The sequence below is a fragment of the Mesorhizobium sp. M0698 genome (assembly GCF_040320455.1).
Taxonomy (GTDB): Bacteria; Pseudomonadota; Alphaproteobacteria; order Rhizobiales; family Rhizobiaceae; genus Mesorhizobium.
The window spans coordinates 401,146-455,329 of record NZ_JAMYPQ010000004.1; the positions used below are offsets into that span (position 1 = coordinate 401,146).

Annotated in this window: 64 protein-coding genes and 1 pseudogene (2 of these 65 running past the window's edge); 32 read left to right on the forward strand and 33 right to left on the reverse strand. The window is 62.8% G+C overall.

The window, feature by feature from the left end; genetic code table 11:
• From NKI16_RS12225 to NKI16_RS12240, 4 genes are all read left to right on the forward strand, one after another.
• Positions 1-88, forward strand: partial view of an Lrp/AsnC family transcriptional regulator gene (locus NKI16_RS12225; protein WP_023676055.1) — the end only. 452 nt of this gene lie to the left of the window's left edge; 88 of the gene's 540 nt are visible here — the last part of the coding sequence; the start codon falls outside the window, past its left edge; the stop codon is at positions 86-88.
• Between the two features lie 139 nt (positions 89-227).
• A complete protein-coding gene (locus NKI16_RS12230; protein ID WP_023676056.1) occupies positions 228-767 on the forward strand; it encodes a dihydrofolate reductase family protein in 540 nt (179 codons plus the stop codon).
• 10 nt (positions 768-777) lie between these two features.
• Positions 778-1,260 carry an RNA polymerase sigma factor gene (locus tag NKI16_RS12235; protein ID WP_352782106.1) on the forward strand — a complete coding sequence of 161 codons (483 nt, stop codon included), beginning with the start codon at positions 778-780 and terminating at the stop codon, positions 1,258-1,260.
• Positions 1,261-1,286: 26 nt separating this feature from the next.
• Positions 1,287-1,694 (forward strand): hypothetical protein, encoded by a 408-nt coding sequence (locus NKI16_RS12240; RefSeq protein ID WP_352839652.1) that lies wholly within the window; start codon positions 1,287-1,289, stop codon positions 1,692-1,694.
• A gap of 75 nt (positions 1,695-1,769) precedes the next feature.
• Here the strand turns inward: NKI16_RS12240 and NKI16_RS12245 are convergent, their stop codons facing one another.
• The 6 genes from NKI16_RS12245 to NKI16_RS12270 are packed head-to-tail and all read right to left on the reverse strand — an operon-like array spanning position 1,770 to position 6,149.
• A complete protein-coding gene (locus tag NKI16_RS12245; RefSeq protein ID WP_352569314.1) occupies positions 1,770-3,029 on the reverse strand; it encodes an ABC transporter substrate-binding protein in 1,260 nt (419 codons plus the stop codon).
• Positions 3,030-3,077: 48 nt separating this feature from the next.
• Positions 3,078-3,518: a DUF4440 domain-containing protein gene (locus NKI16_RS12250; protein ID WP_352922817.1), complete on the reverse strand. Its 441-nt coding sequence runs from the start codon at positions 3,516-3,518 to the stop codon at positions 3,078-3,080.
• Positions 3,515-4,570: an aldo/keto reductase gene (locus NKI16_RS12255; RefSeq protein WP_352569312.1), complete on the reverse strand. Its 1,056-nt coding sequence runs from the start codon at positions 4,568-4,570 to the stop codon at positions 3,515-3,517. Before NKI16_RS12255 ends, NKI16_RS12250 begins: the two co-directional genes overlap by 4 nt.
• Positions 4,567-4,926 carry a TIGR04076 family protein gene (locus NKI16_RS12260; RefSeq protein WP_352569311.1) on the reverse strand — a complete coding sequence of 120 codons (360 nt, stop codon included), beginning with the start codon at positions 4,924-4,926 and terminating at the stop codon, positions 4,567-4,569. Before NKI16_RS12260 ends, NKI16_RS12255 begins: the two co-directional genes overlap by 4 nt.
• The gene (locus tag NKI16_RS12265; RefSeq protein ID WP_031211593.1) at positions 4,927-5,415 is read right to left on the reverse strand and encodes a DUF3830 family protein; all 489 of its coding nucleotides are present in this window, start codon (positions 5,413-5,415) and stop codon (positions 4,927-4,929) included.
• On the reverse strand, positions 5,412-6,149 hold the full coding sequence (locus NKI16_RS12270) for a GntR family transcriptional regulator (RefSeq protein WP_352505374.1): 738 nt from the start codon (positions 6,147-6,149) through the stop codon (positions 5,412-5,414). The genes NKI16_RS12265 and NKI16_RS12270 overlap by 4 nt, the downstream gene beginning before the upstream one ends.
• A 126-nt stretch (positions 6,150-6,275) precedes the next feature.
• Between NKI16_RS12270 and NKI16_RS12275 the strand changes: the two genes are divergently transcribed.
• The 6 genes from NKI16_RS12275 to NKI16_RS12300 all read left to right on the forward strand — a co-directional run bounded on the left by NKI16_RS12275 (position 6,276) and on the right by NKI16_RS12300 (position 11,210).
• Positions 6,276-7,073, forward strand: a complete 798-nt coding sequence (locus NKI16_RS12275; RefSeq protein ID WP_352569310.1) for an ABC transporter ATP-binding protein — start codon at positions 6,276-6,278, stop codon at positions 7,071-7,073.
• Positions 7,070-7,819, forward strand: a complete 750-nt coding sequence (locus tag NKI16_RS12280) for an ABC transporter ATP-binding protein (RefSeq protein WP_023676065.1) — start codon at positions 7,070-7,072, stop codon at positions 7,817-7,819. Before NKI16_RS12275 ends, NKI16_RS12280 begins: the two co-directional genes overlap by 4 nt.
• Positions 7,816-8,724 (forward strand): branched-chain amino acid ABC transporter permease, encoded by a 909-nt coding sequence (locus NKI16_RS12285; protein WP_352569309.1) that lies wholly within the window; start codon positions 7,816-7,818, stop codon positions 8,722-8,724. Before NKI16_RS12280 ends, NKI16_RS12285 begins: the two co-directional genes overlap by 4 nt.
• Entirely contained in the window at positions 8,721-9,698 is a 978-nt protein-coding gene (locus tag NKI16_RS12290; protein WP_352569443.1) for a branched-chain amino acid ABC transporter permease, read from the forward strand. The genes NKI16_RS12285 and NKI16_RS12290 overlap by 4 nt, the downstream gene beginning before the upstream one ends.
• Positions 9,695-10,987 carry an NAD(P)/FAD-dependent oxidoreductase gene (locus NKI16_RS12295; protein ID WP_352697938.1) on the forward strand — a complete coding sequence of 431 codons (1,293 nt, stop codon included), beginning with the start codon at positions 9,695-9,697 and terminating at the stop codon, positions 10,985-10,987. The genes NKI16_RS12290 and NKI16_RS12295 overlap by 4 nt, the downstream gene beginning before the upstream one ends.
• A gap of 76 nt (positions 10,988-11,063) precedes the next feature.
• A complete protein-coding gene (locus NKI16_RS12300) occupies positions 11,064-11,210 on the forward strand; it encodes a hypothetical protein (RefSeq protein ID WP_352452379.1) in 147 nt (48 codons plus the stop codon).
• 51 nt (positions 11,211-11,261) lie between these two features.
• Here NKI16_RS12300 and NKI16_RS12305 read toward each other — a convergent pair whose 3' ends face one another.
• The 6 genes from NKI16_RS12305 to NKI16_RS12330 all read right to left on the reverse strand — a co-directional run bounded on the left by NKI16_RS12305 (position 11,262) and on the right by NKI16_RS12330 (position 17,199).
• Positions 11,262-12,098 carry a GNAT family N-acetyltransferase gene (locus NKI16_RS12305; RefSeq protein WP_352569307.1) on the reverse strand — a complete coding sequence of 279 codons (837 nt, stop codon included), beginning with the start codon at positions 12,096-12,098 and terminating at the stop codon, positions 11,262-11,264.
• Between the two features lie 5 nt (positions 12,099-12,103).
• Positions 12,104-12,844, reverse strand: coding sequence for an aspartate/glutamate racemase family protein (locus NKI16_RS12310; RefSeq protein WP_023676071.1), 741 nt, complete (start codon positions 12,842-12,844; stop codon positions 12,104-12,106).
• Between the two features lie 2 nt (positions 12,845-12,846).
• Positions 12,847-13,665, reverse strand: coding sequence for an ABC transporter permease (locus NKI16_RS12315; protein WP_352451583.1), 819 nt, complete (start codon positions 13,663-13,665; stop codon positions 12,847-12,849).
• 4 nt (positions 13,666-13,669) lie between these two features.
• Complete coding sequence (locus tag NKI16_RS12320; protein ID WP_023676073.1) at positions 13,670-14,581, reverse strand: ABC transporter permease; 912 nt, start codon at positions 14,579-14,581, stop codon at positions 13,670-13,672.
• A 203-nt stretch (positions 14,582-14,784) separates the two neighbouring features.
• The gene (locus NKI16_RS12325) at positions 14,785-16,074 is read right to left on the reverse strand and encodes an ABC transporter substrate-binding protein (protein WP_023676074.1); all 1,290 of its coding nucleotides are present in this window, start codon (positions 16,072-16,074) and stop codon (positions 14,785-14,787) included.
• Positions 16,075-16,110: 36 nt separating this feature from the next.
• Entirely contained in the window at positions 16,111-17,199 is a 1,089-nt protein-coding gene (locus tag NKI16_RS12330) for an ABC transporter ATP-binding protein (protein WP_352569303.1), read from the reverse strand.
• A 258-nt stretch (positions 17,200-17,457) separates the two neighbouring features.
• On the opposite strand from NKI16_RS12330, the gene NKI16_RS12335 reads away from it, so the two are divergent.
• Complete coding sequence (locus NKI16_RS12335; protein ID WP_023676076.1) at positions 17,458-18,171, forward strand: GntR family transcriptional regulator; 714 nt, start codon at positions 17,458-17,460, stop codon at positions 18,169-18,171.
• 7 nt (positions 18,172-18,178) lie between these two features.
• Here the strand turns inward: NKI16_RS12335 and NKI16_RS12340 are convergent, their stop codons facing one another.
• Positions 18,179-19,276, reverse strand: coding sequence for a lactonase family protein (locus NKI16_RS12340; protein ID WP_352922819.1), 1,098 nt, complete (start codon positions 19,274-19,276; stop codon positions 18,179-18,181).
• 190 nt (positions 19,277-19,466) lie between these two features.
• Between NKI16_RS12340 and NKI16_RS12345 the strand changes: the two genes are divergently transcribed.
• From NKI16_RS12345 to NKI16_RS12380, 8 genes are read left to right on the forward strand one after another with little or no spacing between them, the layout of a single operon-like run.
• A complete protein-coding gene (locus NKI16_RS12345; protein WP_023676078.1) occupies positions 19,467-20,018 on the forward strand; it encodes a MaoC family dehydratase in 552 nt (183 codons plus the stop codon).
• 3 nt (positions 20,019-20,021) lie between these two features.
• Positions 20,022-21,182 (forward strand): CaiB/BaiF CoA transferase family protein, encoded by a 1,161-nt coding sequence (locus NKI16_RS12350; protein WP_352569300.1) that lies wholly within the window; start codon positions 20,022-20,024, stop codon positions 21,180-21,182.
• Positions 21,183-21,202: 20 nt separating this feature from the next.
• On the forward strand, positions 21,203-22,345 hold the full coding sequence (locus NKI16_RS12355; protein ID WP_352575676.1) for an extracellular solute-binding protein: 1,143 nt from the start codon (positions 21,203-21,205) through the stop codon (positions 22,343-22,345).
• Between the two features lie 20 nt (positions 22,346-22,365).
• On the forward strand, positions 22,366-23,553 hold the full coding sequence (locus tag NKI16_RS12360; protein ID WP_352922822.1) for an ABC transporter substrate-binding protein: 1,188 nt from the start codon (positions 22,366-22,368) through the stop codon (positions 23,551-23,553).
• A 57-nt stretch (positions 23,554-23,610) separates the two neighbouring features.
• Positions 23,611-24,348: an ATP-binding cassette domain-containing protein gene (locus NKI16_RS12365; RefSeq protein WP_352922825.1), complete on the forward strand. Its 738-nt coding sequence runs from the start codon at positions 23,611-23,613 to the stop codon at positions 24,346-24,348.
• Positions 24,341-25,084, forward strand: a complete 744-nt coding sequence (locus tag NKI16_RS12370) for an ATP-binding cassette domain-containing protein (protein ID WP_023676083.1) — start codon at positions 24,341-24,343, stop codon at positions 25,082-25,084. Before NKI16_RS12365 ends, NKI16_RS12370 begins: the two co-directional genes overlap by 8 nt.
• Entirely contained in the window at positions 25,081-26,031 is a 951-nt protein-coding gene (locus NKI16_RS12375; RefSeq protein ID WP_023676084.1) for an ABC transporter permease, read from the forward strand. Before NKI16_RS12370 ends, NKI16_RS12375 begins: the two co-directional genes overlap by 4 nt.
• A 5-nt stretch (positions 26,032-26,036) precedes the next feature.
• Positions 26,037-27,002 (forward strand): ABC transporter permease, encoded by a 966-nt coding sequence (locus NKI16_RS12380; protein WP_023676085.1) that lies wholly within the window; start codon positions 26,037-26,039, stop codon positions 27,000-27,002.
• Positions 27,003-27,067: 65 nt separating this feature from the next.
• Here NKI16_RS12380 and NKI16_RS12385 read toward each other — a convergent pair whose 3' ends face one another.
• Positions 27,068-27,904 (reverse strand): amidohydrolase family protein, encoded by an 837-nt coding sequence (locus NKI16_RS12385; protein WP_352922830.1) that lies wholly within the window; start codon positions 27,902-27,904, stop codon positions 27,068-27,070.
• Positions 27,905-27,969: 65 nt separating this feature from the next.
• A complete protein-coding gene (locus tag NKI16_RS12390) occupies positions 27,970-28,758 on the reverse strand; it encodes an IclR family transcriptional regulator (protein ID WP_352575508.1) in 789 nt (262 codons plus the stop codon).
• Positions 28,759-28,917: 159 nt separating this feature from the next.
• Between NKI16_RS12390 and NKI16_RS12395 the strand changes: the two genes are divergently transcribed.
• From NKI16_RS12395 to NKI16_RS12430, 8 genes are all read left to right on the forward strand, one after another.
• Positions 28,918-30,234: a type 2 periplasmic-binding domain-containing protein gene (locus NKI16_RS12395; RefSeq protein ID WP_352575506.1), complete on the forward strand. Its 1,317-nt coding sequence runs from the start codon at positions 28,918-28,920 to the stop codon at positions 30,232-30,234.
• A 142-nt stretch (positions 30,235-30,376) separates the two neighbouring features.
• Positions 30,377-31,273 carry a carbohydrate ABC transporter permease gene (locus NKI16_RS12400; RefSeq protein WP_352922834.1) on the forward strand — a complete coding sequence of 299 codons (897 nt, stop codon included), beginning with the start codon at positions 30,377-30,379 and terminating at the stop codon, positions 31,271-31,273.
• 2 nt (positions 31,274-31,275) lie between these two features.
• A complete protein-coding gene (locus NKI16_RS12405; RefSeq protein ID WP_352451567.1) occupies positions 31,276-32,142 on the forward strand; it encodes a carbohydrate ABC transporter permease in 867 nt (288 codons plus the stop codon).
• A gap of 1 nt (position 32,143) precedes the next feature.
• Positions 32,144-33,241, forward strand: coding sequence for an ABC transporter ATP-binding protein (locus NKI16_RS12410; RefSeq protein WP_352455292.1), 1,098 nt, complete (start codon positions 32,144-32,146; stop codon positions 33,239-33,241).
• Positions 33,242-33,245: 4 nt separating this feature from the next.
• A complete protein-coding gene (locus NKI16_RS12415; protein WP_352922838.1) occupies positions 33,246-34,358 on the forward strand; it encodes a mandelate racemase/muconate lactonizing enzyme family protein in 1,113 nt (370 codons plus the stop codon).
• Positions 34,359-34,367: 9 nt separating this feature from the next.
• Positions 34,368-34,697, forward strand: a complete 330-nt coding sequence (locus tag NKI16_RS12420; RefSeq protein ID WP_023676093.1) for an L-rhamnose mutarotase — start codon at positions 34,368-34,370, stop codon at positions 34,695-34,697.
• Positions 34,690-35,766 (forward strand): Gfo/Idh/MocA family protein, encoded by a 1,077-nt coding sequence (locus tag NKI16_RS12425; protein ID WP_352575498.1) that lies wholly within the window; start codon positions 34,690-34,692, stop codon positions 35,764-35,766. Before NKI16_RS12420 ends, NKI16_RS12425 begins: the two co-directional genes overlap by 8 nt.
• Before the next feature lies 1 nt (position 35,767).
• Positions 35,768-36,220 carry a MaoC/PaaZ C-terminal domain-containing protein gene (locus tag NKI16_RS12430; protein ID WP_352575496.1) on the forward strand — a complete coding sequence of 151 codons (453 nt, stop codon included), beginning with the start codon at positions 35,768-35,770 and terminating at the stop codon, positions 36,218-36,220.
• A 241-nt stretch (positions 36,221-36,461) separates the two neighbouring features.
• Here the strand turns inward: NKI16_RS12430 and NKI16_RS12435 are convergent, their stop codons facing one another.
• The 9 genes from NKI16_RS12435 to NKI16_RS12475 all read right to left on the reverse strand — a co-directional run bounded on the left by NKI16_RS12435 (position 36,462) and on the right by NKI16_RS12475 (position 44,280).
• Positions 36,462-37,418, reverse strand: a complete 957-nt coding sequence (locus NKI16_RS12435) for a C-terminal binding protein (protein WP_352575494.1) — start codon at positions 37,416-37,418, stop codon at positions 36,462-36,464.
• Between the two features lie 12 nt (positions 37,419-37,430).
• Positions 37,431-38,189, reverse strand: coding sequence for an HpcH/HpaI aldolase family protein (locus NKI16_RS12440; protein ID WP_023676097.1), 759 nt, complete (start codon positions 38,187-38,189; stop codon positions 37,431-37,433).
• 42 nt (positions 38,190-38,231) lie between these two features.
• A complete protein-coding gene (locus tag NKI16_RS12445; protein ID WP_352922842.1) occupies positions 38,232-38,945 on the reverse strand; it encodes a hypothetical protein in 714 nt (237 codons plus the stop codon).
• A gap of 26 nt (positions 38,946-38,971) precedes the next feature.
• Positions 38,972-40,282 (reverse strand): TRAP transporter large permease, encoded by a 1,311-nt coding sequence (locus NKI16_RS12450; protein WP_352575490.1) that lies wholly within the window; start codon positions 40,280-40,282, stop codon positions 38,972-38,974.
• Positions 40,283-40,285: 3 nt separating this feature from the next.
• Positions 40,286-40,798 (reverse strand): TRAP transporter small permease, encoded by a 513-nt coding sequence (locus tag NKI16_RS12455; RefSeq protein ID WP_352451558.1) that lies wholly within the window; start codon positions 40,796-40,798, stop codon positions 40,286-40,288.
• A gap of 57 nt (positions 40,799-40,855) precedes the next feature.
• Positions 40,856-41,833, reverse strand: a complete 978-nt coding sequence (gene dctP, locus NKI16_RS12460) for a TRAP transporter substrate-binding protein DctP (RefSeq protein WP_352569265.1) — start codon at positions 41,831-41,833, stop codon at positions 40,856-40,858.
• A gap of 91 nt (positions 41,834-41,924) precedes the next feature.
• Entirely contained in the window at positions 41,925-42,470 is a 546-nt protein-coding gene (locus tag NKI16_RS12465) for a flavin reductase family protein (protein ID WP_352697960.1), read from the reverse strand.
• Positions 42,470-43,564: an LLM class flavin-dependent oxidoreductase gene (locus NKI16_RS12470; protein WP_352575674.1), complete on the reverse strand. Its 1,095-nt coding sequence runs from the start codon at positions 43,562-43,564 to the stop codon at positions 42,470-42,472. The genes NKI16_RS12465 and NKI16_RS12470 overlap by 1 nt, the downstream gene beginning before the upstream one ends.
• Entirely contained in the window at positions 43,564-44,280 is a 717-nt protein-coding gene (locus tag NKI16_RS12475) for a GntR family transcriptional regulator (RefSeq protein WP_352575483.1), read from the reverse strand. The genes NKI16_RS12470 and NKI16_RS12475 overlap by 1 nt, the downstream gene beginning before the upstream one ends.
• A gap of 447 nt (positions 44,281-44,727) precedes the next feature.
• Here NKI16_RS12475 and NKI16_RS12480 point away from each other — a divergent pair, with 447 nt between their 5' ends.
• Complete coding sequence (locus NKI16_RS12480) at positions 44,728-44,994, forward strand: hypothetical protein (protein WP_352575481.1); 267 nt, start codon at positions 44,728-44,730, stop codon at positions 44,992-44,994.
• A 43-nt stretch (positions 44,995-45,037) separates the two neighbouring features.
• Here NKI16_RS12480 and NKI16_RS12485 read toward each other — a convergent pair whose 3' ends face one another.
• The 5 genes from NKI16_RS12485 to NKI16_RS12505 form a co-directional block, all read right to left on the reverse strand.
• A complete protein-coding gene (locus NKI16_RS12485) occupies positions 45,038-45,256 on the reverse strand; it encodes a hypothetical protein (RefSeq protein ID WP_352575479.1) in 219 nt (72 codons plus the stop codon).
• Between the two features lie 3 nt (positions 45,257-45,259).
• The gene (locus tag NKI16_RS12490) at positions 45,260-45,439 is read right to left on the reverse strand and encodes a hypothetical protein (protein ID WP_352575477.1); all 180 of its coding nucleotides are present in this window, start codon (positions 45,437-45,439) and stop codon (positions 45,260-45,262) included.
• Between the two features lie 127 nt (positions 45,440-45,566).
• Entirely contained in the window at positions 45,567-45,827 is a 261-nt protein-coding gene (locus tag NKI16_RS12495; protein WP_352451552.1) for a hypothetical protein, read from the reverse strand.
• A 47-nt stretch (positions 45,828-45,874) separates the two neighbouring features.
• A complete protein-coding gene (locus NKI16_RS12500; RefSeq protein ID WP_352922846.1) occupies positions 45,875-46,312 on the reverse strand; it encodes a GFA family protein in 438 nt (145 codons plus the stop codon).
• 34 nt (positions 46,313-46,346) lie between these two features.
• Entirely contained in the window at positions 46,347-46,565 is a 219-nt protein-coding gene (locus NKI16_RS12505; RefSeq protein WP_352472892.1) for a hypothetical protein, read from the reverse strand.
• A 146-nt stretch (positions 46,566-46,711) separates the two neighbouring features.
• Between NKI16_RS12505 and NKI16_RS12510 the strand changes: the two genes are divergently transcribed.
• Positions 46,712-49,012: an FdhF/YdeP family oxidoreductase gene (locus NKI16_RS12510; protein ID WP_352922849.1), complete on the forward strand. Its 2,301-nt coding sequence runs from the start codon at positions 46,712-46,714 to the stop codon at positions 49,010-49,012.
• 67 nt (positions 49,013-49,079) lie between these two features.
• Here the strand turns inward: NKI16_RS12510 and NKI16_RS12515 are convergent, their stop codons facing one another.
• Both NKI16_RS12515 and NKI16_RS12520 read right to left on the reverse strand, forming a co-directional pair.
• Entirely contained in the window at positions 49,080-49,421 is a 342-nt protein-coding gene (locus NKI16_RS12515) for a response regulator (RefSeq protein ID WP_245274673.1), read from the reverse strand.
• Positions 49,422-49,435: 14 nt separating this feature from the next.
• Positions 49,436-51,217: a chemotaxis protein CheB gene (locus NKI16_RS12520; protein WP_352922851.1), complete on the reverse strand. Its 1,782-nt coding sequence runs from the start codon at positions 51,215-51,217 to the stop codon at positions 49,436-49,438.
• 251 nt (positions 51,218-51,468) lie between these two features.
• Between NKI16_RS12520 and NKI16_RS12525 the strand changes: the two genes are divergently transcribed.
• The 3 genes and pseudogenes from NKI16_RS12525 to tnpC all read left to right on the forward strand — a co-directional run.
• Positions 51,469-51,666 (forward strand): hypothetical protein, encoded by a 198-nt coding sequence (locus NKI16_RS12525; RefSeq protein WP_352457435.1) that lies wholly within the window; start codon positions 51,469-51,471, stop codon positions 51,664-51,666.
• A 49-nt stretch (positions 51,667-51,715) separates the two neighbouring features.
• Positions 51,716-52,264: a response regulator gene (locus NKI16_RS12530; protein WP_352691156.1), complete on the forward strand. Its 549-nt coding sequence runs from the start codon at positions 51,716-51,718 to the stop codon at positions 52,262-52,264.
• A gap of 116 nt (positions 52,265-52,380) precedes the next feature.
• A pseudogene (gene tnpC / locus NKI16_RS12535) lies at positions 52,381-53,088 on the forward strand (IS66 family transposase); the annotation flags it as partial.
• 117 nt (positions 53,089-53,205) lie between these two features.
• Here the strand turns inward: tnpC and NKI16_RS12540 are convergent.
• Both NKI16_RS12540 and NKI16_RS12545 read right to left on the reverse strand, forming a co-directional pair.
• Complete coding sequence (locus tag NKI16_RS12540; protein ID WP_023676115.1) at positions 53,206-54,039, reverse strand: SDR family NAD(P)-dependent oxidoreductase; 834 nt, start codon at positions 54,037-54,039, stop codon at positions 53,206-53,208.
• A 63-nt stretch (positions 54,040-54,102) separates the two neighbouring features.
• Positions 54,103-54,184, reverse strand: partial view of an SDR family oxidoreductase gene (locus tag NKI16_RS12545; protein WP_023676116.1) — the end only. It continues 641 nt past the right edge of the window; only the last 82 of its 723 coding nucleotides appear in the window; its start codon lies beyond the right edge, outside the window — the gene reads right to left on this strand; the stop codon is at positions 54,103-54,105.

The window sequence follows — 54,184 nt, forward strand, 5'->3', positions numbered from 1 at the left end:
CCTGTCGACCTATCTCGAGCGGCCAGTGCAGCCCGGGATAACGACGGAATGGCCGACCCCCCGGCATATGGCCAAGCCGCTTTATTAGCTCAAACGATTCTCACGCGTATCCAAAGTCGAACCGGAAACGTCTTAGGCACTGCATCCTGTGGTCATCCGTCGGGCCGGTTCGTTTGCGCCGGTTCTTGGATCCGACGGGATGCCTGTTGCGCAACCGGAGACACGCGATGAGAAAATTAATCGTAGGCAGCTTCATTTCGCTGGACGGCGTCATCGAAGCACCAATGGAATGGGCGTCACCGTTCTTCGACGAAGAGATGAAGGAACACTCCTATGAAAAGGCCGGCGAGGCGGATTTTTTCCTGCTCGGCCGCGTCACCTACGAAATGTTTTCGGCGCGTTGGCCGCAGGTCAAAGGCAGCAAGTACATGGATCGCATGAACGGGCTGAAGAAGCTCGTCGCGTCGCGTAGCCTCAAGGAAGTGAGCTGGAACGCGTCGCTGATCGAAGGCGACATCGCTGCCGAAATTGCCAGGATCAAGCAGCAGGCCGGCGGCAACATTTTGAAGTACGGAGTGAGCAATCTCGACCAGACGCTGCTCGCCAACAGGCTTGTCGACGAGTATCAGCTCTCGATCGTGCCGACCCGCGTCGGCCATGGCAAACGCGCTTTCCAGGATGTCGACCCGTCCCTGGTCAGACTGGAGCTTATAGATACCCACCGTTTCAAGAACGGCGTCATTACGTTGACCTATGTCCCGCTATGATCCGTATGCCATGAAGATGCAGCCAAGACTTGACCCGACCGGGCTTTTCGACGTCCGCTACGCCGGTTTTCTGGAGACAGTCGCGCATTTGCGTGGACGGCTGCACCGCTACTGTGCACGCATGACCGGTTCAACGCTCGACGCCGAAGACGTGATGCAAGAGGCGCTGTTCGAGGCCTATCGGAATATCGTGAAGCTGGACGATGCGAGGGCTCTTCGCCCCTGGCTGTTTCGCATTGCACATAATCGCTGCATCGATTTTCTGCGAAGCCGGCAGGTGCGTCGGCATGCGGAGGCCAATTTCGTCGAAGACGAGATCTTCCTGCCGGTCGAGCCGGCGGGCCAGGGCGCGGATCGCGCCATCGAGCGGCTGGTGATCCACCTGCCGCCCAAGGAGCGCGCCTGCGTCCTGCTCAAGGACGCTTCGACTATTCGCTGGAAGAGATCGCCGACCTCGTCGGCTCGACTGTGGGCGGCGTCAAGGCTGCGTTGAGCCGTGGCCGTTCGAAATTGGCCGCCTTGTCAGGCGACCCAATCGTCCGTTCGGAGCCCCAACGCGATCCGGAACTCCTGGAATTGCTCAGCCGCTATGTCGAACTGTTCAACCGCCGCGACTGGGACGGGGTTCGGGCGTTGACCAGCGCGGACGCACAATTGCGGGTCGCGGATTGCTTCAAGGGCAGGCTGTCGGAATCACCTTACTTCGTTGAATATGAAAGAGACTCGACGACCTGGAAAATGGCGGTTGGCGAGATCGATGGCCAGACGGTGCTGCTAGTGCTCCACCGTGGCGAAAACGGTTGGAAGCCGGCCCATCCGGTTCGGATCGAAGCCGCCGGCGGGACCATAAATCGCATCGCCGATTACTATGCCTGCCCTTGGATCATGCCGGCGGCAGGTGCGGTGGTCGTTTCCAGGCCGGCCTGACCAGCAACAGGACATGCAAGTGTCCGGCATCAACCTCAATGGAATGGGATCGATGCCGGACAATACACAGGCGGCTTACTGAAGCTTCGCCTGCAGGGCGTTGACGTCATCCGTCGTCATCTCGCCGTCGGTCGTCACCTTGCCGTCGACGATCTTCCAGAGGCGGAACGGGCCGGTGATGTCGCCGTATTTGTCGAAGGCGACCGGGCCGATGACGCCTTCGTAGCGGATCGGCTTGCCATCCTTGATCAGGCCGAGCGCCTTGGCGAACTCGTCCTTGCCGGCATAGATCGGCGTGCCGGCCGGGTCGACCGCCTTGTACATCGCCTCCTTGATCTTGGCCGGATCCTCGGAGCCGGCAATGGCGATGGCCAAGCCGACGATGGCGCCGGCATCATACGACCGGTCGGCCGCCGGGTTCGACGGTTCGATGCCCGAAAATTCCTTGTAGTTCTTGGTGAAATACTCGGTCGATGCGGTCGGGCTGGTGCCGGAGGAAGTGCCGTACGCATCCTTCAGGTAATCCGCGCCAACGGATTCGATGAAGTCCGGGCTGTTCATGCCGTCATTGAGCAGGAATTTCTGGACACCGCCCTGCGAAATCCAGGTGCGGGCGATGGTTGCGCCGTCGACAGGCGTGCTGACGAGATAAAGCCCGTCGGGCTCGCCGGCCATCGCCGCCGTCACTTCCGAGGCATAGCTCGACTGCTTTTCATTGTAGGGCGTGTCGGAGACGATGGTGCCGCCGAGTGCCTTATAGGCGCGCGAAAATTCCGCCACCATGTTGACGCCGAAGTCGTTGTTGACGTGGATGACCGACAGCTTCTTGAAGCCTTTGTCGATGGCATATTTGGCGGCAGCGACGCCCTGCAGCGCATCAGATGTGATGGTGCGGAAGAAGATGCCGTTGGTCTTGCCGTCGCGCCCGAGCGCCGTCAGCGTCGGCGACGAGGAAGCAGGCGACACCTGGACTATCTTGGCCGGAGCGGTGACCGAGGTCAGGATCGGGATCGACACCGAGGAGATGATGCCGCCGATGATCACCGGCACCTTCTTGACCTGCACGAGCTGCGTCGCGGCGTCGACCGCAATGTTGCCCTGGCTCTGGCTGTCGCGCGTGTCGGTCGCGAGATCGCAGCCGCGGACGCCGCCCGCATCGTTGATGTCGCGGAAGGCCATCTCGACCGATTTGGCGCCGGCCTGGCCGTACTCGCCGGCCGGGCCTGTCAGTTCCATGACGAGGCCGACGGTGATCTTGCAATCGGCGGCTTGCGCTGCGCCGGCCGCTGTCAGCAGTGCGAGCGCGGTGGTGATCTGAAGTATGGTCTTTTTCATTGTTGTTCCCCTTTCGTTACACGACTCTCATTGATGTCTTGAGCCTGTTCAGCCTTCCGGCATCTGCAGCCAGGTTTCATGCAGATGTCGCCATTCGACGCCGTTGGGCGCCGATGAACTGGTGGTGAAAACGGCACTCGAGCGGCGGCGGCTATGTTTGCCGGCCCGCTGCTGCGTTTCGATGTAGCAGACGACGATCGTGTCGCCTGCCTGCCAGCCGGCCCGGATATCCTCGATCGAGATACTGAAATCGCCATCCGAGGTGGCGCGGCTTGCCCTGACATGGTCAAGCACCGCGTCACGATCGAGGACCTGACCGTCCGGCGCAACCATGCAGAAGCCTTCGCCCATGACGCTTTCGAACCGGTTGAAATCTGCATTGTCCGCACTCGCCGCATTGAACCAGTCGACGAAGAAGCGGTGGAGATCGACCACCTCGGCGCTGGCGCGGGAAAGCAAGGAAGGTTTTTCGTCCGTGGCCGCGTTCATTTCCTGCCTGCATTCAAATTGTAATGCATGATCGAGCCGTGGCGGCCGTGACGGTCGCGTTCCAATGTGTAGACGTCGCCCAGCGGCCCACGGCTTTGCGCGATCACGGCAGCGATCCTCGCCCGGTCGTCGGCATCGAGCGCGACGTCCATGATTCTGGCATTGGCAAGGGCGTACGCCTGGTTGCGGGCGCCGACGATGACGGCCGCCACTTGCGGCTGCTCCAGCACCCAGGCGCTGGCGATGGTGGCGATATCGACGCCGTGGCGGTCGGCGACGGCCTTCAGTATGCGAAGCAACTCCTGGAAAAGCTCCCAGCCACCAAAGTCGTCAATGATCAGCTTGTATTTGACCAGCGATCGGTTTTCGAGCGGCGTCTGCGGCTCGGCAGCGCCAAGCCATTTTTCGCTGAGGAAGCCGCCCGCCACCGAACCGTAGCAGAGGAAACTGACGCCGTGCCGGCTGGCGAGCGCTGCAAGGCTGTTGGCTGGCCGCTGGTCGAGCACCGAGTATTGCAATTGCTGGCTGACCAGCGGCACACCGGCGGCCAGGATCTCGGCCAACCGCGGCGTGTCGAAGTTCGTGGTGCCGATGTTGCGCACCTTGCCTTCCCTGCGGATTTCGTTGAGCCAGCCCATCGCTTCGACGTAGCCGGGCAGCGCACAGTCCCACCAGTGGAACTGCACGAGATCGAGCCGCTCGGTCTTCAGCCGCCGCAGCGACTGCTCGACGATGCCTCTGATGTAGTCGCGGCTGATATTGGAAAGCCTTTCCAGGTCAGGCACCAGCTTGGTGTGCACCTTCATTTTGGTGGCAGCGTCGAGACCACGCTCATTGGCAAGGCGCAGGCGCGCCGCGCCGATCAGCTCTTCGACACCGGCATAGATATCGGCGCAATCATAGGTCCTGATGCCGGCGTCGAAGGTGGCGATCAGGTCAGTTACCGCCTGTTGGCGGTCGATCGCGCCGTGCCCGCCGGCAAGCTGCCAGCCGCCGCGAATAACGCGCGAGATCGTATAGCCGGGGCTGAGCTCGAAAGCCTTGGCGGTCATCTCCGGTCATTCTCCTTCGGCAGCGGCACCGTCGTCGTTTCGGCATGGCTGAACCGCCGCTTGCCGGTCCTGACGATCCGGAGCCGGCTGGCACAATTGGGATCCGGACAAGCGATCTCGGCGTCCGACGTCATCCAGTCGTTCCTGTGGGTCGGGCGCTGCTTTGCGGCCAGAAGCGGCAACACTGCCGCAATGGAATAGATCGAGAAACCTTGCCCCGCCGGCATCGACAGCATCTCGCCCTTCAACTCGAAATAGTCGCCGGGCTTGGCGCCGCAATAGATCGGCTTGCCCTCGGGGATAACCGCCTCGACGCGAAGGTCGAAGAGTTCGAAACTGTCGTCGGTCTCAGCCATTCAGATCTCCACCCGGGTGAAGGTGATGTCGCAGGCACCGTTGCGGCGGATCACGCCACAAGCGGCTGCGAATTTATCGCGATCCTCAGGCACCACCTGCGCGACGACGCTTCCGGCAAGCCAGCCGATCGGGAACAGCAGGCGTGCACCCGCTCCGTAGAACAGGCCGACGTCAAAGATGGCATTCGGGTTGCCGCCCCACATGCGCGGCGGCACGTAGGACAACACGATGTCGCCCGGCTGCGGCGTCAGCGTTGCGTTCTCCGCCGGCAAGGGCCTGGCATAGGTTTGGCCCTCAAGTTCGGCTGATGGAACCGGGCAGGAGATTTCCGGCCCCGTCCACATAGCATGGATGCCGGCAACGACGCGCGGCTGCTCGAGATACGCCAGCAGGAAGGCAGCGTTGTCGGGCGCCTTTTCAGGCAACAGCAGCGCGGTCACGGAAAGCATCGAGTGTGGCTCGGTGATGTTGATGCCAGGCACCGTCATGCCCTCAATCCTTCCTTGCTTGTGGATTGGAGCTTGTCGCGCAGAAAGGCGAAGGGCCGGCTGATGTCGGCCACCAGCGCCTCGCGCGCCGCTTGCGCATCCTGCCTGGAAAGCGCTGCGACGATGCTGCGGTGGTAGTGGGCCGTATCGACCTCGCCGGCGTCGGAGAAGGCGTAAATGGCAACGCGGATGCAAGGCCCGGATTGCAACCACAGGCTCTCGATCATCGGGATCAGCACGGCGGAACCGCAGCAACGGTAGATCTCGAAATGGAAGCTCTGGTTGAGCGTGGCCTCGCGGTCGATATCCTTCTTGTGCTTCAGCGCCCGCATCTCGTCCCACTCGCCGAGCATGGCTTCGACCGAAGCGATCTGGCGCGGGTTCATGCGCGTGGCAGCCAGCGCGATCGCTTCGCCCTCGATCAGAGAACGGGCGCGCAAGAGGTCGTCGATGCGCTCCAGCGTGATCGGCGGCACGCGCACCGAACGGTTGGGAAGCGCTTCCAGTGCCTTCTCGGTGATCAACCGTCCGAGCGCCTCGCGCACCGGCATGGTGCTGGTGACCAGCGCGTCGGCGAGGCCGCGGATGGTCAGAACCTGGCTCGGCTCGAAAAGGCCGCCGATCAAGGCGCGGCGCAGCTCCGAATAGACGCGATCCTGCACGGTCTCGCGGCCGACCGGCGTAAGCTGGGCTGCGATCATCTCATTGTTCTTTTCGATGGCGGCCTTCTGCATAGGCAATCCCGGTCTTGGCCGTTTTCGGCTTGCGGAAGAAATTAAAGCCGAATAGCGTGATCAAAGCAAGCGTGATCACAAATCAAATCATAGGCGATGAAGGTCGCTTTTCGGCCAGAGGAATTGATGAGCGACACGACGGAACGGCAGGAGGAGATCCGTACGCCGGTCCTCACGGCCAGGAACGTCCTCAGACGCTTCGGCGGCCTGGTCGCGGTCAACAATGTCTCGTTCGACGTCCGGCCGAGCGAAATACTTGGCCTTATCGGCCCGAACGGCGCCGGCAAGACCACGATGTTCGACCTGCTCGCCGGCAGCATTCTGCCGACCAGCGGCGAAATCCTCCTCAACGGCGTATCGGTGTCGGGGGAAGCTGCCCATCGCCGCATTGGCCGCGGCCTTGGCCGCACGTTCCAGATCCCCCGGCCCTTGCCTAACCTGACGCTGATCGAAAACGTCATGCTGGCCGCGCAAGGGCAGGCCGGAGAAAAACTGCTCGCCAATTTCCTGACGCCCCGGCGGGTCGCTGCCGAAGAAAGGGCTGCCGAGACAAGAGCCGTCGAACTGCTCGAGCTCGTCACGATCGCTCACCTCGCGCACGAACCTGCGCGCGTGCTTTCAGGCGGCCAGCGCAAGCTGCTCGAGTTGGCCCGCGTGATGATGGCCGACCCGGCGATCATCCTGCTCGACGAGCCGGCGGCCGGGGTCAACGCAACCCTGCTCGAGGTCATTATCGACCGCATCCGCGACATCAATGCGCGCGGCATCACCTTCCTGCTGATCGAGCACAATATCGACATGGTGACGCGGCTTTGCCACCGCGTGCTGGTCATGGCGAGCGGGCAGCTTCTGTGCGAAGGCACCCCGGAGGAGGTGGCGCGCGACCCGCGCGTCATCGAGGCCTACCTCGGAGGCACGGCATGAGCCAAAAGGTACTCGATGTCCGCGATCTCGAAGCCGGCTACGAGCCTGGCGTTCCGATCGTGCGCGGCGCTTCGATCACCGTCGACCAGGGCGAGATCGTCGTCGTTCTCGGTCCCAACGGCGCCGGCAAGTCGAGCCTTATCAAGGCCATCGCCGGCCTTGTCCCGATCACCGGCGGCACGGTGCTGCTGGACGGCAAGAATATCACGGCGTCGCCCGCTCACATCATGGTCCGCCTTGGCCTTGCCTTCGTGCCACAGACAGAGAACATCTTCCCGCTGATGTCGGTCGAGGACAATCTCAGGGTCGCCTGCGGCATCCTGAGGCCGCGCGAGGTCCCAGCCCGCATCGAGGAAATGTATGCGGCCTTTCCCGATCTCGCCCGTCAGCGCAGAACGGCCGCGGGCAATCTGTCGGGTGGACAGCGGCAGATGCTGGCCGTCGCCCGGGCGTTGATCGTCCATCCCAAGGTGCTGGTGCTCGACGAGCCGTCGGCCGGCCTGTCGCCGAAATTCGTGGCGATGGTGCTCGAGATGCTGGCCGGCATCCGAAAGTCCGGCGTCACCATTCTGCTGGTCGAACAGAACGCCAAGGCAGCGCTTGCCATTGGAGACCGCGCCTATGTGCTGGTCGAGGGCAAGGAGCGGCACCAGGGCGTCGCCTCCGAGCTCTGGAACGACCCGGTCGTCGCTGAACTCTATCTTGGCCAGCGCCGCCTCGACCTTGGACAAGGAAGCGCGGCATGAACCTGCAATTCGTCGTCGACGGACTGCTGGCAGGGTCGATGATCGGCCTCGGCGCCATCGGCGTGACACTCACCTATTCGATCCTGCGCTTCTCGAACTTCGCCCATGGCGACTTCATGGCCTGGGGCGCCTATGCGACGCTCGCCGTGGTTGGCGCCATTGGCGCGATTTTCGGCAAGATCGCGCCGATCGCGCCCCTCTCCTTCGGTTGGCCGCTGATCGTCGCGCTCATCATCGGCATGGCGGCCACCGGCCTGCTGGCGCTGGCGCTCGACATCGTGCTGTTCGCGCGGCTACGGGCCAAGGGTCAGGCGATCATCGTGGTGATGGCGAGCTTCGGCGCCTCGATGGCGCTGAGAAGCCTGCTCGAATTCATCTTCACCTCGCGTCCGACCTATTTCAGCCGGGCGATCCAGATCGCCATGCCGATAGGTTTCGGCATCCGCATCACCCCGGACCAGATCGCGCTGCTGTTGCTGACCGCCGTGCTGGTGCTCGGCGTGCATCTCCTGATGACGCGGACCCAGACCGGCCGCTCGATGCAGGCATTGAGCCAGAACGCGGCACTTGCCCGCATCGTCGGCATCGACGTCGCCAGGGTGGTGCGCGTCACCTGGATCATCGGTGGCGCGCTGGCCTGCGTCGCCGGCGTCATGATCGGCATTCTCATCCAGATCCGCCCGTTCATGGGTTTCGAGATGCTGCTGCCGATGTTCGCGGCCGCCATCCTCGGCGGCATCGGCAGCGTGCCCGGCGCCGTTCTCGGCGGCCTGATCATCGGCATGGCCGAAGCCGGCGCGGTGCAGCTGATCGGCGCCGAATGGCGGGCAGCCGTCTCGTTCATCATCCTGATGGCGGTGCTGTTCGTGCGGCCCATCGGCCTTTTCGGAGTGAGGGAACGCTGATGGATCTGCTCGGCTACGGCGCCTTCTTCCTGACCACCGCGCTGATTTTTTCGCTCATCACGCTCGGGCTCAATCTGCAATGGGGGCTGACCGGGCTTTTCAATGTCGGGGTCGCCGGCTTCGTTGCCATCGGCGCCTACACCTCGGCGCTGCTGACCACGCCCGACGATGCCGCGCGCCTGGGCGGCTTCGACCTGCCGATCCTTATCGGCTGGCTTGGCGCCATGCTGTTGGGCGGCGTCGCCGCCGCCATCACCGGCATTGCCACGCTACGTCTGAGATCGGACTATCTGGCGATCACTACTTTCGGCGTCGCCGTCGTCGTGCAACTGGTAGCGCTCAATGCCCAGAAGCTGACCGGCGGGCCGTTCGGCATCGGCTTCATTCCGCGTCCGTTCGGCGGTCTTGCCGAAACGCCGTTGCTGTTCAACCTTTCGAACCTTGCGATCGTCTCGGTGGTGACGCTGATCGTCTATCTCGCGCTGGAGCATCTGTCGCGCAGCCCGTGGGGGCGCGTGTTGAAGGCGCTTCGCGAGGATGAGCGGGCCGCGATATCCCTAGGCAAAAGCGCACGGTTCTACCGCGTCCAGGCCTTTGCCGTCGGTGGCGCCATCATGGCGCTTGCCGGTGCGCTGCAGGCGCATTTCACCGGCTTCATCGCGCCGGACAATTATTTGCCGGCGCTGACTTTCCAGGTCTGGGTGATGCTGATCGTCGGTGGCTCGGGCAGCAACATCGGCGCCGTCATCGGCAGCATCCTGGTCTGGGCGATATGGGCCGGATCGGGAGCCTTGACCAGTATGTTGTTCTCGCCCGAACAACAGGCCCGCGCCGCTTCGCTGCAGATCGTCGCCATCGGCGTGATGCTGTGCGTCATCCTTCTGGTCAGGCCGAACGGCCTGTTTGGCGACAGGCCGCGGCGTCCAAGGTTCGGCAAGCGTGCACGCGTGGCCTCGAGCGAGAGCGGCTCATGAACGCTGTGACCCGGCCGCACGGCGTTTCCCTTTGGCATGCCGTCAGCCGCAGTCGCCGCGACCGGCCCACCCTCGAAGGCGCACTCGATGTCGATCTGGCAATTGTCGGCGGCGGGTTTTCAGGCCTTTCCACCGCGCTGCACAGTGCCGAGAAAGGCATCTCGGTTGCCGTCCTCGAGGCGGAAATCATCGCCTGGGGGGCAACCGGCAGGAATGCCGGCTTCGTCGTGCCGAATTTCGCGAAAAGAGACCCCGACGATATCATTGCCCAGCTCGGGCCCGAACGCGGCGAACGCCTTGTCGATTTCGCCGCCGGCAGCGCCGACCTCGTCTTCGACCTGATCAGGCGGCATGCCATCGAATGCGATGCCGTCCAGAGCGGCTGGATACAACCAGCCCATTCACCGGCCGCTTTGCAAAAGACCAGATCGCGCGCCGAACAATGGGCACCACGCGCAAGGCCGGCTGTTGCGCTGGATAGACAGGCGGTCGAAGAGCTGACCGGCGTTCGCGGTTATCTCGGCGGCTGGATCGACAGATCGGGTGGCGTCCTCAATCCGGTCGAATATGCGCGCGGATTGGCCGACGCGGCGGAAAAGGCCGGAGCGCGCATCTTCGAGCATACGCGTGTCGCGTCGATCGATCACATAGGCGATGGTTGGGCTTTGAAGACGGCCTCCGGTTCGGTACGCGCAGGAAAGGTGCTGGTCGCCACCAACGCCTATGGCGGAGCGCTGGATCGCGCGTTGCAGCGAACCTATTTCCCGCTGAAAATCTTCCAGATCGCGACAGCGCCGCTGCCGCGCGAAATACGCACTCGCCTGCTTCCTGGCGGGCAAGGCGTCGGCGACACAAGACGCAATCTCTTCACCTTCCGCTTCGACAGCGAAAACAGGCTGATAACCGGCGGCATGCATATTTTTGGTCCCGGCGCCGACGCCCGCGTGCCGCGGGCGATCTGGCGGCGACTGGCCAAGCATCTCGATCTTCCGGAAATCCCGCCGCTTGAATATAGCTGGTCCGGGATGGCTGCCGTCGAGCCCGACTTCCTGCCGCACCTCGTCGATCTCGGCCCCGGGCTGATCGCCGGCTTGGCGTGCAACGGACGCGGCATCGCCATGACCACTGCGATGGGCAAGGTGCTTGCGGATTGGGCTGATGGAACAAAACCTCAGGATTTGCCGCTGCCGTTTGCGCCGCCGTCGCCGATCCCGTTCCATAGCCTGATGCGGCATGCACCAAACATGGTGCTCCCCTGGAGCATGCTGCGCGACCGGCTGGATGGCTGATCGACGTGCGTCTCCGGCCGCCGTCCTGATACCCGAACTGCTAGACTCGCCCACATCATGTTGTTAACGACAGCGGATGAAGCAGAACTATCTTTATCTCATCATCGGCGCTTTGGCCGTCGCCGTTATTGCGTTGGGGATTTACGTTTATCGCGAGGAGACTAGGCCGAAAGGCGTGGAACTTCGCATCGACGATTCCGGCATTTCAGTTCAGGAGAAATAGACCGCGTAGTCCTGTTGCCCGACTTTGCACTGGAAGTCGGCTTGTACCGCCTCACCCCAACTCCAACGTCGTTATCGCAAAAACTCCGGACTGCACGAGCTGCGGCGCCTTTCCCTTGTACATCCGAGCCGTCTCGAAGCCCGGCTGAAGGCCTGCGGACGACAGCAAGTCTGCAAATTGCCGGCTGGTTTCGGGAACGTCGAGATGGACGTTTCCGGGACCGGACATGTGCGCGAGCGCGGCGAAGAGATGGCTTGCCGCGTCCAGGCTGTCGGCAAAGAGCGGGCCGATCTTGCAGCCGTCCCGGCATTGGCGCGCGACGCCGTATCCCGCAATGGCGCCGTGCTTGAGGATCGCAAGCGCCATATGCGGCGGGCGCAGCCAGTGTTCCAGGAAGGATCGCCTCGGACCGGGAAAGAAGCGGCGGTCATAGTCCAGTATGTCCGGCACGAGTTCCGGCCCTATGGCGCGAATGTCGTTGCCGACGGCTGCCGGGACATTCGGTGACCCCATGAACCGGATCGTCCGGTAGGCCGGTGCAAAACCCATGCTGCGGTAGTTGGCCTGCTGTTCGACGACACCGTCGAGGCCGATCGTGCGCTTGCCGAGCCGCGCTATGCCGGCATCCCAAACGACCTTGCCATGGCCTTGGCCACGCTTGTCCGGCCGGCAGATGTAGAGGCCGATGAAGCCGAAACCGTCGCCATAGGCAACGGCCGAAATGCCGGCCGCCATCTCGCCATCGATAAAGGCACCGATGAAGCCCTGCGGGTCGGCTGCCTGAAACAGCGCGGCATCGTTAAGGCCGGGATTCCAGCCTTCCGCCGCCGCCCAATCGACAAGGGTTTGCACTTCTTCACGTGCGAGCGTTCGGATCGTTCGGGGCATTGCGATCACTCGGCGGCGCCAGGCGCGAAGGATTTCAACGCGCCATGATAGGACTTTGCCAACGGGCTTGCATAGGCGCCGCGCTTGGATGTCGTCAGGCCAAGGGCGATCAAGGCCTCGGCCTGTTTCACGGCAGCGCCCACGCCGTCGATGACCGGAAGCCCGAATTCCCGCTGCAGCGCCGCCGCCAGATCGGCCATGCCGGCACAGCCGAGCACGATCGCCTCGGCGCGATCCTCGTCGATGGCGCGCGCAATCTCGTTGCGCAGCCTGAGCAGTGCGTCGGACGCCGGATCTTCGAGGGCAAGAACCGGGATGTCGGCGGCGCGCACACGCGCGCGCCCTGCCATGCCATAGCGCTGCACCAACCCTTCGACCGGCACGCGCGAACGTCCGGTGGTGGTGACGACGGTGAAGCGCTGGGCGATGAACGAGGCCGTGCTGAGCGATGCCTCGCAAATGCCGATGACCGGAATGTTGGCCATGGCGCGCGCGGCATCGAGGCCGGTGTCGTCGAAACAGGCAATGATCGCGGCTTGCGCGCCCGAGCGTTCGCCGGCGGCGATCTCGACCAGCAGGCCGGGCACGGCAAGTGCTTCATCGTAATAGCCTTCGATCGATACAGGTCCCATCGACGAGGTGACGGCAACGATCTTCGTCGATTGAGCAGCGACCGATCGGGCGGCGACCGCGATAGTATCGGTCATGCTGGCGGTGGTGTTTGGATTGACGACGAGGATCTGCACTGTCAGGCACGCTCGCGGCGGCGGCCGACATAGACGATTGCGCCGAGCGTCAGCAGGATCACCAGGAAGGAAAACACGGTCGTCACGGTGCCCAGCGCATAGAGCACCGGCGTCGTGACATTCGTCGTCATGCCGTAGATTTCGAGCGGCAACGTGTTGAACGTGCCCGAGGTCATCAGCGTGCGGGCGAACTCGTCATATGACAGAGTGAAGCCGAACAGGCCGACGCCGATCAGGCTGGGCGCGATCATCGGCAGCACGACATGGGCAAAGGTCTGCCACGACGATGCTCCGAGATCGCGCGCGGCTTCCTCATAGGCTGGCGAGAACCGGTTGAAGACAGCAAACATGATCAGCACGCCGAAAGGCAAGGTCCAGGTCAGATGGGCGCCGAAAGCGGAGGTGTACCAGGCGGGGCGGAAGCCGATCTGCTGGAAGACGACGCCGATGCCGAGACTGATGATGATCGACGGCACGACCAGGCTGGCGACGGCCAGATAGAACAGTGCGGTTGCGCCGCGAAATTTCTGCCGGAAGGCCAGGCCGGCGAGCAGCGACACGGCGACAGTGACGACCATCACCATCAGGCCAAGGACGAGCGAGCGTTTGAAGCTGCCGCCGAAGTCGCCGACCGCCTGGCGCTCGAACAAATTGGCGAACCAGTGCAGCGACACGCCGTTCAGCGGAAATGTCAGACCGCCGTTCTCGCCCTGGAAAGAGAGGATCAGGATCGCCGAAAGCGGGCCGTAGAGGAACAACACGAAAAGACCGAAGAACGCCGCCAACACATAGAATTCGAGGGTGCGCTTGTCCTGGCTCATCGCCTCACAGCTCCTTGCGGATGTCGACGATGCGCAGGATGCCCGCGACCATCAGCAGCACCAGCACCAAGAGCACGACGGCGTTGGCGGCGGCTGCCGGATATTGCAGCAGCGACATCTGGTTCTTCATCATCAGCGCGACGGAGGCGCTCTGCCCGCCGGACATCACCTGCACCGTCGAGAAGTCGGCCATCACCAGGGTGACGACGAAAATGGTGCCGATCGCCATGCCGGGCTTGGCGAGCGGAATGACGACGTTCCACAGAACCTGCCAGCCGGAAGCGCCGGCGTCGCGCGCGGCTTCTATCAATGACTTGTCGATGCGCATCAGCGTGTTGAAGATCGGCGTCACCATGAACAGCGTATAGAGATGCACCATGGCCAGCACCACGGCGAATTCGGAATAGAGCAGCCATTCGATCGGCTTCGGGATCAGCCCCATTTGCACCAGCGTCGAGTTGACCAGGCCATTGCGGCCAAGCACCGGAATCCACGAGATCATGCGGATGATGTTGGAGGTCAGGAACGGCACCGTGCAGACAAGGAACAGCACCATCTGCATGGCCGTGGTCCTGATATGGAAGGCAAGGAAATAGGCGACCCAGAAACCGATGAACAGCGTCAGCGCCCAGACGATGGCGGCGTATTTCAGCGTATTCAGGTAGGTTTTCCAGGTGACCCAGGAGCCGAGCGTGTCGGAATAATTGGTGGTCAGGAAATCCGGATACATCGCTGCGAAATCGTAATCCCAGAATGAGACCACGGCGATCATCAGAATTGGCAGCAGGAGGAACGCGCCGAGGATCAGGGCAAGTGGTGTTGCCTGGAGATAGGGGACGAGGGCGCCGATCGAGAGCCGGCGGCGTCTGGCGGGTTTGGCGGCGGCGGTGGCGGGGCGTTCGAGCGCGGCTGTCATGAACATCTCGGTATAAGTCAGCGATGCGGCGAAGCCGCCTTTCCTTCTCCCCCTTGTGGGAGAAGGTGGCCGAGCGAAGCTCGGTCGGATGAGGGGTGTTCCAGCTTGGCACCAACAGCGCTCCGGCCGGCACCCCTCAACCGTCTTGGCGCTGCGCGCCAATCCACCTTCTCCCACAAGGGGAGAAGGGGAAGACGTTGTACCTACGCAGCGATGAACTCGTTCCAGCGCTTCACCATGTAGCGGTCTTCGTCCATGACCGAGTTCCAGCAGGCGACCTTGCCCATGCGCTCTTCGAAAGAGCCGCCGTCACGCACGGCGCCAGCCTTTTCCATGACCTTGCCGTCCGGCGACAGGATATCGCCCTTTGCCGGCTTGCCTTCGATCCAGTAGCCCCACTCGTCCTCGGACATGAACTTCTTGGCCGACACCATGTTGGCCGAGTAATAGCCCTGGCGGTTGAGATAGCCGCCAACCCAGCCGGACGTGTACCAGTTGATGTATTCATAGGCGGCATCGAGTTCGGCGCCGGAGAGATGGGCTGCCAGGCCAAGCCCGCCACCCCAGGACCGGTAGCCTTCCTTGAGCGGCTGGAACCGGCACGCGATGCCCTTGGAGCGGACCGCGGCCACGGCCGGCGACCACATTGACTGGATCACCACTTCGCCTGAAGCCATCAGGTTGACGCTCTCGTCGAAGGATTTCCAGAAGGCGCGGAACTGGCCGGCTTGCTTGGCCTTGATCAGGAAGTCGATCGTCTTGTCGATCTCCTCCTTGGTCATGTTGCCCTTGTCGGCGTATTTGATGTTGCCGGTGGCTTCCATGATCATCGCCGCATCCATGATGCCGATCGACGGGATGTTGAGGATGGCGGTCTTGCCCTTGAAGGCCGGATCCATGATGTCGGCCCAGGTGGTGATATCGCGGCCGACGAGGTCGGGGCGGATGCCGAGCGTATCGGCATTGTAGATCGTCGGCACCATGGTGAACCAGTTGGTCGGCGCCTTGGCGAAGACCTTGCTGTCCTGCGCCTCGACGTAACCGACCGTGTGCGGCGCGGTGCCCTGGGCGATAACGCTGTCCGGCGCCAGCTTGCCGGTTTTGAACAGCGGCACCAGCTCGTCGTAATATTTCAGCTTGGTGACATCCATCGGCTGCAGGACGCCTGTCGGGAACACCTTCTTGCAGATCCAGTATTCGATGTCGGCGATGTCGTAGCTGTCGGGCTGCGTCACGGCGCGCTGTGCGGCGGCGTCGGAATCGGTTGCTGTCATCTCCAGCGTGATGCCGAGATCGGCCTTGCACTTGTCGGCGATGGCATTGAGGTTGGATACGCCGGTGCCGAACTGGCGCAGCGTGATGTTCGATTGCGCCCAGATGGTCGGAAAGCCAGATATGGCGCCGGAACCGGCGGCGAAACCGACGGCGGCGGCACCTGTCTTGAGCAGCGAACGTCGCGATATTCCAGTCTTCTTGTCGGTGGTGTTGGTCATGTTCAGTTCCCCTGTTTTGATTGGTTATGCTGGATTTCAGGAATCGAGACGACCAAGGACGATCGCGTCCTCGGCGTCCCAGGCGATCGGCACTGCGTCGCCGACGGCAACCGGGCTGGCGAAGAAGCTGGTGTCGTCGACGATTACGGTGAAATCCTCGATGCCGGCGCCATTGACCGAGAGCTTCACGGTCGAACCGCGGTACTCGACGTTTGAAACGATGCCGGTGAAGCCGAGCCCGGCTGCCGGCGGCTCGCCGATGCGCACGTGGTCGGTGCGAATGGCGATGTCGATGGGTTCCCCGGTCTCCCTGCCCTGCCCGCTGGCCGCGAGCGTGACGCCGCCGGGCACATCGAAAACGACCATGCCGTCGCGACTGCCGGCGACGCGCCCGGAGATGACATTGTGGTCGCCCATGAAACGAGCGACGAAGGCCGTGGCCGGCCGCTCGAACACCGTGCGAGGGTGCGCCGCCTGCTCGATACGGCCATCGTTCATCACCACGATCAGGTCGGCCAGCGCCATCGCCTCTTCCTGGCTGTGGGTGACGTGGACGAAAGTGATGCCGAGCGACGTCTGCAGCTTCTTCAGTTCGGCTCGCATGCGGATCTTCAGGAAAGGATCGAGCGCCGAAAGCGGTTCGTCGAGCAACAGCGCCTCGGGATCGGTGATCAATGCGCGCGCAAGAGCAACGCGCTGCTGCTGCCCGCCGGAAAGCTGCGCCGGGCGGCGGCTGGCATAGGCCTCCATCTGCATCAGCTTCAGCATGTCGAGTGCCTTGGCGCGGCGCTCCTCCTTGCCGACGCCTTTCATCTTCAGGCTGAAGGCGACATTGTCGATCAGGTCGAGATGCGGAAACAGTGCGTAGGACTGGAACATCATGGCAGTGCCGCGCCTGGCCGGCGGCAGGTCGGTGACCACTGTGTTGCCGAGACGCACGTCGCCACTCGATATGCTCTCGTGCCCGGCGATCATGCGCAGCGTCGAGGTCTTGCCACAGCCGGACGGACCGAGCAGGCAGCAATAGGTACCCGCAGGGATTTTCAGGCTGATGCCTTCGACGGCAGTCGTCGCGCCATAGACTTTCGAAACGGACACAATGTCGATTTCGGCGGCTTTGGACATCCAGCTTCCCCTTTGGTCGGATTAGCCAAAGCATCATGCGTGCCAGTTGCGCGCCGCCGCACCAACCGACTGAATCCTCGAAGAAATCAGGGCCGCCTCTATATAGCTGCCGATACGTCGCCCTTGTGCAATGCACAAATTATAGGCGATTGCCGCCGATCTTCGCAAAGATCGTATGCAATCTTTTTCATCTCTGTATTCACTTTGTCTCTCGTCCAAGCGATGCGATTCAGGGTAGAAGAACGCAGGACCACTGCCATGAACATTGCCGACCAGACCTTCCCTGCTATCGAGGCCGCCAACGAGGATCGCGCGCAGGCGATCCGCGACCAGTTGCGCGACGCGATCGTCGATCGCCGGCTAGCGCCGGGAACAAAGCTATCCGAAGGCGAAGTCGGCACGCTGTTCGATGTCAGCCGCACCGTGGCGCGTGCGGCACTGCAGATGCTTTCCTTCGAGGGATTGGTGCGCACCGAGCGCAATCGCGGCGCCTTCGTCGCCAATCCGTCGCCGGAGGAAGCGCGGCAGGTTTTTGCTTCGCGCCGGCTCATCGAACCAGGCATCGCGATTGCCGCCGCCGGACGGATGACGCCGGCGCATGTCGCCGCGTTCAAGGCCCAGCTCGACGAAGAAGGCCGTTTCATCGCCGAACGCGGACCGAACGCAAGGCGATCGGAGATCAAGGCGTCGGGGGATTTTCACCTGCTTCTGGCGTCGGTCGCGGGAAACGTCATCCTGCAGCGCTTCATGGAGGAATTGGTCGCTCGTTCATCGCTGGTGATCGCACTCTATGGCCGCTCGGGCATCTCGAGCTGCGGCCACAACGAACACACGCAGATCCTCGAGGCGCTGGAAAATGGCAATGCCGAACGCGCCAGCGCGCTGATGCTGCACCACATCGACCATATCGAGGCCGACCTCGATTTGCGCGTCAGGAGCGGCCCGGCACTCAGGCAGGCGCTCGAGTTCTGAGATCGCGTCAACGCACGATCCTCACGCACATCGGTGTGCCAATCTCGATGGATCGGCCGGTGTCGGTCAGCCGGCCGGTTGCGGCATCACGGGCGAAAATCGAGATGCGGTCGGCATTCTGGTTGGCCGAGAACAGATGGCCGCCCGAGGGCGTCAGTGCCAGATTGCGCGGCGTGGCGCCGCCGCAAGGCGTATAGCCCACAAGGGCAAGCCTGCCGGTTTGCTGGTCGATCGAAAACACCACTATGCTGTCATGGCCGCGGTTGGAGCCGTAGAGAAAGCGGCCGTCAGGCGAGATCTGGATGTCGGCGCAGTGATTGCCGTCGCGCGCCTCGGGCGGCACGGCCGGCTTGCTGTCGATCACCGTAAGCTTGCCTGATGCTTCGTCCAGCGCCAGCGAGACAACCGTCGAATCCAGCTCGTTCATGACGAACACGAAGCGACCGCCCGGATGCAGTGCGAGATGGCGCGGACCCGCGCCTGGCGCAAGCGCCGACTCGGCGAGCTTCGTCAGGCTGCCGTCTGAGCCGATGCGATAGGACACCAGCCGGTCGATGCCGAGGTCAGCGACGATCGCCATGCCGCCGGCAACCGTCTCGGTTACGCTATGGGCATGCGGCCGCTCCTGGCGGGCAGGATCTGGTCCGGTCCCGCTATGGGCAACGCTCGACAACGGCGCTGTCAGGCCGCCATTCTCACCCAACCCATAGACCACGACCGAGCGATCGGGGCCGCCCTCGCCCATGCCGTAATTGGCGACCAGCAGCTTCGTCCGGTCGCGCGTGATGGCGTTGTGCGCCGTGATGCTGCCCAGCGTCGGCTGCTTGTTGATGTAGGACAGCGTGGCGGTCTGCCTGTCGAAACGGTAGGCCGAGACCACCCCTTCGCGCCAGGTGAACACTTCTGAGTTGGCATAGATGTGGGAGCCGTCCGGCGTCACCGACAGGAAGGTGGGATTGTCGATGTCTCCCGTCTCGGCCAGTTTCTTCGTCCGCAGCGTCCCTTCGTCGAAACTGTAGACACCCAGCCCGATGCCGCGCGCGCCCTGAAAATACGGGGCGTCGCGATTGAGGCTGCCGACGAAAACCAGACAGGCATTCTGCATCACTTCCTCCCTTGTTCCGCCGGCATTGGCCCCGACGGAGCAGGCAAAATTTCGCCTGTTCACGCTTGCAACACAACCCCATATGTGAAAATACTATTCACAAAAGAAGATTGACGGGAGGATCGATCATGCATTTCGCTGGTCTGCGGCGCGCCCTGATGGACGATTCCCGCTCCCAGAGGAAGTCGTCATGAGCGGTTTCGCGCCAACCGTGGGCGTGGCATCGACACACCCCGCCAACATGCCTAGGAATCACGCCGACCTTCCCGTCTGGAACGCGGAGAACTGGTTCTACGAAGACTGGCCGGTCGGCCAGAAGATCCGCTCGCTGCGCCGGACCATTGCCGAGGGCGACAGCCATCTCTTCAACACGCTGGTGCTCGACATCCATCCATACGTGCAGGACCAGATGTTCGCCGAGACGCAAGGCATTTTCGGCAAGCGGCTGGTGGCAGGGGCCTTCGTGTTCTCAGCCGGGCTCGGTCTCGTCGCCACCAATTGCATCAACGCCTTTTCGTATGGCTACGACAAATTGCGCTTCATCAAGCCGGTGTTCATAGGCGACACGATCTATTCGATCCGCTCCAACCTCGACAAGAAGCCAAAATACAAGGAAATGGGGCTGATCCGCGCCAGCTATGAAGTCTTCAAGGGTGAAGGCGAGCTCGTGCTTTATTGCGAGCACCTGCAGACGGTGAAGTACCGCAATCCGGCCGATTTCGCCGGCAAGACGGAGAAATAGGCAATGGCTGCCATTGCCGAACTGCCGCTGACCGGGCTCATCGTTGTCGATATGAGCCAGTTCTTGTCCGGGCCTTACTGCTCGCTGCGACTACTCGACCTCGGCGCTCGCGTCATCAAGATCGAACGGCCGGACGGCGGCGATCTGTCGCGCCGGCTCTATCTCAGCGACACCGAGATCGGCGGCGATTCCACCATTTTCCATGCGATCAACCGCGCCAAGGAAAGCCTTGCCATCGACTTAAAGGACGAGGCCGACCTTGCGGCGCTGCGCGGCCTGCTGGCCAAGGCCGACGTGCTGATCCAGAATTTCAGGCCCGGCGTCATCGAACGCCTGGGCTTCGATTACGAGGCGGTGCGCAAGATCAATCCGCGCCTGGTCTATGCCTCGATCAGCGGCTATGGCGAGGAAGGCCCGTGGGTCAAGCGGCCCGGGCAGGATCTGCTGGCGCAGGCCCGCTCCGGCGTGATGTGGCTGAACGGCGACGAGGACCAAGGGCCGGTGCCCTTCGGCCTGGCGATCGCCGACATGCTGGCGGGCTCCGCCGCCGCGCAAGGCATCCTCGCCGCACTGGTGCGGCGCGGCGTGACCGGCAAGGGCAGCCATGTCGAGACCAGCCTGCTCGAAGCGCTGGTCGACTTCCAGTTCGAGGTGCTGACCACGCATCTCAATGACGGGCGCCGGCTGCCGCGGCGGTCGAGCTTCCGCAGCGCGCACGCCTATCTCTCGGCGCCCTACGGCGTCTATCCGGCCAAGGGCGGCTATCTGGCGATCGCCATGACGCCGATCTCGAAACTCGCCGATCTCCTCGGGCTCGAGGAGCTTGCGCCCTATCGCGACCAGCCGTCGACCTGGTTCACCGCCCGCGACGAGATCAAGGCGATCATCGCGCAAAAGATCGCAACGAAGACGGTCGACGAATGGCTTGCCATTCTCGAGCCTGCCGACATCTGGTGCGCCAAGGTTTTGACCTGGCCGGAAATGATGGCCAGCGAAGGCTTCCAGGTCCTCGACATGCTGCAGACGGTGACGCGCGAGGATGATGTTTCGATCCTCACCACGCGCTCGCCGCTCAGGGTAGACGGCATCCGCGCGAAGGTCGAGCGGGCCGCGCCACGCATCGGCGAGCACAGCGCAAAAATCCGCGTGGAGTTCGGGCTGTGAGCGACGTCACGCTCAAAGGCATGACCTGGAGCCATCCGCGCGGCTATGACCCGATGGTCGCCTGTTCGAGACTGTGGAAGCAACAAACTGGCATCGCCGTTGAATGGGACAAGCGCTCGCTGCAGGATTTCGAATCCTTCCCGGTCGAGGAACTGGCCCGTGCCTACGACCTGATCGTCGTCGACCATCCGCATGTCGGCCAGATCACCGCCGAGAATTGCCTGGCGCCGCTCGATGTCGCCGGCCGGGAAGCCGAACGTGCAGCACTTGCGGCGGGCAGTGTCGGCCGGTCCTTTCCGAGCTACGACTGGCAAGGCCGGCAGTGGGCGTTTCCGATCGACGCGGCCAGCCAGGTGCAGGCATGGCGGCCCGACATGCTTTCGGCTGCGCCGGCGAGCTGGGCCGATGCCCTCGATCTGGCCCGGCAAGGCCACGTGCTGTTGCCGCTCAGGCCGCCGCATTCGCTGATGGTGTTCTACACGCTTGCCGGCAATCTCGGCCGGCCCGCCGGTGAAGGCCCTGGCGACCATGTGGATCCGGCAGCGGGCAAGCAGGTCTTCGAGATGATGCGCGAGATCGCAGCCCTCGTCGACCCGGCCTGTCTTGGCATGGATCCGATCGCGGTTCTGGAGCAAATGGCCGGATCCGGCTCGCGGATCGCCTGCGCGCCGCTGATCTATGGCTATGTCTCCTATGCCATCGCCGGGTTTCGACCCAACCGCCTGGCTTTCGCGGATATCCCGGCCGCTGGCAATGCCGGCCCGATCGGCTCGGCGCTCGGCGGCACCGGCATTGCCGTGTCGGCCTTTTCGAAGGCCAGGCAGGCGGCAATCGACTTCGCCTACTGGATCGCCAGCGGTGACGTGCAGCGCGGCCCTTACGCCTCGGCCGGCGGCCAGCCCGGCCATGCGGCAGCCTGGACGGATGCCGCCGTCAACGCCGCCGCCGGCAATTTCTACAAGGACACCCGGGCCACGCTCGAAGATGCCTGGGTGAGGCCGCGGCACGACGGCTACATGGCGTTCCAGCAGGCGGCGTCCGATCGCATCAATCTCGGCCAGAGCGAAAGGCACAATGCCGCTCGCGTCGTTGCCGATCTCAATCGCCTGTTTCGGGAGAGCCTTTCGACGCAGGTGTCCGGCGTTGCCGGCGGAGGAGCCTGAACAACCGAACGGAGGAGAACATGAACAGCCTGATCCGCGGCCTTTTGGCCGCAACCGCACTTGCATCGGTCACGACCATAGCCTGCGCTCAAGACGTTTCGGGCGTGATTGCTGGATTGCCGACCGAACTGAAGGCACAATATGACGGCGCGCCGCAAAAGGTGCTGCCGTCGGCCTGGGACAATTTCACGCCGCCGTCAAAGCCGTGGAAATGGTGCCACTCCGAGTCCTACCAGGGCAATCCGTGGCGCGTCACCGTGACCAAGGAGTTGAAGCGGCTGGTCGACGGCCTGATCGCCGACGGCACCGTGGCGAGCTTCGAGGTGTCGGATTCCAACAACGACGCCAGTCAGCAGATCAACCAGATCCGCGCCTTCATCGACAAGAAATGCTCGATCATCACCTCGATCCCCGGCTCGGCAACGGCGCTGGACGACGCCATCGATGCCGCAGCCAAAGCCGGCATCCCCTTCATCACGGCAGCTGGGTCGGTGACCAGCGCGAATGCGATCAACGTCGATTCCAACTATGCGCGCTGGGGCTACGACATGATGACGGCGATCGGCAAAGCAATGCCGGACGGCGGCAGCGTGCTTCTGGTCGAAGGCATTGCCGGTCACCCGATCGTCGTGCAGGAGCGCCAGGGTGCCGACAAGGCGCTGGCCGAAAATTCAAAGCTCAAGGTCTCGCGCACCGTCAACGGCAATTGGACGGCCAACGTCACCAAGACGGCGGTGCTGCAGGCAATCGCCACCAATCCGGCGCCGATCGATGCAGTGTGGACGACGGGCAGCGAAAGCCGCGTCGTTGCCGAGGCCTTTGCCGAGGCCGGCCGCCCTGCCCCGCTGATCACCGGCTCGATCACCGGCGATGCGCTCGGCTACTGGAAGGCCAATCCCGACAAATACCGCTTCGAAGGCCATGCGGTTCTGCCGCACTGGACGGCCGAGACGCTGTTTCGTGTCGGTGCGCGTATGCTCGAGGGCCAGAAGCCCAGGCTCAACACGCTGCTGATCCCGATTCCGCCGGTGCACAATGCCGACCTCGGCGCCTGGTACAAGGACTGCATGACGCCGGACGCCGTCTCGATCTTCCCGGTCCCGCCGAAGGATCCGATGCCGGAGGAATGGCTCGATGCCTATTTCGCCAATCCGGCACCGACCAAGGGCTGGGACTATTCGAAGGTGCCGGACGCCTGCGCCAAGTAGCATTTATGAGGGCCGGCTCCGCACCAGCGGTGCCGGCTTTCTCCATCAGGATTGCTCATGCTGGAAGTCCAGGCCATCTCGAAACGCTACGGCGAAACGATCGCGCTGGCCAATGCCTCAATCGCATTCCGCGCCGGCACGATCCACACCATCCTGGGCGAGAATGGTTCGGGCAAGAGCACGCTGGTCAAGCTGCTGTCGGGGATCGTCCAGCCAGACAGCGGCGCGATCCTGCTCGACGGAGCGCCCTTTGCCGGCCTCTCGCCGGCGGCGTTCCAGGGCGCCGGGTTCGCCACCGTGTTCCAGGAAGTGCTGATCGCGCCTGACCGTTCGGTGACGGACAACATCCTGCTCGGCCTCGACGGCCTGCTGACGCGCACCGTGCCGCGCGCCGAGCGGCGGCAACGCGCGCAAGCGGTGCTGAAGCGCTTCGCGGTGACCGAGATCCCGCTCGACCAGTTGGCCGGGCAATTGCCGCTTGCGGTTCAGCAATTGGTAGTGCTCGCCCGCGCTGTGGTGCGCAGCCCGCGCATTCTCATCCTCGACGAGGTTACGGCGGCGCTCGACTTTGCCGATCGCGAGGCGGTCTTTGCCATGATGCGCAAGCTTGCCTCCGAAGGCTGCCTGATCCTGTTCATCACCCATCGCATGGACGAGGTGATGTCGCTTTCGGACCGGATTTCCGTCCTTCGCGGCGGCAGCGTGGTGACGACTGAGGAACGCGGCACGTCCACCGCATCCGAACTTCTCAGAGCGATGGCGCCACGCACGGCGGCGGAGCTGGCGCATGGCTGATCGCGCCAGCCTTTCGGTGCGTGGCCTGGTGATCGCGCCGGGCGCAAGCCCCATGACGCAAACCATTGCGCCGGGCGAGATCGTCGGCCTTGCCGGCCTCGACGGCCACGGACAGGAGCGGTTCCTGAAAGTGCTGGCCGGCCTGGAACGCCCGGCCGGCGGCGAGGTGACCGTCGAGGCGCCAACCGGAGCGCGCGCGATCACCAATTTCCGCAAGGCGGTCGCCGGCGGCATCGCCTATTTGCCGCGCGACCGGCGCACCACCGGCATTTTTCCGACGCAATCGGTGCTCGACAATTTTGCCGTCTCGACGCTGTCGCGCGATATGCGTTTCGGCCTGCTCAGCTTCGCCGCGCGGCGGCAGCGCTATGAGAGCTACCGGGACAGACTGTCGATCATCGCGCCACGGCCGGACGCCCCGATCACCACGCTTTCCGGCGGCAATCAGCAGAAGGTGCTGCTGGCCCGCGCATTGGCGCTGGAACCGGCGATCCTGCTCCTCAATGATCCGACGCGCGGTGTCGACGTGGCGACGCGCCATGTCCTCTACGATGTGTTTCGTGGACTGGCGGCGGACGGCATGGCGCTTGTCATCCTGTCGAGCGAGATCGAGGAGATCCTGCTGCTTTGCCATCGCGTGCTGGTGTTCCGCGAACAGCAGGTGGCGGCCGAAATCACCGGAGACGCGATGAAAAGCGATACGGTGATCGCCGCCATGTTCGGACGCGCCGCATGAGCGGGTTGCGGCGCATGGCGGCGCGATGGCGCGGCGCTGGCTTTGCGGCAGTGCTGCTGGCCATCCTGATCGCGGTCAATCTGCTGCTCAATCCGGCGCGCTTCCATCCTGCCGCCTGGGGCGCGCTGATCGGGCTCGCCGCGCCGCTGATCGGCGCAGCGGTCGCCTCGGCTCCGGTGATCCTCGCCGGGCGCGGCGGCATCGACATTTCCGTCGGGCCGCTGATGGGCTTCGTCAATGCGATGGTGATCCAGGTGCTGTTTCTCAGGCTTGGCATGTCTTCGCCGCTGTTCATCGTGCCGGCGGCGCTTCTGATCGGCGCGATCGTCGGCGCCGCCAACGGCTTTCTGGCGACCATCGTCCGCATCCAGCCGATCGTCGCAACGCTCGGCACCTATCTGATCCTCACCGGCATGACGCTGACCATCCTGCCGGCGCCGATCGGGCCGGCGCCGGGCTGGCTGAAGGCAATGGCCGGACCCTGGTCGGCGCTGCCGCTGGCGCTGATCTTCCTGTTCTGGTGGCTGGTGCGGCAGACGCCTTATTACGACCAGCTGATGGCGGTGGGCAGCGACGATCGCGCCGCCTACACGGCCGGCGTTCCAGTCACCAAAGTCCGTTTCATCGCCTATGTCATGACCGGCATACTTGCCGCCTGTGCCGGCCTGATGCTGACCGCGCTGATCGGTTCGGCCGACCCTAATATCGGGCCAAGCTACACGCTGATCGCGATTGCCGCGGTGGCGCTCGGCGGCGTCAGCCTTGCCGGCGGGCGCGGCGGGCTCGCCGGGGCCGCGATCGGCGCTGTCGACATCTTCCTGCTGCAGAGCGTGCTGACCGCCTTCAACGTCTCCACCTATGTGCTGCAGATCGCCTATGGCGCGATCCTGGTTGTGGCCGTGATCATGACGGCGCTGCAGGAGCGGCTATCAGGGCGGAAAGGCTGAGAAGCATGAGCCGGAACTGGTTCCAATCCACCAATGCCCGCGTCGCCGGTGCCTTTGCCGTCGCTGTCGCCTTGCATGTCCTTGGCACCTTGCTCATCCCGGGCTACTCCCAGCCCTTCGCCATCCGGGCGCTGCTGGTGATCGCCTCGCTGCTGGCGGTGGCATCGATCGGCCAGACCCTCGTCGTCATTCTCGGCGGTATCGATCTGTCGATCCCCTTCATCATCGGCTTTGCCAATGTCGTTGCCGCACAGCTCTACGGCGACGGCTGGAATTTTGTTTTTGTCTGCGCGGCCGTCGTCGCGCTCGCCATACTGATCGGGGCGCTGAACGGCCTGATCTCGCGCGGGCTCGACATCCACCCGCTGATCGTCACGCTCGGCACCGGCATGATCGTGCAAGGTGCCGTCCTGTTGTGGACCGGTGGCTTTCCGTCCGGATCGGCGCCTGCAGCGGTTTCCGCCTTCGTTTCGATCGGCGGTTCGGTCGGACCGCTGCCGGTGCCGGGGCTGGTGCCATGCGTCGCGGTGCTGACCTTGCTGGTGGCGCTGGTGCTGGCGCGCACGCCCTACGGCCGCCGCCTCTATGCCCTCGGCAGCAATCCAGGTGCTGCGCCGCTGGCGCTGATCGATCCGGTCCGCATGTGGACCGTGACCTATGCCGCGAGCGCCTTCTTCGCCGCCGCGGCCGGCGTGCTGCTGCTCGGCTTCACCGGTTCGGCCTATGGCGATGTCGGCCAGCCCTATCTGTTCCAGACGATCGCAGCCGTGGTGGTCGGCGGCGCCGCCCTTGTCGGCGGCCGCGGCAGCTATTTCGGCACCATTGCCGGCGTCCTGGTGCTGACGGAAATCAACACGCTGCTGATCGGGCTCGGCTTCCGGCCCTCGACCGTGCAGGCGGCACTTGGCCTGGTCATCGTGCTCCTGGTTTCGCTCTACGGTCGCGAGCGGCACGTGTCGGCGACGATCTGAGGCCACCTATTCGTTTGAGCCGCATTTGTGCGACGCCAAGGGATTCCACTTGGCTGCAAAATGCTCTACAAACTCCACAGCCGCTTGGCGTTGCCGGACAGCAGTTGTTGCCGTTCATCGGCGCTGGTGCCGGCAAGCAGCGCGTGCGTTGCCGCAATCCAGGTCGCAAGCCCGCCGCCGAGCGTGCAGACCGGCCAGTCGCTGCCCCAGACGACGCGGTCCCAGCCGAAGCATTCGATGGTGTGCTCGACATAGGGAAGCAGCGTTTCGACAGTCCAGGATCCGGCATCCGCATAGGCGACCACACCGGAAATTTTGCCGACGACGTTCGGGCGCCGCGCGATCTCCGCCATGTGCTCGCGCCAGGGGTGCTCGGCACCACCCTTGATGTCGGGCACGCCACAATGGTCGAGCACGAACTGCACGTCCGGCGCGAGGTCGGCGAGTGCAATCGCCTTGGGGATCTGGTGCGGCAGAACGACAAGGTCGAAGCTCAGGCCGGTGCCGGCAAGCCGCTTGATGTTTTCACGAAACAGCGCGCCCTCCGAAAGCTCGTCCGGCATGACGTGCAGCACGCGGCGAAAGCCTTTGACGAAAGGATCGGCGCGCTGGCGCTCGAGATAGGCGGCAAAGCCGGGCCCTTCCGGACGGCAGGAGGCAATTGCCCCCCGCAGCAAGCTGGCCTTTTCCCGCGACAGCGCTTTGACACGGCTGGTTTCAGCCTCGATGTCGGCAGGATCGACATCGACCTCCATATGCAATGCGCCCTCGATGCCGGCGCGGCGGGCCTGGACTGCATATTCGTCGTAGGAGAAATCGCGGTTGAGCGCCGGCACGCCGGCCAGCCAGGGATAGCGCAGCGCGGACTGGTCGATCAGGTGCAGATGGGTGTCGAAGATCATGGTGGCGCTCCTCCTTGGCGACTTCGGGATCATCTCACGGAGAAATTCTTCATTCAAATAAGAATTCATCGCGATTGCTTGACGGTCGATCCCGCCAGTTGCGACAGCTTTTCGGTCGCTGCCAGCAGCAGCTCAATCGTCCTCGTAATGTCGGGCGCCTTGGGTGCGTTGACCAGGGTTATGTAGGGGATCGACAGTGCGGCGATGGCCTTGCCGTCCGAGCCGAGAACGGGCGTCGACAGGTTGAACACGCCTGCCGTCTGCATCGACGCCATCATCTCGTAGCCGCGTTCCCGGATCTGATCGAGGCGGGCGAAGAATTCCGGCGATTGCGGTGGCTTGTCGGTGCTGCGCAGATGTTCTGAGATCATCATCTGCCGCTCTTCCGGCGGGCGGAACGCCAGCAACACATGGCCGGAGCCGGTGTCGAACAGGCTGATATGCGAGCCAACGCGGATCGAGATGCCCCAGTAATCCGGCGCCTCCTGCTGTGCGATCACCACCGCGGAACCGCGATCGAAGACGACGAGCTGATTTGCCTGCTGTGTGGTTTCGGCCAGTTCGCGCATCAGCGACGTCGCATAGGAAACCAGCCGGCGCACCGGCGCGTGCAGCTGCGCCAGGCCAAACAGCTTGAGCGTCAGCGAATAACGGTCGCCATCCGGCCGCGTGACGTAGCCGCGCCGCACCAGCCGGTCCAGCATGCGGTAGAACTCGTTCGGGCTGCGGTCGAGCTTCTTGGCGATTTCCGCCTGCGTCAGGCCGCCGTCGACGCCGGCCAGCAGCTCGAGAATGTCGAGCCCCTTGTCCAACGCCGGGGCTCGATAGCGGTCGTCTTCCTCGTCCTCTGCCATTGGGCTTCTCCAGTGAATTTCATCTTTCATATACGCATAACGGCATTGCTTCCGGAAGAACTTTCGGCTTGACGATCCTATAAATGTTTTGTTTGTATATGAATGAAGCTGCCGATCAGCCCTCGCTATGGATCGACGCAGACTCTTGGGAGGATACCAATGACGAAACTGTTTTGCGGCCTGTCGGCCGGCGTAACGCTGCTCGCACTGGGTGCGAGTGCCCTTGCTGCCGACCTGCCCGGCAAATTCGACGGCGTCACCATCGACGCCAAGCTGATCGGCGGCCAGCAATATGAAGGGCTGTACGCGCGCATCGGCGAATGGGAAAAACTGACCGGCGCCAAGGTCAACGTGATCTCGAAGAAAAATCACTTCGAGCTCGACAAGGAAATCAAGTCGGACATCGCCTCCGGCAGCATCAACTGGTGCGTCGGGTCGAACCACTCGTCCTTCGCGCCGCAATATCCTGATATCTACACCGACCTAAACAAGCTGCTGCCGAAGGAGGAGATCGACGCCTTCGTGCCGTCGACGATCAAGGCCTCGACGCTCGACGGCAAGCTGGTGATGCTGCCGCGCGCGCAGTTCGACGTGTCGGCGCTCTACTACCAGAAGAGCCTCTACCAGGACGAAGCCAAGAAGGCCGCCTACAAGGCCAAGTACGGCAAGGAACTGACACCGCCCGACACCTGGGACGAGGTCGCCCAGCAGGCGGAATTCTTCGCCAGCCCGCCCGATTTCTATGGTACCCAGTTCGCCGGCAAGGAAGAGGCGATCAACGGCCGCTTTTACGAGATGCTCATCGCCGACGGCGGCGAATACCTCGACAAGGATGGCAAGCCGGCCTTCAACTCGGAAGCCGGCGTGCACGCGCTCGACTGGTTCGTCAATCTCTACAAGGCCAAGGCGGTGCCGGCCGGCACCACCAACTATCTGTGGGACGATCTCGGCCAGGGCTTTGCCTCGGGCACCGTCGCCATCAACCTCGACTGGCCGGGCTGGGCAGGCTTCTTCAACGATCCGAAGTCGTCGAAGGTCGCCGGCAATGTCGGCGTGAAGGTGGCGCCGAAGGGATCGGCCGGCATTCGCACCGGCTGGTCGGGGCACCACGGATTTTCGGTCACCGAAAACTGCGCCAGCAAGGAAGCCGCGGCGTCGCTGGTCTGGTTCCTGACCAATGAGGACAGCCAGAAGCTCGAGGCGGCAAGCGGCCCACTGCCGACCCGCACGGCGGTGTGGGACTGGGACATCCAGCAGGCGGCCAACGATCCTTACAAGAAGGAAGTGCTGGCGGCTTTCCAGGAAGAGGCAAAGCACGCTTTTGCCGTGCCGCAGACACCTGAATGGATCGAAATCTCCAACGCCGTCTATCCCGAATTGCAGGCCGCCATCCTTGGCGACAAGACCTCCAAGCAGGCGCTGGACGACGCTGCCGCCAAGGCCACGCAAATCCTCGAGGACGCCGGCAAGCTTTGACCATTCTCCCAAGGGGGCGCCGCGCTCATCGAAGAGCGGCGTCCCCGAACTTTTTACGAACCATGCGCAACACGCTTTGTCTTGATCCCAGCTCGCCGATGGCGGCCTTCGGTGTCCGGGCACCAACCAGAACCGGATCGCCATGAAAGGCTGGAGACCTTCGCCGCCATTGCTGCTCCTGCTGCCGGCGGTGATCGTTCTGGCGGCGGTGGTGGTGGTGCCGCTGCTGCTTTCGCTCTATTCCAGCTTCACGCCGTTCCGGCTGACCAGGCCGGAGACGTTCTGGGTCTTCATCGGCGCGCGCAACTACGTCACCATCCTGACCAGCCGCGCTTTCTGGGTCGCCTTTGCCCGCACAGTGGTGCTGCTGACGGTGGCGCTCAACCTGGAAATGCTTATCGGGCTCGGGCTGGCCCTGCTGGTGGAGAAGGCGTCGCGCGGCCAGCGGATCCTGCGCACCATCATGATGTTTCCGATGATGTTTTCGCCGATCCTCGTCGGCTTCCAGTTCAAATTCATGTTCAATGACAATATCGGCCTGGTGAACAACGCCCTGCAGGGGCTCGGCCTGACCGATCGCGCCATCCCGTGGCTGATCGACGGCAATCTCGCCTTCATCGCCATCCTGATCGCCGAGATCTGGTCGTCGACCTCGGTGTTCGCGATCCTGATCCTGGCCGGGCTGCTGGCGATGCCGCGCGAACCGGTCGAGGCGGCCCGCGTCGACGGCTGCACGCCGTGGCAGACATTCCGCTATGTCACCTGGCCGTTCATCATGCCGTTTGCTTTCATTGCCATGACCATCCGCTCACTCGACGTCGCGCGCGCCTATGACATCGTCAAGATCATGACCGACGGCGGCCCCGCCGGCCGCACTGAACTGGTCTGGACGCTGGTCGCCCGCACCGCCTATGGCGATGCCAGGATGGGCCTGGCCAATGCCATGGCCTATTTCTCGATCCTGCTGTCGATCCTGTTCACCGTCTATTTCTACCGCAAGCTCGCCGCGGCGCGCACGCAGATCGCGGCGGAGTGGTGAGGATGGACCAGAACAGCCTGCATCGCGTCGGCAACAAAGCGCTCGGAATCGTTCACGGCATCGGACTGTTCCTGGCCATGCTGGTCATCTGCCTGCCCGGCATCTGGATCGTGCTGTCGTCGCTGCGGCCGACCGTCGAAATCATGGCCAAGCCGCCGGTGTGGATCCCGCAGCAACTCTCGCTCGACGCCTACATCGCCATGTTCAGCGGCGTCGGCCAGGGCGGCATTCCGGTGCTCGACTACTTCCGCAATTCGCTGATCATCTCGGTGACCTCGACGGTGATCGCCATCGTCATCGGCATGGCCGGCGGCTACGCCTTTGCGCGCTACCGCTTTCGCGCCAAGTCGGCGATGTTCCTCGGCCTGATGCTGACGCGCACGGTGCCCGGCATCGCGCTGTCGCTGCCGCTGTTCTTCGTCTTTGCGCGGCTCGGCATCATCGACACGCATTTCGGGCTGATCCTGGTCTATGTCGCGCTCAACGTGCCGTTCACCGTCTGGCTGATCGACGGCTTTTTCCGCCAGGTGCCGAAAGACCTCGCCGAAGCCGCGCAGATCGACGGCTGCACGCGCTGGCAGGCCTTCTGGCAGGTCGAGTTTCCACTCGCCGGGCCCGGCATCGCCTCGGCCGGCATCTTTGCCTTCCTCACCTCCTGGAACGAGTTCGCGCTCGCCTCGCAGCTGACGCGCTCGATCAACTCCAAGACCCTGCCGGTCGGCCTGCTCGACTATACGGCCGAATTCACCATCGACTGGCGCGGCATGTGCGCGCTCGCCGTGGTCATGGTCATACCGGCGCTCACGCTTACCTTCATCGTCCAGAAACACCTCGTCGGCGGCCTCACTTCCGGCGCGGTGAAAGGCTGACATGGCAACCGTATCGCTCAAGAACCTCACCAAAAGCTACGGCCCGGTGGCGGTGGTGCACGGCATCGATCTCGAGGTCGCCGACCGCGAGTTCATCGCGCTGGTTGGGCCGTCCGGCTGCGGCAAGTCGACAACCCTGCGCATGATCGCCGGCCTCGAGGCGATCAGCGACGGGATCATCGAGATCGGCGGCCGCATGGTCAACGACCTGCCGCCGCGCTCGCGCAACATCTCGATGGTGTTCCAGTCATACGCGCTCTATCCGCATATGACGGTGCGCGAAAACCTCGGCTTCTCGCTGAAGATAGCCGGCGCCGCGAAGGAAGAAATGGACCGTCGCGTCGCCGAAGCGTCCGGCATTCTCGGCCTCGACCAGTTGCTCGACCGCCGGCCGTCGCAGCTGTCCGGCGGACAGCGCCAGCGCGTCGCCATGGGCCGCGCCATCGTGCGCGATCCCGACGTCTTCCTGTTCGACGAGCCGCTTTCCAATCTCGACGCCAAGCTTCGGACGCAGATGCGCACCGAGATCAAGAAGCTGCACGCCAAGGTCAAGTCGACAGTGATCTACGTCACCCATGACCAGGTCGAAGCGATGACATTGGCGGACCGTATCGTCATCATGCGCGACGGGTTCATCGAGCAGGTCGGCACACCCGACGAGGTCTTCCGCCGGCCGCAGACACGCTTCGTGGCCGGCTTCATCGGCTCGCCGCCGATGAATTTGCACGAGGCGGTTGTCGACGACGGACAGCTGCTGTTCGCCAGCGGCGAGAGGCTGCCTTTGCCCAGCCAGTTCAAGGCCAATATCGAGGCCGGCGACAAAGTCGTGTTCGGCCTCAGGCCCGACGACATCTATCCGACCGGGCATGGCATCAGCTCCGGCGAAGACGTCGACGTCCACCAGGTGGAGTTGCCGGTGACCGTCACCGAGCCGCTCGGCAACGAGACGCTGGTGTTCGCCGAATTCAACGGCAGCGACTGGGTATCGCGGATGCTCAATCCAAAGCCGCTGAAAGCCGGCGACCGGGTCAAGATGAGCCTGGACCTGTCGCAGGCCCATCTGTTTTCCGCCGAAACAGGCAGGACATTGCGAGGTTAAAATCATGGCAAAGATCGAGAAAATCGAACTGCGGATGGTCGACCTGGTGCCGAAGGTCAAGCGCACCGATGCCATCCAGAGTTTTGTCAGCCAGGAAACACCGATCGTCACCATCACCGACGCCGACGGCGCGGTCGGCACTGGCTACAGCTATACGATCGGCACCGGCGGCTCCTCGGTGATGCGGCTGCTGGCCGACCACCTTGCGCCGCGGCTGATCGGCCGCGACGCCGACATGATCGAGGCGATCTGGCACGAGCTGGAGTTCGCCACCCATGCCACGACGATCGGCGCGATTACGGCAATCGCGCTGGCGGCCATCGACACTGCGCTTTGGGACCTGCGGGCCAAGAAACAGAGGCTGCCGCTGTGGAAGCTGGCCGGCGGCGCCAAGGACCGCTGCCCGCTCTACACGACCGAAGGCGGTTGGCTGCATATCGAAACCGAGGCGCTGGTCGCGGATGCGCTGGCCGCCAAGGGCAAGGGCTTTCGCGGCTCGAAGGTCAAGATCGGCAAGCCGCACGGCTCCGAGGATCTTGCCCGGCTGACGGCGGTGCGCCGGGCGGTTGGAGACTCCTACGAGATCATGACCGACTGCAACCAGGGCTTCTCGGTCGACGAGGCAGTCCGCCGGGCCGAGCGCTTGCGTGAACTCGATCTCGCCTGGATCGAGGAACCGTTGCCGGCCGACGACATAGACGGCCATATCCGCCTGTCGAATGCGACGTCGACGCCGATCGCCGTCGGCGAGTCGCTCTACTCGATCCGGCATTTCCGCGAATATATGCAGAAGGGCGCGTGCTCGATCGTGCAGGTCGATGTCGGCCGCATCGGCGGCATCACGCCGTGGCTGAAGGTGGCGCATGCAGCCGAGGCGTTCGACATACCGGTCTGCCCGCATTTCCTGATGGAACTGCATGTCAGCCTGACATGCGCCGTTCAGAACGGCAGATATGTCGAGTATATTCCCCAGCTCGACGAGCTGACCGGCAAGAAAATGCGAATCGAGGACGGGCACGCGCTGGCGCCGGACGAGCCCGGCATCGGCATCGACTGGGACTGGGATGCGATCAAGTCGAAGAGCATCGCGGAATTCACCATGGCGATAGTGAAGTAGGAGGCGGACATGCAGCGAATGGGAATGGTGCTCGGCCTCAAGCCGGAGAAAGTCGCCGAGTATGTGCGGCTTCACGCTGCCGTCTGGCCGGACGTCCTCAAGATGATTTCCGCCTGCAACATCAAGAATTATTCGATTTATCTGAGGGAGCCGGAGCACCTTTTGTTCAGCACCTTCGAGTACCACGGCACCGACTATGCCGCCGACATGGCCAAGATGGCCGCCGATCCCACGACGCAGGAATGGTGGGCGCTCTGCATGCCATGCCAGGAGCCGCTGCCGACCCGCAAGGAGGGCGAGTGGTGGGCGTCGATGGACGAAGTCTTCCATTATGACTGATGACATTTTCGATCCTGCCTCGCTCTCCCAGGCCTGGGCACAGCCGTCAAAGCCCAAGCCGATCGTGATTTTCGGCGCCGGCTCGATCGTCGGCGATGCGCATTTCCCGGCCTATGGGAAAGCCGGTTTCCCGGTTGCCGGGCTTTTCGACCCCGACCTGGCCAAGGCGGAAGGACTGGCGCAGAAATGGGGCGTCACCGCTTACCGGTCGGTCGAGGAAGCTGCGTCAATCAAGGACGCCGTCTTCGATCTGGCGACGCCGCCGGCCTATCATGCCGGGGTGCTCAGGGCGCTGCCCGATGGTGCGGTGGCGCTGATCCAGAAGCCGATGGGCAGCAGTCTCATCGAGGCGACCGACATCCTCGAAATCTGCCGCTCCAAAGACCTGAAGGCGGCGGTGAATTTCCAGCTCCGCTTCGCGCCGATGATGCTGGCGCTCAGGGATGCGATCGCCAAGGGCTGGCTCGGCGACGTGGTCGATTTCGACGCATGGCTGGCGCTGGCGACACCCTGGCAGCTCTGGGAATTCCTGTTGCAGGCGCCGCGCGTCGAGATCACCATGCATTCCATCCATTATCTCGACCTGATCCGGCAATTGCTCGGCGACCCCAAGGGGGTTCACGCCAAGACACTCGGCCATCCCGGCCATAAGGTTGCGCAAACGCGCACCAGCGCGATCCTCGACTATGGCGACACCGTGCGCTGTGCACTGTCGATCAACCACGATCACAAATTCGGTCGAAAACACCAGGCCTGCGAATTCCGCATCTGCGGCACCGAAGGCGCCGCTTACCTCAAACTAGGCGTCAACCTCGACTATCCGCGCGGCGAGCCGGACATTCTCGAAATCTACCCCAAAGGCGGCACGGACTGGATTGCGGTTCCACTCGTCGGCGCATGGTTTCCGGACGCCTTTGCCGGCCGCATGGCCAATGTCCAGCGCTACGCATCGGGCGAGGACGCCGAGCTTGTCAGTTCCGTCGAGGACGGCTGGAACACCATGGCGCTGGTCGAAGCCGCCTACCGATCGAGCGCGGCGCCGGCAACACCGATAGCGGCGAGGCCCTGACATGGAGCAGACTGTCTATTTCGAGGACTACCGGATCGGCTCGTCGCGCGTGACCAGCGGGCGCACGATCACCGAGACCGATTTCGTCGTCCATGCCGGCCATACCGGTGATTTCTTTCCCCACCACATGGACGCCGAGTTCATGAAGACGACGCCGTTCGGGCAGCGCATCGCCCACGGCACGCTGGTGTTTTCGGTCGGCGTCGGGCTGACGGCCAGCGTCGTCAACCCGGTTGCCTTCTCCTATGGCTACGACAGGCTGCGCTTCATCAAGCCGGTGTTCATCGGCGATACGATCAGGACCCGCACCACCATCTCGGCCAAGGAAGACGACCCGAAGCGACCCGATTCAGGCCGGGTCGTCGAGCGCTGCGAGGTGATCAACCAGCATGGCGACGTGGTGCTGGCCGCCGATCACATCTACATCGTCGAGCGTCGCGACAAGCCGAGTTGAGCCTCGACGGATGGCGCTGAAACCTAAAGACAAAAAAACCGCCTTGCGGCGGGTCCTCAGTGCGAATCAGCACCATACCCAAATTAGTAGCATAGCTGCCGGCACAAAGCAAGAACAAAATGTGGCAAACCGGATAAATCGCGACAGGTTGCGCTGCCCTTATGGCCCTGCGAACCCCGACTTGCAGGACTTGGGTTCCTCGGAGCAGGCGGATAGAGGTGGTGCCGACATCGGGAATTGGTCATATCCGGTTGACCGGATATACCGGCTTGCCGCCGCGCAGGACCGATGCGACATCGGCAAACACCTTGTTGCGAACCTCCGCGTAAGACTGGGTCGAGTAGTGCGCCGCGTGTGGACTGACCAGGACGGTGTCCAGCGCCAGCAGCGGATTGTCGGGCGAAGGCGGCTCCCGCTCGAACGTGTCGATGCCGGCGCCTGCCAGATGGCCGCGCCGGATCGCGTCCGCCAATGCGACCTCGTCGACAAGGCCGCCGCGGGCCACGTTGATGAGTATCGCCCCTTCCTTCATCCGCGACAGGGCTTCCGCCGACATGATGTTTCTGGTCTCCGGTGTCGCTGGAACGTGCAGCGAGACGATGTCGGCCCTGGCCAGCAGCTCGTCGAAGCCGACCGGTTCGGCACCACCGGCCGCGATGCGCTCGGCCGGCATATGCGGGTCGTAGGCGATGATGTGGTAGCCGAAGACCCGCGCCCGCTCGGCAGTCAGCCGCCCGATCTGGCCGAAGCCGATCAGGCCGAGGATCTGCCTGTCGGGCCGCGTGATGCCGGCGCCGTCGGTCATTGCAGCCCAGCGGCCGGCGCGCACCGCGCTGTCGAACTGTTTCAGCCTGCGCGTCAAGGCCAGGATCAGGGCCATGGCGTGGGTGCTGACTTCAACCAGATTGGCGTCCGGCACGTAGGTTACCTGAACACCGGCACGGCTGGCGGCCTCGACGTCGATCGAATCGAGCCCTACGCCGAACCGCCCGATGACCTTGAGCCTCTTCAGTTCCGCCAAAACGCGAGCCGTGATCGGCTCCCGCAATACCATCAATGCGTCGGCGTCGCGGCAGTGTTCGATCAGGGCATCTTCCGTGAGCAGCGTCTTTTCGACAAATTCGACGTTCAAGCCGTCGAGGTAGCGCAGCTGCTCCTCCTCGACTGACAGCACACCGTCGGTCTTGATGATCTTCATGGCAAACTCTTGCTATGAGGCGCTGCGCGCCGAGGCGACGCCGGCGGCAAGGCCGGCCCCGAGAAACATCGTGTCGCTGGCCAGCATGTAGAAGCTGATGCCGTGCCGCGACCATTTGCCGACATCATCCGCCGAAGGGCGAAAGATGCCGACGGCCTTGCGGGCCGTGCGCGCCGCGGCCGCGATCCTCATAATCGCTGCATTGAGCTTGTCCTGGCCGGCCGGCCCCATGGCGTCGATCGAGACCGACAGGTCGCCGGGGCCAATGAAGACCACGTCGACGCCGTCGACCTGGACGATGTCGTCGATGTTGGCGAGCCCTTCGGCCGTCTCGACCTGGATGGCGACCGTCAGGACCTCGTTGGCCGATTTGAGGTAGTCCGGAATCCTGTAGCCATAACCGGCGGCGCGGCCCGGGCCGACACCGCGGGCGCCGACCGGCGGGTACCGGCAGGCCATGACCGCCATGCGCGCTTGCTCGGCCGTGGAGACGCGGGGCACCAGGACACCCGACGCGCCGGCGTCGAGCGCGGCCGCCATCCACTCCGGCGTGTGGCCGGGGACGCGCACCATCGCGGGAATCCTGTGGACATCGGCGGCGCGGATCAGATCCTCGAGCCGTTCGCGGCCGATCTGCGAATGCTCCCAGTCGATGCACAGGAAATCGACCCCGCTGGCGGCGGCCACTTCGACCGCCACAGGGTGCGGGATGGCGCAGAAGGTACCGATGAGGCGATCGAGAGAGACACATTTCTTGCGAAAGTCGTACATGAAATCTCCAGAAATTTTCGGCGTCGGCAAAACCTGTGTGCGCTATGTGGCCCGCGCCAAAGGATGCACGGCTTCCGTCGACATCGGGAAATGCCGGCTGCCGCCTGAAAACGGCGGGAAGGTCTTGTAGTCGGCGCGCATCTCCAGCCGCGCCGGCGATTGCAGCGCGTGCGTCAATGCCGCGGGACTGTCGAACATGACCCGGTTGCGCTGCATATGGTCGATCCGCGGCCAGGGAAGCGAACCGCACCAATCCAGTCGCGACAGAACCTCGATCTGGCGAATGCCGGGGAAGCCCCGCATCAATTGCGGATGATGCGTCACATAGTGGTAGAGCCAGGCATTCATGTCTTCGGCCGGCCCGGGATAGTGGACAAGATAGCTGCAGGGGAGCCCGGACGTCTTGACGCCAGCGTTGTCGACGGGAAACGGACGCACGCACATTGCCTGTTGCGTCGGTCTCGAACCGGCGATGCTCGACAGCATACCCGGTGCGGCAAGCGCCTGCAGATGGCCGGACGGCGCCAGCGCCGCCTCCATGTCCGCCAGTTCGTCGAAATAGAGCTGGAAGCCAAAGACCGGCGGTGGACCATCGTTGTTGAACATGTCCGTCGCCACTTCCGGTAGATAGATGTTTGCAAGCGCAAGGCCCGGCGTCGATGCAATCACACGCCGCACGGCGTCAACATCTTCGCCGGCGATGGCCAAATTTGCCTCGCGGTCATCGTGGAAGAAAGCAAGATAGGCAAAGCGCATGTGGACACCTGCTGGATCGAGTTCGACTAGATCAAATTCGGAAGAAAGAGAGCGATCTGCGGAAAGAGGACAATCAGCAGGATCAGCAGAAGCGTCAGCGCGATGTAAGGCGCCGCAGCCATGGCAACCGTCTTGAGCGATGTGCCTTTCGGCGCAACGCCGATCATGATGAACAGCAGCAGACCAAACGGCGGCGTGGTGAAGCCGACCTCGTAGGCGAGCAGCAGGATCAGCCCGAACCATACCGGCTCGTAGCCGAATTGCTGGGCGATCGGCAGGAAGATCGGCAGCGTGATCAGCATCATCGAGACCTGATCCATGAACATGCCGAGCAGCAGGATGACGAGCACCATCATGAGCAGCATGGGATACGGTCCAAGATCGTAGCCCACGATGAACTGGATAAAGCCGTTGGAGGCGCCGGAGAAGGCGAATATCTGCGAGAACGTCGTCGAAGCCGAGATGATCAGGAAGGTCATGCCGGTGACCTTCATCGCATCGTCCAGCGACTTCCAGACAACCGACCAGCTGAACCGTCGGTAGACAAACAACAAGGCGAAGACGGCGGCACAGCCGAGTCCGGCCGATTCCGTCGGCGTCGCTATCCCAAGGATGATCGTGCCGACCACCATGAACACGATGACGCTCATCGGAATGATGTTGACGGCAACCGCCCTCACCTTCTCGGCCGCACGAACGGCGGGCACCGGATAGTGCGGAGCGGCGTCCGGATCGATCTTCGTCTGCGCGAAGATCAGCGCCGCGTACATGACAACGAGCAGCAGTCCGGGCAGAGCCCCCGCTATGAGCAGCGCGCCGACGTCGATCTGGGCAAGCGAGCCGAGCAAGACGGCCAGCGAGGATGGCGGGATGATGACGGCAAGGCTTCCGGCGCCAAGCACCGGCCCGTAGGCCATGTGCGGCTTATAACCCCGCTTCAGCATCTCGGGCACCATCAGCGAGCCCATCATGCCGGTATTGGCAAGGCTGGAACCTGACAGCGCGGAAAAGATCGTGCCGGCGGCGAGGACGACATAGGCAAGGCGTCCCCGCAGATTGCCGATGCACAGGTCGAGCGCGTAGATGACCTTCTCGCCGAGGCCGGAGCGGAAGAACAGGCTGCCCATGACGAGAAACATCGGCAGCGGAGCAAGCGCATAGGTCGAGACAGCGTCGGAGAAGTTGGCGACCATCTGCGTCACGCCGATCGAACCGCCGAAGAACAGGTACAGCCCGATCACATTGGTGACGAAGAATGCGAAGGCGACCGGCAGCCCAAGGCCCATCAAGACAAGGATGGTGCCAACGAGCACAGCGAATGGAAACAGCCAGGCCACTACTCAGAGCCCTTCCATTTCCAGCGGATCGAGCGTGTACAGCGTGTCACGGCCGAGCAGATATCTGAGCCATTCCAGCGCCGAGAGATAGAAGGCGAGCATGATGGGCAGAAAGACCAGCCATTTCGGCATATCGAAACTGCGCGTTTCGTATTCGCCGCCCGCAACGGCACTTGTCAGCGAAGACAGAGCGACGCTGCCGAGGTAGAGGCTGACGGCAATGCAGGCGAGATAGACCAGCTTTTCAAGCACCGCCCGTGCCCGCACCGGCAGCGCCTGGCGCAGGAACTCGACGAAGACATGGCCCTTGCTGTGGACCAGCCAGGGCATCGGCAGGAATGCCGCGTAGAGCAGGCCGTATTCCGTCGCGGACACCGCCCAGGCAAGCGGCCTCAGGCCGAGATTGCGGACGCACACATCAGCAACCACCGCGACGATGATCAGGCCAAGCACCACTTTTGCCGCCGCCGCCAACGCAAGGCTCAGCTTCCCGATCGCTGCAAACAATCCGTCCATTTCCGACGACCCTCATGTCCACCTTGATGAAGGGCGCACCAGCGCCCTCCGCTCGGGCTACTGGAAGAATTTCTTCAACTGATCGATGTTGGTGGGATCGCGTTTGGTCATTCTCGCCCAGCTTGCCTGCGTGGCAGCCGCCAGGAATTTGTCGCGGCCGGCGCCGGTCAAGCTGATCACCTTCTGCCCGCCGCCGATCATTGCCTGTGCCTGCTTTTCGGACTCGGCGAGATTGGCGTCATAGCTCACGCGCTCGTATTCGACGGCCGCGTCGGCAAGCAGCTTCTGCGCCTCGGGTGACAGCGTGTCCCATTTCGCCTTGTTGATCGAGATCAGCACGTCGGTTTTGAAGAACTGCGGGTCGACACGGTATTTTGTGAATTTGTCCCAGCCGAAGGACGCATAGCCAAATACGGTATAGGCGTTGGCATTGACGACGCCGCGCTCGAGCGAAGTGTAGACGTCTCCCGGCGCTTGCACGATCACCGTTGCGCCCAAGGATTCAAGGAAATCGCGGTAGAGCGGCGACGAGCGGATCTTCAAACTGCTCCACTCGATGCTGCCTTCATCGTTGAGCTTAGGTTCGTCGACGGTGAAGACGTTGAAGCCCGAGCCCGCGTCGACATGCGCCAGCAGATGGGCATTGGCCTTCTTCTCGAAAATCCCGCTGATGAAATCCCAGCCGCCATTGTCGCGGACCTCCCACGGCGTCTTCGTCGATGCGGAGAAAACCTCGCCTTCGGGCACGAGTTCGAGGAACTGCCCTGCCGGTGTGTCGATCACGTCGATCAGGCCGCTCCTGAGCGCCGCGCCCTGCTGGATCGGCGGAATGACCTCCGGCCCGCCACGCACGTTGATCTGGACCACGCCCTTGCCCTTTTCGTTCACCTTCTGAACGAACTTCAGGAAGCTCTGGGCGTAGCCGTTCTGCGTCGGCGTAAAATGCACGGCGTTGAGGACGACCTCTTCGGCCGTGGCGATACCCGCTACACCCGACATGAGTGCAGCCAGAACAAGGGATTTCCAAATGCGCATTGCCGTACTCCCTCTGATAGTTCGCCCATGATCCGGCCCATGATCGGGCCGATCTGAAATTGCAATCGCCGCGCCGCCACGTGAACGGCGGTTAGTTGGCATCATCTCCTACTGTCAGGAACCGCCCATGCGCGTAGAAGACCGGCGATCGATGAGCGCGGTCCAGCGCAACGCCCGAGACGATGCCGATGACGATCATGTGCGATGCCCGCACGATGATTTCGGCCACCCGGCATTCGAATATTGCCCGTGCCCCGACAAGCAAGGGCGCGCCGGTTTCGCCACGCACCCATGATCCGGACGAGAACCGCGCGGCGCCCTTGGCTTTGGTCATGCCGCCAAAGGCACGGACAGCGTTCTCCTGGTCGCCGGCGGGAAGATTGACCGAAAACGGCAATCCTTCGCGGATGGCCGAGGCAAAGGTGCTGCCGCGGTTGACGCAGGCCAGCAGCGACGGCGGCTCGGCGCTGAACGAACAGAGGGCCGTCGCCGTGATGCCGCAAAAGCCGATCTCGTCATGCTCCGACGCGAGGATGGCGACGGAGCCCGCCACGGCCCGCATCGCCTGCTTGAAGGCGCGCGGATTGATGGCGTCGTGCCCATCCACCCACGGCGTCGGAATGGCGGCCGCCGGCATCAATTTACTCGAAGCCCGGCCTGGCGCATCAGCGGCAGCACGCGGTCGCAGAAGAAGGGCAATTCGTAGGTGTAGTTGACGAATGTGAGGGCGGCGCCGGAATAGCCCTGGTCCATGATCTCAGTGAGATCGTCGACGATCTTTTCCGGCGTGCCGATGAGCGGGAACGTTCCGGCACCACCGGCGAACCTTTGCCGATATTCGGTGAAAGCCTTCGCGTCGTGCGAGTTCGCGAATTCCTTCTTCTTGCGCATGTGCTCGTCGACCGCACCCTCGTCCGCGCATTCCAGCGCGTAATGCCGGTAGTAGTCCTCGGCTTCCTGCTGGGTCTCCCGGCAGACGACGTGACAGACCGTATAGACGCCGACTTCGCGCCCGACTTCGGCCGCTCGGTTGGTGATGTCGACCACATGCGCACGGCCGTCGGCGATTTCGGAAAAAGTCGAAAACAAATAGTCGCAGTGGCGCGCTGCATAGTTGCGCCCTGGCGCGCCGAAGGCGGCGTTCATGGTCACCGGTCGTGGCGCCTGCAGACTTGGTGGGCGGCTGACGACCCCCTTCAGATCATAGAACTCGCCGCCGAAATCGAACGGCTCCCTCGATTGATAGGCACGCATGATGATGTTGATCCATTCCTCGGCTTGATCGTAGGTTCGATCGCCGACCGTCTGCCCGAACATGGCGAACTCGTCGGGGTTCCAGCCGCAGACAATGTTCAAGCCGGCCCGCCCATTGGAGATGTGGTCGACCGTCGCCAGCGCTTTTGCAGCCTGCAGCGGATGAACCAGCGGCACATGCACCGTCATGAACAGGCCGATGTTCTCGGTGGCGACAGCCAGGCCCGCCGCCCAGGTGAAAGTCTCGAACGACCATTCCCGTACATGCGTCAGACCGCCGAAGCCGCGCCAGCGGGCGATCGGCAGCAGAAACTCGAGGCCGGCGCGATCGGCGATACAGGCGGAGTTGAGGTTGTCTTCCCAGCGGGCGCGCCAGCGCTCGGGGACGGTGGTCATTGCCAGGCCGCCATCGGCGTTCATTGAAAAGACGCCGAGCTTGAACCTGTTCGGCCCTTTCAGAGGGTGCTGCTTCCTGATCATGATTTCCCCCGCCGCGACATGCCCTCACCTTCACCGTTGGCGTTTTGAAACGGTGGGCTAAGCTTCATGAAACGCTCCTCGGCGTTCTGAATGAAGTGGGTCATGCGGTCGTAAGCGGCGACGGCGTCGCGCTTGACGAATGCCTCATAGATTGCGCGCATGCCGGCAACGATAACGGCCTGCGTCGGCTGGTGCGACAGCGTCCTTAAGCGGACGACGAGCACATGGTCGGCGAACCTTGCAATCGTTTGGGAAAGGCGCTCGTTCTCGACGGCGCCGAGCCAACAATTTCTGAATGCCGAATTGGCCTGGAAAAAGCGGTCGGCATCGCCGGCGGCGGCCGCAGCCTCGGCCTCCCGAAGCGCGGCTGCCAGGGTCTTGAGGCCAGCGGCGTCAAGTGTCCGTGCCGCGTGCGCGGCGGCCCGTGGCTCAAGCAGGCGGCGGACCTCGAAGATGTCGGCGACATCCGTCGCGGTAAGCGTGGGCAGGGTGAAGCCGCGTGTGGTGCCGACGAGATAGCCCTCATGCACCAACTGCATCAAGGCGTCGCGAACAGGCATTCTGGAAATACCGAGCTGGGCGGCAATATCGACGTCGACGAGCTTCTGGCCAGGCGCCAATTCGCCATGCTGTATCGTCAACCGGATTTGTTGATAGACCTGGGCACGCAGATTGCCATCGCCAACCCGTTTGAGCTCTATCGTTTCCGTCATCCACGCCTTCCCATGCGAAGATTTCGTATATCGTTTGAGGCTGTGTTCTCGCAGTCGTGCCGTTTGAAATGCAGCCACGTGTCGGCAGAAATCGACCTATCAGCCATGTTCCCGGCTCAAGTGGAGCATAGGCTGGATCACCTGGCAAGATGTTTTAAGTTTATAATGTATACTGTTTGAGTTCGCTGTCCGGAGGGCAATGGATCGCGCCATCCGTGCTGCCGCGCCGCGCGACGGCGGGGACAGCTAACGATCCGCGCGGTTCGGTAAAAAACGTACAGACGTTTTTCCGTGACACATCGAAGTTGACGGATTTAACTAAAATTACTTGCGATCTGCGCGCGCCGGCACGCCCACCCCGATCCCCTCGCCGGTACGCATTACTGGATCGCCCGCCGCATCAAAAGGTGCGGCGGGCTTTTCGTTTCGTTTGGCGGGGAGGCGCTTATGCGAGACTTGCCCAGGAATATCGACGCCGACGTCGTGATCGAAATCAGCAAGCTGCTCGACGACCGAGCGAAGTCCGTGCCGGTGCCGGTGCACAAGCTGGCGGCGATGATCCGGCTGGGCGTCGAGACCCGTCTGACCGATCACTCCATCGAGGAGCTGATCGTGGAAATGGCCGCGACGCGCGGGCTTCCGATGCTGTTCGATTTGCCGGTGGCAAATGTCGACAATGTCGTGCCGTTTGCCTTGGCGCGCCGTCCCCGCTAACACTTCGCTCGAACCTCACCGATCGTCGCGTCGCCGCCCGACGTCACTTGTCCTGATGCGCGGGCCGAGTGTCGCCTTTCTTTTCGGGGTCGTGGGTATGGTGGCTGTCGCGTTCGCCGCCGCCGCCGGAGACCTTGCTGTGGCTGCGACGGTCGGAGTCGGCCGGCGGCTTTTCGATGCTCAGCGGCTTCTTGGCGTTTTCGTGCGCGGCGCCGGGACCGCCCTGGCGGATACTGGCAGGAGTCTTCTTCGACGTGGACATGACCTAGCGATCCTGAACGTTGCCTTGATGGGTGGTGTTGACCTTCGTATTGCCTTGCTGGCCCTGCTTGTCGGGATCCGGAACGGCTGATTGCGGTCCCTGGTCGGCTGCTACCGATTTTTTGTCACCGGCGCCCTTTGGGCTCAGATTCTTCGGCGGCACAGGCGGAGGTTTTGTGCTCATGGCGTTTCTCCTTCCGCCACCCAAACAAGCGGCTCGGGAGAAAGGTTCCCAAGGGTCCGACACTAACGGTGATTGCCGCAACGATCCGGGTCCACAGGCCGTGGCTTGGGGCCGGCGGGATCCAGGATTATTTCTTGATGATGTTTCCGTTGTTCAGATCGAAGGCCTGGGCACCGAACGCCTGCCTGAAGAAATCCTCCTGCAGATCGCCCCATTCGCCGAGATAGGCGCCGCAATTGCTGCAATGGATCGGCGTCGAATCCTTCGGATTGTCGGGAATCTCCATCAGGATCGTCCCGCACGCCTTGCAATCGAGCTTGTCATCCAAACGGCGGCCCATTGGCACATGATCGCGCGTTTTCAGCCGTGCGCCAATTGTCGTTTTCATACCAAGTCGCGAAAGGCACGTTTCCCAACCAGCGATGGGATCGAAAGCTAGCGTTCCGCCGGATTTCCGAAGGCGGGATCTCGCCGCCTCGAATACGTCCCCACCCGCGGCAGCTCGTCTGGAAAGTCGACCCAGGGAAGCCTCATGTCCCAATATGCGTGGGCCCGCGGCGGAAACCGTTCGGGATGATCGAGGAAGCCGATCGCCAGATAGAGTTCGTCGGGCAGGCCCTGGTCGACATAGCCGATCGATGTTCCGCAATCCGCACAGAAGGACCGGAGCACGCCGGGGGTTTTCGAAAAGGTCTTGGGCGTGCCGGTGAGCAATGTGAATTCGGAAGGCCGATAACCGACCCACACCGTCAGAGGGCTTCCTATCGCCTTGCGGCAGTCGTCATCGTGATCGGAGCAAATCCAGAAAGGCTCGCCGCGCATCTCCGCCGTTATGGCGCCGCAAAAACAGGAACCCGTTTCAGTTCGTGGCATTGCCTTGCTGCTGGATTTCATTGCTGGCCCTACGTCATTGCTGGCCTGGCATTTCGGTATTTTCCTTTGGGTTCTTCTTGATGCCGGCGGCAGGCGAGGTATCGGCCGGAGCATTGCCACCCTGGTTCTGTTCAGGGGCTCTTTTGAGCGGCGAAGTTCGCCAGCCCATATCGCCGTACAAAAAGCCAATCAGAAAGCCGACGATGATGATGGCCGAAATCACCATCGCAATTAACGCGTTACGTCGCTCCATTTCGCGCGGCTCCTTTCTTCGAGCCGAACAAACGATGGCGGAAATGGTTCCGGCGAGACGGACCGGCGTGACGGTACGGACCCAGCCCGGAACATTCAGCCTCACCGCGGGTTCGAATGAGTGCTCTTCTACAGGGAGTGGCTTGCATGAGACCCGCCGTAACCGATCGCATCGAAACCAAGAAATACGACCACCCGACAGGCGGCTGGGGATCGCTCAAATCCCTGGTCCGCAAGGCGCGAGGCGAAGGCCTGCTGTTGTCCGGGATATGGAGCACGCTGCTCAAGCAGAACAAGGCCGACGGCTATATGTGCGTGTCTTGCTCATGGGCAAAGCCAGCCCAGCCGAGGCCTTTCGAATTCTGTGAAAACGGCGCCAAGGCGACGATGTGGGATCAGACCAAGCTGCGCTGCGAACCCGCATTCTTCGCCGAGCACTCGGTGACGGAATTGCTCGATTGGCCGGACCACGATCTGGAGAAGCAGGGCAGGCTTACCGCGCCCATGCGCTACAATGCCGCCACCGACCGTTACGAGCCGGTTTCCTGGGACGATGCATTCCGCGACATAGCTGCCGAACTGCGGCGGCTCGAACCCAAATCGGTGGTGTTCTACACATCCGGCCGCGCCTCGCTCGAGGCCTCGTTCATGTACCAGCTTTTTGCGCGGATCTATGGGTCTTCGAACCTGCCCGATTCATCTAACATGTGTCATGAATCGACGTCGGTCGGCTTGCCGGAATCGATCGGCTCGCCGGTCGGGACCGTGCAGCTCGAAGACTTTGCGAAATGCGACATGATGTTCTTCTTCGGGCACAACACCGGGGTGACGGCGCCGCGCCTGCTGCATCCGCTGCAAGAGGCACGTCAACGCAACGTGCCCGTCTTCACCTTCAATCCCTTGCCCGAGCGGGGACTGAAACGCTTCAAGAACCCGCAAAACCCTGTCGACATGCTGTCGCCCGGGCCTGGCACCAAAATGTCCAGCGACTTCTTCCAGGTTCGTTCCGGCGGCGACATTGCCGCGATAACGGGCATCGGCAAAGCGTTGCTGGCGCTCGACGATGCCGCCCGCGAAAGCGGCAGGACGCGTGTCCTCGACACGGCATTCATCGCCGAGCACACGCATGGCTTCGCCGAGTTCGAAGCCTTCCTGCGCAACACCCAGTGGAGCGATATCGTCGCACGATCCGGCATTGCGCAGACCGACCTGGAGCATGTCGCCGAGGTCTACAGCCATGCCAACGCGGTGATCGGCAATTACGGCATGGGCCTGACCCAGCATCGGCACGGCACCGAGAACGTCCAGATGCTGTGCAACCTTTTGATGATGCGCGGCAATATCGGAAAACCCGGCGCCGGCATTTCGCCGCTGCGCGGCCATTCCAACGTCCAGGGGCAGCGCACCGTCGGCATATCGGAAAAACCCGAGCTCGTGCCGCTCGACAAGTTCGCCGAATTCTATGCCTTTGAACCGCCGCGCGAGAAAGGTCGCGATACGGTCGAAACCTGCGAAGGCGTCATCGACGGATCGGTCAAGGGCTTCGTCGGACTGGGCGGCAATTTCGTGCGGGCCGTTCCGGAAACCGGCCTGGTCGAAAAGGCCTGGCGTGGGCTCGACCTGCATGTCGAGATCGCGACCAAACTCAACCGCAGCCACCTGATCGCCGGGCGGACAACCTATTTGCTGCCTTGCCTGTCACGGCTGGAAAGAGATCATCAGGCAAGCGGCGACCAAAGGGTGTCGGTAGAGGATTCCACCGCCTGTATCCACGGCTCGTTCGGATCGCGACCTCCGGCTTCGCCGCATCTGCTTTCCGAGCCCAGGATCGTTGCCGAGCTTGCCAAGGCGACAGTGCCGGGCAGAAGTTCGATCCCATGGGACGAGTGGGTTGGGGATTATTCCCGCATCCGCGACGAAATCGAGCGCTGCTACCCCCAACATTTCCGCGACTTCAACGAGCGTTTCCTGACGCCCGGCGGCTTCCATCGCGACATCAAGGCGAGCAAGCGGGTGTGGGGGACGCCGAACAAGAAGGCCAACTTCAAGCTGCCAAGTGGCCTTGAAACCGATCCCGACATCGATGTCGCCGGCCGTGATGTGCTGACACTGATCACGGTGCGCTCCAACGACCAGTTCAACACGACCGTCTACGGCTACAACGACCGGCTGCGCGGCATCAGCGGCACACGCATGGTGCTGTTGATGAACGAGAAGGATATCCAGCGCCTCGGTTTGAGCGCCGGACAGGAAGTCGATCTCGAAGCCAATGCGCAGGACGGTGTGGAGCGCCGCGTGCACGGGCTGCGCGTTACACCTTACTCGGTGCCGGAGGGAAATTGCGCCGGTTACTACCCCGAGCTCAACCCGCTGGTTCCTTTGTGGCACAGAGCCGAGAAGGCTCATGTTCCGGCGGTCAAATCGGTACCGGTGCGGATATTGCCATAGGCGTTCGTCGTTCGCGGCAGGCACGCACCACGCCGATGTGACCTGGCGCGACTTTCAAATCGCGACCTCAGCCGGCTCGCGCGAGTTCATCCACGGCATTCAGGATCGCACTCTGGCTCGCCGGCTTCTGCACGATCCTGCAAGCGCGGAACCCGGCCGGAATTTCGCGTTCACCAAAGCCTGAGAGGAAGGCGAACGGAACACCACGCGTCCGCAACGCTTCCGCAATCGGATAGCTGGTTTCGTCGTTCAACTGGATATCCAGTAACGCCGCGTCGACGCCGCCTTCGCCAACGAGCCGGAGTGCCGCCGTCACCGACGAAACAGGTCCAACCACCTGATGGCCGGCTTTGCGCAGGTAAGCCGCCGCATCGTCGGCGATCAGCCATTCATCCTCGACGATCAGCACACGCACCTTTCCGGTCACGACGAGCCCTCGCGGGTCAGAGGAAATGCGATTTCCGCCTCCAAACCATTTGAGCGGAAACTTGTTTCAACTTTTCCGCCCAGCCTATAGCCGATTTCTCCGCGCAGAAGGGTAAGGCCGAAGCCGCTGTCGGTTGGCTCCTTGATGCGGGGGCCGCCCTTCTCGCGCCAGACGAGCTTGAAGGTTCCGTCGGCCACCGACCATTTGACAACTATCCGCCCGGCAGGCCTCGACAGTGCGCCATACTTGGCGGCATTCGTCGCCAGTTCGTGGATGGCCATGCCGAAGGAAAGCCCTTGTGCCGGCTTGAGATTTACCCTCTTGCCATCGAGCTCAAACCGTTCGGGGCCGAAGGGATCGAGTTCCTGACGCAGCAGTTCCTCGACGGAGGCTTCCGTCCAGCTCTCGCGCGAGAGCAGACTATAGGCTCGTGACATGGCATGCAGGCGCCCGATCAAGGCTTCGGCGAACTCCTCTTTCGATGCCGAGTTTTCACGGGTCCGGTTGGTGATGCTGGCCACGACCGCCAGCATGTTCTTGACGCGATGGTTCAGCTCGGAGATGAGCACCTGCTGACGCTCTTCCGCCTGCGCCAGCGTCGTCACGTCGATCAGGGTCACGACGACGCCCTGGATGCTGCCGCTCTTGTCCCGGTACGGGTTGATGCGAACCAGGTAGAACCGGCCCTTGTCGTCGCGCGCAAGGTGATGGTTCAGGATCTCTCCCGTCTCGAGCACTGCCTCGATGTGAGGCCTCAGCTCGGGATAGTCGAGCTGGCTTGAAAGGTCGGTCGGCGGCCGTCCGACATCGGATGGGCGCAGATTGAAGAAGGCCGATGCAGCGGGGGTAAAGGTCCGCACCACAAGGTTGCGGTCGAGGAAGATGGTTGCGATCTCTGTGCTTTCGAACAGGTTTCTGAGATCGCTGTTGGCGCGGTCGAGCTCTTCAATCTTGCTGGTCAGCTCCGCGTTGATGATGCTGAGCTCTTCGTTGAGCGACTGCTTCTCCTCCTTCGAGGCCTCAAGCTCCTCATTAGTCGACTGCGCCTCTTCATTGGCGGAGAACGTCTTCGTCTTATAGCTGGAAAAGTCGTGACCGGAATGGCCGCGCAGAGTGGGGTCGATTTCATCGGCGGCCCGATCCATGTCAGCCTTGTGCTCGCCACCCCCCTCGGCCAGCCCGTTCAGCACATTGAAGCCGCGGCCAAACGCCTGAAGCTTTGCGCCGATCTCCTCGGCGGGCGCTGCGATATCGATCAGGCCGCTCGAAATCGCGCTTTGCGGCATGTCCGGGTTGCGCGCGCCGGAACCGTTGGAGGCTTGGGCAATCGTCAGTCCGCCATGTTCCTTGATCGCCCGGGCGCCCAGCGTGCCGTCCGAATCGCCCCCCGACAGGATGATGCCTATGGCGTACTCCCCTTGGTCCTCGGCCAGTGCACGGAAGAAGATGTCGATCGGTTTGCGCTCGCGGTTAAGCGTGTTCGGCCGGCGCAGCGAAAGCGCGCCCTTACGGATGGTGAGGACGACGTTTTGCGGCATCACATAGACTTGGTCGGGTTGGACCGCCATGCCCTCCTCGGCGACGATGACCGGCATGCCGGTGTAACGTGCGATAACGTCATGCAGCAGGCTTTCGCGCTCTGGGCTCAGATTAGTGACGACGACGAACGCCATGCCGGTGCCGCCGGTCAGTCCTTTGAACAGGCCCTCCATCGCGGGAATGCCGCCGGCCGATGCGCCGACGCCGACAATGGGAAATCTTCCGTTCTGGAATACCATGCCACGCCTCGGTAACAGCCGCGGCTGCGAAACCGCCAAATCGGACCTCAGACTAATGCATGTCGCGCAAAAGTGTGCAGCGGTTTTGCGATAACGAGATGAATAAAAACAACAGCCTAAAGCGCGTCGCATGAGGCCGGCAAATCGCGACGTGCTTTAGGACCGGACCGAGCCTCAGGCCAGTAAATAGTCCTCGAACGGAACAAAGCACCGCGGGTGGGCATTAACATCCGGTTTTCGAGGCGGTTCCAATGGCAAAACGACCACCTGAGATAAAGCCGGCAAAACAAATCTCGTTACGTTCGCCGGATCTGGCCAAGGTCCCGCTATCCGAAGAAATCCCGCCTCGTCTGCTCGCGCGCGCGGAACGGTTGCAAGAGGCTTTGTCCCGTCATTTTGTACAAGTCCGCGCCGACAGCCGTGACTCCCGCAGAAAGAAGGAACAATGAGGTGCGCGACCTGCAAGGCTTGCATATCCTGATCGTCGAGGACGAATGGATGCTGGCGGGCGATCTTGCACGTTATTTCAGCAAGATGGGCGCCGTCGTGCTTGGCCCCGTGGCGACAGTCGAACAGGCGTCGAAGCATACCGATGAGGCGGAAGCCGCAATCCTGGACGTCAATCTCAACGGAAGACGGGTATTCCCGATCGCGGACGAACTGATGCGCCGCGGCGTGCCGTTCGTGTTTTTCAGCGGCGACGAAGACATCGTTATTCCTGAGCGCCTTCGGTATGCCAGCAGCCTCAGAAAATCCTCGGACGGCCAGGCTGTTTTCGATGCTCTCTTCCCAGCCGAGACGCCTGCATCGAAAGGAGGTCGAGCGTCGGAGCCCTCGGACGACGTATTTTCACTGCTGCCCAAGCTCAGGCTCGCTGCACGCCTGCTGCTGGGAGACGTGGAGGCCTCCGACCGGCTGGTCGAGCGAACGCTCGAACAGGCCATCGGCGAGATAGACAAGAGACGATCCGGCTCCTCCACGGAGGACTGGCTGAACGGCATCATGCGAAACATCGTCAGGGCACGCGGAGCAAACTTGTTGCACTGACCATGCCCGCCGGCAACTAGCATCTCTGCACATGGATTATGACTCTTTGGCGGTTGGCTTTGGATAGGCCTTGGCCAATTTGAGGCGCGCCTGTTCGGTTGAGAACATCCAGTTGCGGCGGTGCTCCGCCTGGTGTGGCCTTCACCTACGCTCGGGGCATTCATGCCGAGCGGATATTGCAGGGCTTCTCCGGCATCCTGCAGGTCGATGGCTATGCCGGATACAACAGACTGATCGCACCTGACCGTGTCGGCTCGGACATCCGGCTTGCCTATTGTTGGGCACACGCTCGCCGCAAGCTGGTGGAGATAACCCGCAACGGAGCAGCACCTATCGCCGAAGAGGGCGTCAAGCGGATCAGCGAACTGGGTCGGATCGAGGCCGAACTGCGTGGCCTTGATCCGGAGGCTCGCCTCGCCGGACGACAGGAACGATCAACGCCACTGGTCACCGACATGCAGACCTGGCTCGTCCATCACCGGGCCCGTGTCGCGACCAAGTCTCCACTCGGCGAGGCCTTGGCGTACATCGCCAAATATTGGGATGGTTTGAAGCTCTTCCTGACCGACGGCCGCATCGAGATCGACAACAACAGCGTCGAGCGAACCATCCGGCCGATAGCCCTCAATCGCAAGAATGCACTCTTTGCGGGGCACGACGCTGGAGCCGAGAACTGGGCCACCATCGCATCGCTCATCGAGACCAGCAAACTCAACGCTGTCGATCCGCAGGCCTACCTGATCAATACGCTCACCGCCATCGTCAACGGTCACAAGCAGAGCCGGATCGATGAGCTGCTGCCTTGGGCTTACAAGGGGAAGTAATGTGGCCCCGAAGACTACAGTCGGCCCAAAGCGGACTTCGGAAGGTACGCAGATAGAGGATCGGCGAATGCCCCAAAGCCCGCACGCAGGGTGTGGACTCAGGGCGTTCCAGCGTCCTCAGTCTATGGCGAGAGAACTCGACAGTTCTCGGTACGCTTCGATCTGCTGCTGCAAGAGAGCAATCTTCTGCTCCGCCACCTGGATAGCGTCAGAGCCAGCGAGGAAGCGCCGTGGCAGTTCGTCCTGCTCAGCGAGCGTGATTAGAGCGCGTGCCAGCTTAGCGGGGTCACCGCCCTGCTTGCCGTTCTGGGACTTCCAGAAGGCAATCTGTGCCGTGCGTCGCTCGTGATAATCTTCGATCGCGATTTCCGCGTAACTGGTGGACTCCTCCGTCAGAAGCTCCGTGCGGAAAAAGCCTGGGTTGACGATCATCGTCTCGATGCCGAACGGACCGACTTCAGTCTGCAGCGCTTCCATCCAGCCATCGAGGCCAAACTTCGAAGCAGAGTAGGCTGTGCAGAATTCAAAGCCCATCAGACCTGCCGTCGAGGAGATCGAGACGATCTGGCCGGAGCGCTGCTTGCGCATGACCGGAAGGAACGCCCGCGTCACGATCATCGGACCGTCAAGGCTCGTGCTTAGCTGCAACTGCATCTGCTTGGGAGACAGTTCCTCGAAATACCCGGCGTAGAAGCTGGCCGCGTTGTTGACCAGCACGTCGATCCGTCCGAACCGCTCAAGGGTCGCCTGCGCGGCGGCGTCGGCGTCAGCGGCCCTGGTGACATCGAGTTTCACGACAAGAAGGTCGTCGGAAGCACCTAGAGCGTTCGCCACCTTGTCTGGATTACGGCCAGTCGCGACCACCTTGTGGCCGGCTGCCAGGGCCGCCTTGGCAATGTCCAGGCCGAGGCCACGTCCTGCCCCGGTGATGAACCACACTTTGTTACTCATCTCATGTGTCCTTTCATGTTGTCAGCCCTTCACCGATCTTGCGGCGGGCTGTAAGACAGTTGTTCACATCGCCTGCACGGTCGGGCGGACCAGGATCTCGTTGAGGGACGTCCGCTTCGGCCGGCTGAGAGCAAAGGCTATGATT

Coding starts and splice junctions, on each gene's coding strand:
- NKI16_RS12445 (WP_352922842.1), bottom strand. CDS start 38,945: ATGCGCTTTGCCTATCTTGCTTTCTTCCACGATGACCGCGAGGCAAAT.
- NKI16_RS12255 (WP_352569312.1), bottom strand. CDS start 4,570: ATGACCGCCAAGGCTTTCGAGCTCAGCCCCGGCTATACGATCTCGCGC.
- NKI16_RS12520 (WP_352922851.1), bottom strand. CDS start 51,217: ATGGTATTCCAGAACGGAAGATTTCCCATTGTCGGCGTCGGCGCATCG.
- dctP (WP_352569265.1), bottom strand. CDS start 41,833: ATGCGCATTTGGAAATCCCTTGTTCTGGCTGCACTCATGTCGGGTGTA.
- NKI16_RS12490 (WP_352575477.1), bottom strand. CDS start 45,439: ATGAGCACAAAACCTCCGCCTGTGCCGCCGAAGAATCTGAGCCCAAAG.
- NKI16_RS12320 (WP_023676073.1), bottom strand. CDS start 14,581: ATGACAGCCGCGCTCGAACGCCCCGCCACCGCCGCCGCCAAACCCGCC.
- NKI16_RS12420 (WP_023676093.1), top strand. CDS start 34,368: ATGCAGCGAATGGGAATGGTGCTCGGCCTCAAGCCGGAGAAAGTCGCC.
- NKI16_RS12360 (WP_352922822.1), top strand. CDS start 22,366: ATGAACAGCCTGATCCGCGGCCTTTTGGCCGCAACCGCACTTGCATCG.
- NKI16_RS12375 (WP_023676084.1), top strand. CDS start 25,081: ATGAGCGGGTTGCGGCGCATGGCGGCGCGATGGCGCGGCGCTGGCTTT.
- NKI16_RS12300 (WP_352452379.1), top strand. CDS start 11,064: ATGAAGCAGAACTATCTTTATCTCATCATCGGCGCTTTGGCCGTCGCC.
- NKI16_RS12430 (WP_352575496.1), top strand. CDS start 35,768: ATGGAGCAGACTGTCTATTTCGAGGACTACCGGATCGGCTCGTCGCGC.
- NKI16_RS12235 (WP_352782106.1), top strand. CDS start 778: ATGAAGATGCAGCCAAGACTTGACCCGACCGGGCTTTTCGACGTCCGC.
- NKI16_RS12285 (WP_352569309.1), top strand. CDS start 7,816: ATGAACCTGCAATTCGTCGTCGACGGACTGCTGGCAGGGTCGATGATC.
- NKI16_RS12370 (WP_023676083.1), top strand. CDS start 24,341: ATGGCTGATCGCGCCAGCCTTTCGGTGCGTGGCCTGGTGATCGCGCCG.
- NKI16_RS12355 (WP_352575676.1), top strand. CDS start 21,203: ATGACCTGGAGCCATCCGCGCGGCTATGACCCGATGGTCGCCTGTTCG.
- NKI16_RS12435 (WP_352575494.1), bottom strand. CDS start 37,418: ATGAAGATCATCAAGACCGACGGTGTGCTGTCAGTCGAGGAGGAGCAG.
- NKI16_RS12250 (WP_352922817.1), bottom strand. CDS start 3,518: ATGAACGCGGCCACGGACGAAAAACCTTCCTTGCTTTCCCGCGCCAGC.
- NKI16_RS12365 (WP_352922825.1), top strand. CDS start 23,611: ATGCTGGAAGTCCAGGCCATCTCGAAACGCTACGGCGAAACGATCGCG.
- NKI16_RS12400 (WP_352922834.1), top strand. CDS start 30,377: ATGAAAGGCTGGAGACCTTCGCCGCCATTGCTGCTCCTGCTGCCGGCG.
- NKI16_RS12440 (WP_023676097.1), bottom strand. CDS start 38,189: ATGTACGACTTTCGCAAGAAATGTGTCTCTCTCGATCGCCTCATCGGT.
- NKI16_RS12410 (WP_352455292.1), top strand. CDS start 32,144: ATGGCAACCGTATCGCTCAAGAACCTCACCAAAAGCTACGGCCCGGTG.
- NKI16_RS12395 (WP_352575506.1), top strand. CDS start 28,918: ATGACGAAACTGTTTTGCGGCCTGTCGGCCGGCGTAACGCTGCTCGCA.
- NKI16_RS12505 (WP_352472892.1), bottom strand. CDS start 46,565: ATGGAGCGACGTAACGCGTTAATTGCGATGGTGATTTCGGCCATCATC.
- NKI16_RS12275 (WP_352569310.1), top strand. CDS start 6,276: ATGAGCGACACGACGGAACGGCAGGAGGAGATCCGTACGCCGGTCCTC.
- NKI16_RS12455 (WP_352451558.1), bottom strand. CDS start 40,798: ATGGACGGATTGTTTGCAGCGATCGGGAAGCTGAGCCTTGCGTTGGCG.
- NKI16_RS12540 (WP_023676115.1), bottom strand. CDS start 54,039: ATGAGTAACAAAGTGTGGTTCATCACCGGGGCAGGACGTGGCCTCGGC.
- NKI16_RS12295 (WP_352697938.1), top strand. CDS start 9,695: ATGAACGCTGTGACCCGGCCGCACGGCGTTTCCCTTTGGCATGCCGTC.
- NKI16_RS12405 (WP_352451567.1), top strand. CDS start 31,276: ATGGACCAGAACAGCCTGCATCGCGTCGGCAACAAAGCGCTCGGAATC.
- NKI16_RS12265 (WP_031211593.1), bottom strand. CDS start 5,415: ATGACGGTGCCTGGCATCAACATCACCGAGCCACACTCGATGCTTTCC.
- NKI16_RS12425 (WP_352575498.1), top strand. CDS start 34,690: ATGACTGATGACATTTTCGATCCTGCCTCGCTCTCCCAGGCCTGGGCA.
- NKI16_RS12485 (WP_352575479.1), bottom strand. CDS start 45,256: ATGTCCACGTCGAAGAAGACTCCTGCCAGTATCCGCCAGGGCGGTCCC.
- NKI16_RS12230 (WP_023676056.1), top strand. CDS start 228: ATGAGAAAATTAATCGTAGGCAGCTTCATTTCGCTGGACGGCGTCATC.
- NKI16_RS12480 (WP_352575481.1), top strand. CDS start 44,728: ATGCGAGACTTGCCCAGGAATATCGACGCCGACGTCGTGATCGAAATC.
- NKI16_RS12475 (WP_352575483.1), bottom strand. CDS start 44,280: ATGACGGAAACGATAGAGCTCAAACGGGTTGGCGATGGCAATCTGCGT.
- NKI16_RS12330 (WP_352569303.1), bottom strand. CDS start 17,199: ATGTCCAAAGCCGCCGAAATCGACATTGTGTCCGTTTCGAAAGTCTAT.
- NKI16_RS12350 (WP_352569300.1), top strand. CDS start 20,022: ATGGCTGCCATTGCCGAACTGCCGCTGACCGGGCTCATCGTTGTCGAT.
- NKI16_RS12315 (WP_352451583.1), bottom strand. CDS start 13,665: ATGAGCCAGGACAAGCGCACCCTCGAATTCTATGTGTTGGCGGCGTTC.
- NKI16_RS12510 (WP_352922849.1), top strand. CDS start 46,712: ATGAGACCCGCCGTAACCGATCGCATCGAAACCAAGAAATACGACCAC.
- NKI16_RS12415 (WP_352922838.1), top strand. CDS start 33,246: ATGGCAAAGATCGAGAAAATCGAACTGCGGATGGTCGACCTGGTGCCG.
- NKI16_RS12325 (WP_023676074.1), bottom strand. CDS start 16,074: ATGACCAACACCACCGACAAGAAGACTGGAATATCGCGACGTTCGCTG.
- NKI16_RS12495 (WP_352451552.1), bottom strand. CDS start 45,827: ATGAAAACGACAATTGGCGCACGGCTGAAAACGCGCGATCATGTGCCA.
- NKI16_RS12340 (WP_352922819.1), bottom strand. CDS start 19,276: ATGCAGAATGCCTGTCTGGTTTTCGTCGGCAGCCTCAATCGCGACGCC.
- NKI16_RS12525 (WP_352457435.1), top strand. CDS start 51,469: ATGGCAAAACGACCACCTGAGATAAAGCCGGCAAAACAAATCTCGTTA.
- NKI16_RS12390 (WP_352575508.1), bottom strand. CDS start 28,758: ATGGCAGAGGACGAGGAAGACGACCGCTATCGAGCCCCGGCGTTGGAC.
- NKI16_RS12280 (WP_023676065.1), top strand. CDS start 7,070: ATGAGCCAAAAGGTACTCGATGTCCGCGATCTCGAAGCCGGCTACGAG.
- NKI16_RS12380 (WP_023676085.1), top strand. CDS start 26,037: ATGAGCCGGAACTGGTTCCAATCCACCAATGCCCGCGTCGCCGGTGCC.
- NKI16_RS12465 (WP_352697960.1), bottom strand. CDS start 42,470: ATGCCGGCGGCCGCCATTCCGACGCCGTGGGTGGATGGGCACGACGCC.
- NKI16_RS12245 (WP_352569314.1), bottom strand. CDS start 3,029: ATGAAAAAGACCATACTTCAGATCACCACCGCGCTCGCACTGCTGACA.
- NKI16_RS12270 (WP_352505374.1), bottom strand. CDS start 6,149: ATGCAGAAGGCCGCCATCGAAAAGAACAATGAGATGATCGCAGCCCAG.
- NKI16_RS12335 (WP_023676076.1), top strand. CDS start 17,458: ATGAACATTGCCGACCAGACCTTCCCTGCTATCGAGGCCGCCAACGAG.
- NKI16_RS12500 (WP_352922846.1), bottom strand. CDS start 46,312: ATGCCACGAACTGAAACGGGTTCCTGTTTTTGCGGCGCCATAACGGCG.
- NKI16_RS12345 (WP_023676078.1), top strand. CDS start 19,467: ATGAGCGGTTTCGCGCCAACCGTGGGCGTGGCATCGACACACCCCGCC.
- NKI16_RS12385 (WP_352922830.1), bottom strand. CDS start 27,904: ATGATCTTCGACACCCATCTGCACCTGATCGACCAGTCCGCGCTGCGC.
- NKI16_RS12260 (WP_352569311.1), bottom strand. CDS start 4,926: ATGGCTGAGACCGACGACAGTTTCGAACTCTTCGACCTTCGCGTCGAG.
- NKI16_RS12530 (WP_352691156.1), top strand. CDS start 51,716: ATGCTGGCGGGCGATCTTGCACGTTATTTCAGCAAGATGGGCGCCGTC.
- NKI16_RS12305 (WP_352569307.1), bottom strand. CDS start 12,098: ATGCCCCGAACGATCCGAACGCTCGCACGTGAAGAAGTGCAAACCCTT.